The following is a 55,702-nucleotide window of genomic DNA, read 5'->3' as shown; positions in this document are numbered from 1 at the left end:
TCCGGACCGGTATCTTGAAACTGCGCTCTATGGGAAGAATACCCAGTAACCTTTGCCTTTTCGGTCTTCGTTTCATATTTCGGCTGAAAGCAAATTGAGTGCCTTGGCCGGCCGTCGGTAATGCAAAAGCGTTACACCGTTGACATTGTCCGGGCATTCCCCGAATTACTTTGGGAGGCAAGGGCCGTTAGCTCATCTGGATAGAGCGCCAAATTCCTAATTTGGAGGCAGCAGGTTCGAGTCCTGCACGGCTCACCACTTTTCCGGTATTCACCCTCTCGCAGCGCAAGGTTTGCCACAACTGGCTAAGGTTATGATTCTTTACCGCGAATCGGATCTATTGTTCCTTGTCCAACTAACACCCGAACAGTGCCTGAACGTAATATGGGGAAATCCACTCTCCTAGGGGATGAGGGACTTGAACCCCCAACCAAAGCGTTATGAGCGCTCTGCTCTAACCAATTGAGCTAATCCCCCAGGAACACGCGCTACGTACAGCAATGTTATCGGCACGCCAAGAGTGTTCGGTGCTCAATCTGAAATTCTTGGCGTTCACGGCATCCGGCGGCGTCCAGTGACACACCTGTTGCGCCTGACCGTTGCAACGCGCGGCGCAATCGAATAACCCGCGCGAATAGCATTCAGGAAGGGTTGGCCATGACAGCGGGCAAGAACGGAATCACCTATGCTGACGCAGGTGTCGATATTGATGCGGGAAACGCATTGGTGGACCGCATTAAACCTGCGGCCAAGCGGACCAACCGTTCCGGAGTGATGAGCGGCCTGGGCGGGTTTGGCGCCTTGTTTGATCTGAAAGACGCGGGATACACCGATCCGATCCTGGTCGGTGCGACGGACGGAGTTGGAACGAAACTGCGGATTGCCATTGATACTGGCGTTGTCGACGGCGTGGGCATCGATCTTGTCGCCATGTGCGTCAACGACCTGATCTGTCAGGGGGCCGAGCCACTGTTTTTCCTGGACTACTTTGCGACCGGCAAGCTGGATACCGATACAGCCGCCCGGATCATCGAAGGTATTGCTGAAGGTTGCGTTCAGTCTGGCTGTGCCCTGATCGGTGGAGAGACGGCGGAAATGCCGGGCATGTACCGGGAAGGAGATTTCGATCTGGCCGGCTTCTCGGTCGGTGCCATGGAACGCGGTGCGCATCTGCCGGCAGGTGTGCAGCAAGGCGATGTTCTGCTGGGACTGGCCTCCAATGGGGTGCATTCCAACGGGTATTCGCTGGTGCGCAAACTGGTCGAGATGTCGGGCCTGGGCTGGGATGCAGATTCTCCGTTTGGTGACGGGTCGTTGGGCGAGGCATTGCTGACCCCGACACGGCTTTATGTGAAACAAGCACTGCAGGCGATCCGGGCCGGGGGCGTACATGCGCTGGCCCATATTACCGGCGGCGGTCTGACCGAAAACCTGCCTCGGGTTCTGCCCGACGATCTGGGTGCCGAAATCGATTTGAGTTCGTGGACACTGCCCCCGGTCTTTGGCTGGATGGCTCAGGTCGGCGGCATTGCCGAAGCTGAGATGCTCAAGACTTTCAACTGCGGCATCGGCATGATCATTGTCTGCGCCGCTGACCGTGCTGATGAATTGGCAAACCTGTTGACTGAAGCCGGAGAAAGCGTTTCCCGCATTGGCACCGTTACCGATCAGCCCGGTGTATCCTATTCCGGTAAATTGCTGTGAGCCATAAGCGCGTCGCCATCCTGATTTCCGGTGGCGGATCAAACATGGTGTCGTTGGTTGACAGTATGACCGGCGAACATCCGGCGCGTCCCTGTCTGGTTCTGGCCAATAACGCGCAGGCCGGCGGTTTAAGAAAGGCCACGGATCGGGGCATTCCGACCGCTGTGGTGGATCACCGCCCGTTCAACGGTGATCGCGCCGCTTTCGAAGCCGAACTGTTGAAACCCTTGCAGGAAGCACAGCCGGATATTGTGTGCCTCGCCGGATTCATGCGGGTGCTGACCGGCGATTTCGTTTCCCAGTTTCAGGGCAGGATGCTGAATATCCACCCCTCTCTGCTGCCCAAGTACAAAGGTCTGGGCACGCATGCCCGGGCCATTGCAGCGGGCGACGCAGAGCATGGATGCTCGGTGCACGAAGTCACCGCCGCGCTGGATGACGGACCGATACTGGGACAGGCGCGAGTCAGGGTCGAAGCAGGCGATACGCCGGAATCTTTGGCGGAGCGCGTGCTGGCCTGGGAACACAAACTGTATCCTGCCGTGTTGAGAAGGTATGCAGAAGGCAACAGGTCGCCAGTTCTGCTGCCGTGATCCGCTGTGGGTGATTTACACGCGGCTGTTATTCTGCCTATGGTTTGCTCAAGGGCTCGGGACGAGGTCAAAAACGGGCAGTTGAAAGAGCAAGAGCAAGAACAGTACGGCGAATGAAAACCCTGACAACGACGCAAGAGCTGGCCGCATTCTGCAAGGCCGCGGCGGACTTCCCTTATGTCACCGTGGACACCGAATTTCTGCGCGAGCGTACCTATTATTCGAAACTCTGCCTGGTTCAGCTTGCCGTCCCTTCCAACGACGAAGACAGCGCCGTTCTGGTGGACCCACTGGCGGATGGGCTGTCGCTTGAACCGCTTTTCGACCTGTTTCGAAATGAGGACATCGTCAAGGTGTTCCACGCTGCGCGTCAGGATCTGGAGATTTTCTGGGTCGAGGCGGGTGTCTTCCCAAAACCCCTGTTCGATACGCAGGTGGCCGCAATGGTCTGCGGATTTGGCGAACAGGTCGGCTATGAGACGCTTGTGCGCAAGATTTGCCGACAGGGCGTCGACAAGACTTCTCGCTTTACGGATTGGTCACGGCGCCCGCTGACCGATGCGCAAAAGACCTATGCGCTGGCGGACGTGACCCACCTGCGTCAGATTTACGAACATCTGGCGGCTGAGCTGGAAAAAACACGCCGCAGCCATTGGGTGGCCGAAGAACTGCGCACCCTGACCGAGGCTGGCACTTATGAAATGCGGCCTGAGGAAGCTTGGAAGCGTGTCAAAACGCGCACGAATTCGGCAAGATTTCTGGCTGTCGTGCGTGAGCTTGCCAAGTTTCGCGAGGCATACGCGCAGGAAAACAATGTGCCACGCAGCCGCGTGTTCAAGGATGACGCATTGATCGAGCTGGCATCGACCAAACCGAAAACGGCATCAGATCTGGGCGGTTCACGTTTGTTGCTGCGCGAGGCGCGCAAAGGCGCAATTGCCAACGGGATTCTGGCAGCGGTTGAAACAGGTGTGAATTGCCCTTCGTCGGATCTACCGCTGGTCGACAAGGCGCGCGACAACCTCAAGGTCAACCCGGCGCTATCTGACTTGCTGCGCGTTCTGCTAAAGTCAAAAACCGAAAGTTCGGGTGTGGCGGCCAAACTGATTGCAACCAGTTCCGAGCTGGATCAGATCGCAGCGGGCGAACGTGAACTGCCAGCCATGTCGGGTTGGCGGTTTGAGGTGTTCGGTGAAGACGCCCTGAAACTGTGTGAGGGCAAGATCGCCCTGGCCGCCAAAGGGCAGGTCGTGAAGGTCGTTTCCCTCTGACGCCGATCAGCGCCGCCGCGATTCCAACGTGTTCTGCTGGCCGACCACCCGCACCAGACGGATGGATTGCAGATCCTGCAGGCTGACATTGATCGCGTCCGAAACCATCCGGGACCGCTCGGAGCCCTGACGCGTCTGGGCTTTTGGGTAATTTACCCGAAAGCCAAATTCCAGAACGCCGTTTTTCGAGTTCTCTTCACTAACAACAGGAACCAGACGCGCATTGAAGGCGCCCTGGCGTATTGCCGTGCCGGATGCATAGACAATCGCGCCCGAGGGTGTTGGATCGATCCTCAGTTCATCGATCCTTGCAAGCAGGACGCTCGTATCCGCTTCTTCGGGGCGGGAAAACAGGCCGGTTCCGGTGCGTTGCTTCGGGATAAGCGCATTGGCTTCGTCGACCGGAACCTCCTCCGGTGGAGGTGTGCCCGGGCCAAACCAGTTCGAAGGGTTCGCCCGAGAATCGCGCCAGCTATTGCAGGCAGACAGGGTCAGCGATGCGACCATTAGAAAGGTGAGTGTTTTTTTCATGGTCTCAAAGCCCTGAGCAGTAGTTCCGACAATGGGTTAGCGCAATTTCCATGCTTTGAAAAGCCGGACTGGGACTGGACAGTCGCGCATGCTCGGCATAGGTCAAAAAAGTGAAGGTAACAAAAGGACCGCGGCAACATGGCAACGCCTGCCTTTGAAGAGATCGTCGAGGATTTCGAGTTCCTTGAGGACTGGGAAGACCGGTATCGTCATGTCATCGATCAGGGCAAGGCGATGGAACCTCTGGACGAGGCGCTGAAGGTTCCGGCCACAAAGGTTCATGGATGCGCCAGCCAGGTCTGGCTGCATCCGATGATCGACAACGGTGTGTTTCGTTTTGACGGCGACAGCGATGCACTGATCGTGCGCGGCCTGATTGCGGTGTTGCGGTCGTTGTACAATGGGTTGCCAGTGCGTGACGTGCCGATGGTGGACGCCGGCGGGGAACTGGCGAGATTGGGTCTGAATGATCATTTGTCAGCGCAACGGTCCAACGGCCTGCGTTCGATGATTGAAAGGATTCGGGACGTAGCCCGGGAAAACGCCTGATCGGGACGGGCGAGCGGCCAGTCGCGCACCCCAAGGTATTTTCAGACAGAAGAAGACCGGGCCGCCCAGTCTGCCAGCGTGGTTTCGAGATCTCCGTAGCCGGTAAACCGCCGCTCGAATTCCAGGCCCATCCGGTCGGCGCAGTCGCGCGCGCGAGCGGTCAGATCGGGGTCGTCGGTTTGCGCCTGGTACACGAGCTTGGTGTAATTGCCGAAATACATGTCGCGCAGTTCAGGGTGCCGGTCGAGGCCCAGAGGTTTCCAAATGAACGCATCGAACTGGCGGGCCAGAAAGTCGGTCAGATAGAAAGCCGTGGTTTCATCGTCGCCGCGCGCCTCGAACCGGGTGTTACCTTCGAAGAAGGAATAGCAATGCGGTCCCTGAACCATTTCGACACCCAGTTCGGCGCACGCCTTTTGCAGCAGCCCTCCGGTTCCGCAATCGGCGTAGACAACAAAGATCTGGTCATAATTGTCGCTGTGTTTGGCGACGGCGTCCTCAACGGCCTGAGTGATGCGATCGGGGTGGATGTGCAGGATGGCAGGCAGGCAGGTCAGCGCCATGTGATCCCAGCCGTTACGCTTTTTCAGATCCAGAATTTCACGCGCCAGCGCGCCGCAAGCCAGCAAAAGAATGCGCCCCTGTTTTTCATCGCTGGAATAGCCTTCGGTTGTAAGGCTGGCATCGTCAGGTAGATGGTCCTTTTGCATTGCATTGCCTCCCGGGCAGTCCTTTGGTCAGAAAAGGCGCGATCCATCCATGTGGCAAGCCCTGTCGCGAAATGGATTGGCAACACGGCGAGAATTGCGACCGGGCGAACAAAAAAGCCGCCCGGTGGCGGGCGGCTTAATGAACTCAGTCCTGAGCTTGTCAGCCCGCCATTTGATTGTGCTTGCGCGACACAAAGTCCTTGGCGGTTTCGACAGCCACGGCCGCATCGCGGCAATAGGCGTCCGCGCCAATCGCTTTGCCGAACTCTTCGTTCAGGGGCGCACCGCCCACCAGAACAATATAGTCATCGCGAACGCCCTGTTCGACCAGGGTGTCGATCACCACCTTCATGTAAGGCATCGTGGTGGTCAGAAGGGCCGACATGCCCAGGATGTCCGGCTCTTCCGATTCCAGCGCTTCCAGATAGTTTTCGACCGGGTTGTTGATGCCGATGTCGACCACGTCAAAACCAGCACCTTCCATCATCATCGACACGAGGTTTTTACCGATGTCGTGGATGTCGCCCTTGACGGTTCCGATGACCATCTTGCCCACGCGCGGGGCACCGGTCTCGGCCAGCAGCGGCTTGAGGATCGCCATGCCACCCTTCATCGCGTTTGCAGCCAGGAGTACTTCGGGAACGAACAGGATGCCGTCACGGAAGTCATGGCCAACGATGGTCATGCCGCCGACCAGCGCTTTGGTCAGAATGTCGTAGGGGGTCCATCCGCGTTCCAGCAGGATGTTTACACCTTCTTCGATTTCTTCTTTCAGGCCGTCATAAAGATCGTCGAACATCTGTTCGACAAGTTCGTCGTCATTCAGTTCGGACAGGACGATGTCTTCCTCATCGGACATGGGGCATTTCCCTGAGCTGTGCGGACCCTTGGCCCGTGGTGGCGTTTTTCCCGTTTTGACCATTTTGCCGCAGTTCGACTGTGACGATTGCGACGTCGGCCGTTCCGGGACCGACTTATAGGTCAAATTATTGACCCGCCCGAATGAATAATTTGCAGAATGATCCTGCAACTCATTCAGATTATGGCAAAGCCACGGACCAATGGCCTGACTCTGGATTCCATCGCTGTGGCGCGGCAATAATTTGGCGGAAATCGATGCTTGTGTCGGGGAAAAGCTGCATCTACATTGCAATAGAACAAAAAGAGAACAACGGGATGCAGCAACCTAACATTCGTGGCAGAGGTGTCGCGACAAACGCAACGGGGCGGTTTGAGCGTTTGCAGACCGTTGCCTGCGATGACGGTTGGGACATTGAAGAGGATCTTCCGCCCTTACGGGCGGAACTGCGAGATGAATCCGCCCGTAGCCTGATCACCTATAACCGGTCGCCGGATCTTTCGTTCGACAGATCGATTAACCCTTATCGCGGGTGCGAACATGGGTGCGTGTATTGTTTTGCTCGCCCGACTCATGCCTATCTGGGATTGTCGCCGGGCTTGGATTTTGAAACCCGTCTGATTGCGCGCCCCAACGCCGCCGAAATCCTGCGGCGCGAGATGTCATCCAAAAGCTACCAGGTTGCGCCAATAGCAATCGGTACGAATACCGATCCCTATCAGCCGGTCGAGAAAACCCGTTTGATTACAAGGTCGTGCCTGTCTGTTCTCAAGGACTTCCAGCATCCGGTCGCGGTTGTCACCAAGGGTGCGCTGATCGAACGAGATCTGGATATTCTGGCGCCCATGGCTGAACGCGGATTGGCGTGCGTCGGGGTTTCTTTGACGACGCTGGATGCGCAACTGTCCCGCAGGCTTGAGCCTCGTGCACCATCGCCACAGCGCCGCCTGCGGATGATCCGGCAGTTGGCTGGGGCAGGGGTCCCGGTTCGTGTCATGACCTCACCGGTCGTGCCCGGGCTGACGGACCACGAGCTCGAAAACCTGCTTGAGGCCGGGAAGGAGGCCGGGGCCGAGTCCGCCAGCTGGATCATGCTGCGCCTGCCACGGGAAGTCTTGGAGCTTTGGCGCGAATGGCTGTTGGAGCATGAGCCGGCACGGGCGAACAAGATCATGTCATTGTTGCGGGACATGCATGGCGGGCGTGAATACGACCCGCGTTGGGGTCACAGAATGCGCGGCGAAGGAGAATATGCGCAGATCATCGCCAAACGCTTCAGGCTGGCGACCAAACGATTGCAACTGAGTACCCGGACAACGCCTTTGCGGTGTGACCTGTTTGAACGGCCGCCTCAGGCTGGGGACCAACTTAGCCTGTTCTAACGAAAAACGCCCCGGGCAGGCCGGGGCGTTCTGCGAAAATAGTCAGCTGCGATCAGCGGTTTTCGATATCCACATAGTCGCGCATTGTTTCGCCCAGATACAGCTGGCGCGGACGCCCGATCTTGTTCTGAGGATCGGCGATCATCTCTTTCCACTGGCTGACCCAGCCAACGGTGCGGGACAGCGCAAAGATCGGGGTGAACATCGAAGTCGGGAAACCCATCGCCTCAAGAATGATGCCCGAGTAAAAGTCGACATTCGGGAACAGCTTCTTCTCGGCGAAATACGGGTCATCCAGCGCCTGCTTTTCCAGCGCCTTTGCAACCTGCAGTTTTGGGTTGTCTTCGATACCCAGCAGGTCCAGAACCTCGTCCGCCGATTGCTTCATCACCTTGGCGCGGGGGTCAAAGTTCTTGTAGACGCGGTGGCCAAAGCCCATCAGGCGGAACGGGTCGTTCTTGTCCTTGGCGCGGGCGATGTACTCCGGAATACGATCCACGCTGCCGATCTCTTCCAGCATCTCGAGACAGGCCTGGTTGGCGCCGCCATGTGCGGGACCCCAAAGGCATGCAACACCCGCTGCGATACAGGCAAACGGGTTCGCGCCCGAGGACGAAGCCAGGCGCACGGTCGAGGTCGAGGCGTTCTGCTCGTGATCTGCGTGCAGCGTCAAAATCCGGTCCATTGCTCGGCTCAGGATCGGGTTTACTTCATATTCCTCTGCCGGCACTGCAAAGCACATGCTCAGGAAGTTGGACGCATAATCAAGATCATTGCGCGGGTAAACGAAGGGTTGGCCGATGTGGTACTTGAACGCCCAGGCGGCAATTGTCGGCATCTTGGCGATCAGACGGTGCGACGCGACTTCACGCTGGTGTGGGTCCGAAATGTCGGTGGAATCGTGATAAAACGCCGACATTGCACCAACAACGCCCACCATGATCGCCATTGGATGTGCGTCCCGGCGGAAGCCACGGTAGAAATACTGCATCTGCTCATGCAGCATTGTGTGCCGCGTGATCGTGGTTTCGAACTTTTCTAGATCCTTTGCGACCGGCAGTTCCCCGTAGAGCAGCAGATAGCAGACTTCGAGGAAATGCGACTTCTCTGCCAGTTGGTCGATCGGATAGCCCCGATGCAGCAACTCACCCTTTTCGCCGTCAATGTAGGTGATCGTGCTGTCGCAACTCGCGGTCGAAGTGAATCCAGGATCATAGGTAAAGACGCCCGCCTCGCTGTACAGTTTGCGGATATCGATGACGTCGGGCCCGGCGGTCGGTGAACGAACCGGCAACTCATAATCCTTGCCATGGACGTTCAGAGTGGCTGTTTTTTTGCTGTCGGTCATCTTTGTCCCTTCCTCAATCATGCGCTGGCCGGATCACAGTCCGACCTTGCGGCGACGGCTGTACGCAGGCGTACAGACCGGGTGTTAGCCGAGCAGCGTTACCCGAATATGAAGATTGGGTTTACTTCGCTGCATCAGAAAGCCGTGCCAGGGTCTCATCCCGTCCCAGCACAAGCATCATGTCAAAAACCGAAGGCGTTACAGCCCGACCCGCCAGCGCCGCCCGCAAGGGACCGGCCAGCTTGCCGAACTTGAGCCCCTGAGATTCAGCAAACGAATTCAGGGCGTCCTCCAGCTCGCTTCGCGTCCAGCTAACATTTTGCACGTGCGGCGTCAATTCTCTCAGTATACCATCGGATACAGATGAAAGAGCTTTTGCCGCTTTCTCATCGAGCTCGATGGGACGTGACGTCAGAACAAAATGTGCTTTTTCAAGCAGTTCGGGGAAAGTCCGTGCCCGATCCTTGAGGCAATACATCGCACGCTCGAGATCACCACTTTGTGTCGCGCTGAGAGCAGGTTCGCCGGCGGCGGCCAGGTAGGCTTCGATTTCTTGCCGCAGCGCAGCATCGTCCGAAATCGCGACGTGCTGGCCGCACAGGTTTTCCAGCTTTTTCAGATCGAAACGGGCCGGGCTTTTGCCGATACCGTCCAGGTCGAACCATTCTTTGGCCTGTGCATCGGTGAAGAACTCATCATCTCCGTGGCTCCAGCCCAGGCGCGCCAGATAATTGCGCATTCCAGCAGCAGGATAACCCAATGCCTGGTATTCCTGTGCCCCCAATGCGCCATGGCGTTTGCTGAGTTTCTTGCCGTCAGGCCCGTGAATCAGCGGGATGTGGGCCCAGACCGGGACATCCCAGCCCATCGCCTGATAGATCATCATCTGGCGGGCAGCGTTATTAAGATGGTCGTCGCCACGAATGACGTGGGTCACGCCCATATCGTGATCATCGACCACGACGGCCAACATATAGACGGGGGTGCCGTCCGACCGCAGCAGAACCATGTCGTCCAACTGGTCGTTGCGTATGGTTACGTCGCCCTGAACCTGATCGTGGATAACGGTGCTGCCTTCCTTCGGGGCCTTGATGCGGATCACATAAGGCGCGTCGGGGTGCGAGGCCGGGGCGGCGTCGCGCCAGGGGCTGCGGAACAGGGTCGATTTTCCCTCGGCCCGGGCCTGTTCGCGGAAGGCGGCGATCTCGTCCTGAGTCGAGAAACACTTGTAAGCCTTACCTTCGGCCAGCAACTGCAGCGCAACCTCGGCGTGGCGGTCCGCGCCCTCGAACTGGCTGATCACATCCCCGTCATGATCCAGACCCAGCCAGGCCATGCCCTGCAGGATGGCTTCTGTAGCTTCCGGGGTCGAACGTTCACGGTCGGTATCCTCGATCCGCAGCAGGAACTTACCGTCACGTCCCCGCGCATACAGCCAGTTGAACAGCGCGGTCCGCGCGCCACCGATATGCAGAAAGCCTGTAGGGGAAGGGGCAAAACGGGTGACGACCTGATCGGACATTGTGTTGATTAACCTTTTGGTAACCGTGTCGGGTTTAGTTTGGCGCCTGTCTAACGAGCCCGAAGGACGGGGGCAACCATGCGCGTTCTTGCACGGATTGAGGTCGCGCTGCGGAACCAGAGTGGGTCTTTGTTCCACTGGTCTCCGGTTTGTCTGGCCGCGGGTATTGGCCTGTACTTCAGTTTGCGGTTCGAGCCGGACCGGGAGCTGTATGTTTGGGTGGCTGGAATTGGCTTGGCAATCGGGATCCTCGGGGTTTGGTTGCGGTCCGGCTGGGCGGCGTTGGCATTGGGGGGTGCGCTGATCGCTGGCGGGTTCATTCTTGCTGGCGCGCGTTCCCACATGGTGGCAGAGCCGGTCCTGTCGTGGCGCTACTACGGCCCGGTCGAGGGGCGGGTCGTGGCCCTGGATCGCTCTGCGTCGGATGCGCTGCGGGTCACGCTGGACCGGGTACGACTAGGGGATCTACCCGTGAACAGCAGGCCCCGGCGCATCCGGCTTTCATTGCACGGTAGCGTGGGGCCTTTGGTTCCGGGGCAACGGATTATGACAACGGCTCATCTTTCGCCACCCCAGGGTCCGGTGGAACCTGGCGGGTTCGATTTCCGCCGACATGCATGGTTCCAGCGCCTGGGGGCCGTTGGATACACGCGCGTTCCAGTACTTACCACCGAAGCGGCGACTGTAGGTGATGGCCATATTTGGATCGCGTCCTGGCGTGCCGCGATTTCGAGCAAGGTCCGTTCAGTCCTGCCCGGTGAGGTCGGAGGATTTGCCGCTGCCGTTACAACCGGGGACCGCAGCGGTATGGGACAATCCACGCTTGAAAGCCTGCGGGCCTCGAATCTGGCACATCTTCTGGCGATTTCCGGCCTGCATATGGGGCTGCTGACCGGGTTCGTTTATGTGGTTTGCCGTATCGGGCTTTCTGCGGTTCCACCATTGGCGTTGCGCGCACCAGTTCGAAAACTGGCAGCGCTGTGCGCTCTGTTCGCTGCGGTGATCTACCTGCTGCTTTCCGGCGGAAATGTCGCCACGGAAAGGGCCTTTATCATGGTTGGTGTTATGCTGGGGGCCGTGCTGATCGACCGGCGAGCGATCTCTCTGCGCACAGTAGCGGTAGCCGCATTAGCAGTATTGGTTCTGCGCCCGGAATCTTTGCTGAGCCCGGGCTTTCAGATGTCATTTGCCGCCACCACAGCCCTGGTTGTTGTGTTTGGTGCATTGCGAGATTTTGGCCCGCTCCCCGGTCCCAAATGGCTTAGACCGGTTGCAGGAGTCCTCCTGTCATCTGCAATTGCAGGCCTGGCAACTGCCCCGATCGGCGCGGCGCATTTCAACACGATTTCGCACTACGGGTTGCTGGCGAACGTTTTGTCGGTACCTGTGATGGGAACAATCGTGGTCCCATCGGCCGTGGTTGCGGCCTTGCTGTCACCCTTTGGGCTGGAAGCACTAGCGTTAAGCGTCATGGGAATCGGCCTGCGCTGGATTTTGGGCGTTTCCGAATGGGTGTCAGGACTGGAAGGCGCGCAGGGCTTTGTCGCCAGCCCACCAGACTTTGTGCTGCCGGTGTTTGCGCTGGGTGCTTTGTGGTTATCTCTGTGGCATGGCAAGGCGAGATGGGCCGGTGTGGTGCCCGTTGCCACGGCTTTTCTGTTGTGGGGGCAGGGGCATCGCCCCGAGGTTCTTATCGCCGATTCCGGCGCGTTGGTTGGTGTGATGACCGAGAACGGTCGGGCGCTGAGCAAGGCGAAAGGAAGCGGCTTTGTCGCGTCGGTCTGGCTTGAGAATGACGGTGACGGTGTTGATCAGGTGCTTGCAGCCGGAAGGTGGCCGCAGACGGATAAAAAAATCGCCCGATATGACCTGAAAGGCACTGAACTGGTACATCTGTCCGGCAAAAAGGCGGTTCAACTGTTTGATGAATGCAAATCCAACCAGATCATCGTGTCTGCTTTTGAACTGTCGTTGAGCGGGGGATGCCAAATCATCGATGCTGGGATTCTGCGACAGACCGGCAGCCTTTCCATCTCGGGTCAGACTGTGCGAACAAGCTCGGAACTGTCGGGCCAAAGGCTATGGTCCCCGGGCAGGCCCGGGAACTCCTGAGCGGTCAGTAAGTTCGGATCAGGCCGACGAGTCGCCCCTGAACCCTGACTTTGTCCTCGGGCAGAACACGGGTTTCATAGGCCGGGTTTGCGGCTTCCAGCGCAATGGCTTGGCCACGGCGGAAGAACCGTTTCAATGTTGCTTCCTGCTCTTCAACCAGGGCCACTACGATATCGCCGTTGTCTGCGGTCGATGTTTCCCGGATTACAACCACGTCACCGTCGTTGATCCCGGCATCGATCATCGAGTCACCGCGAACCTCAAGCGCATAGTGTTCGCCCTTGCCGGACACCATCGTGCCGGGAACCGCCACGCGATGCGATACATGGCTGATCGCTTCGATCGGGACACCAGCAGCGATCCGCCCCATGACCGGCAATTCCAGTGCGTCGACTGAAACAGGTTCGAAATTCGCAGGGCGCGGGCCCGCTGGTTTGTCACCTTCAATCACGCGGGGCGAGAATGCGGCCGTGGGTTCGCCACCGAGACTTTCAGGCAGCTTCACGATCTCGATCGCGCGCGCCCGGTGGGCGAGGCGTCGGATAAACCCGCGTTCTTCCAATGCAGTGATCAGGCGATGAATGCCGGATTTCGATCTGAGGTCCAGCGCCGCCTTCATTTCATCGAAACTTGGCGGAACACCGTCCGACTGCACGCGTTTGTGGATGAATTCCAGCAAATCCAATTGCTTCTTGGTCAGCATTGCTCACACCTCGATGGTCATGCGTTTTCTTTTGTTCTACGCATGTTCACGTTTTGTGTCAACGGATTTGCCGGTTTTCAGATCGGCAGGTACTGAACCTCGTCACCGGTATCGCGTGCGGGATCGTGCGGAGGGCGAACAATCAGCGCATTCGCCTGTGCCAGAACACTAAGTAGGGAACTGTCCTGATCCGCACAGGCCCGGATACCGTTTTCGTCCCGAATGGCACGCATATAATGTTCGCGCGGGCCGTTGTCTCCTACTGGTTCAGTCAGTTTCGCGGATCTGAGCGGTTGCAGCGTCTGCTCCAACCCCAGCATCCGTCGAACCATGGGAGCGAGGAACAGGTAGCCACATACCATGGCGCTGACCGGGTTGCCCGGCAGACCCACCATAGCTGCATCCCCTAAACGTCCTGCCATCAACGGTTTTCCCGGGCGCATACGGATTTTGTAGAAGGCGCGCTGCATCCCAAGACCTTGCGAAACGTCAGACACCAGATCGTAGTCGCCAACTGACGCACCACCAATCGTAACCACCAGATCCGCTCCTTTCGCCAGAGCGAATGCGGTTTCAAGGGATGAGACCGTGTCCTGTGCGATCGGCAGCATTCGCACCTCGGCGCCCAACCCCTGCAGCAATGCATACAAGCCAAAGGTGTTGGAGGCGATGATCTGATCCGGGCCGGGTGTTTCGCCGGGCATCACGAGTTCATCGCCCGTCGAGATCAACGCGACCACCGGTTTGCGTGTCACAGGAACGACCGGGATGTTCATGGCAGCCATCAGCGCCACGTCTTCGGCACGAATCTGGCGCGGCGCGGTGATTTGGGCACCGGCTCTGAAATCCACTCCGGCAGGACGTATGTTCGTTTTCTGACCAGGTGTATCCGATATGGTGATCAGATCCCCCCGGCGCTCGACATCTTCCTGAATGACCACGAAATCGGCACCATCCGGTACTGGAGCGCCGGTGAAGATCCGAACGGCCTGTCCCGGGCCGACAGTTCCTTCGAAACGTTGGCCTGCTGCCGATTCACCCACCAGTTTGAACATTGCATAAAGTTCAACTTCGGCCGATTTGACGGCGTATCCGTCCATTGATGATGCCGCGAATGGAGGCTGATCACGCGTGGCTGCTACATCTTGATTCAGAACGCGGCCTGCGGATTGGGCAAGCGGGACATGTTCGACTGGCAATGGTTCAACCAGGTCAAACAGCAGTTCCCGGGCTTCATCAACGGTGATCATTCCGCCTCATAACGCCCTGATTTTCCGCCGTCTTTCAGAAGAACGTGGATGCCTCCGATCTCCATCGCCTTGTCCACGGCCTTAGCCATGTCATACACCGTCAATGCAGCGGTAGACACGGCGGTCAACGCCTCCATCTCGACGCCGGTCTGTCCGGACGTCTTAACCGTCGCCTCAATCCGAACACCGGGCAGGTCGGGATCAAGGGTCAGTTCCACCGATACTTTTGTAACTGGCAGGGGGTGGCACAGAGGGATCAGGTCTGGCGTCTTTTTTGCACCCATGATGCCCGCAAGGCGCGCAATACCCAGTACATCACCCTTTTTGGCCCGACCTTCGGAAATAATTTCAAAGGTTTCCTGTGCCATCCTGATGTGGCCGGCCGCAACGGCAATACGGTCCGTCACGGCCTTGTCCGACACATCCACCATATGCGCCTGACCCTGAGCGTCAAAATGGGTCAATGGCATCACATTACCCCGGGAACCAGAGGACGCGCCAACAGGGCGCGGGTCGCTGCCTCGACATCATCCTGACGCATCAGGCTTTCGCCGATCAGGAAGCAGCGCGCGCCGTATCGGGCAATATCAGCCAGATCATCTGGCGATCCCAGACCGCTTTCACAGACGATGGTTCGATCGGCCGGAACCAGCTTCGATAGTCGCCGCGTTGTGTCAAGAGTGGTCTCGAACGTCTTGAGATTACGGTTGTTTATTCCGATCAACGGGCTTTTCAAAGCTGCCGCGCGTTCAAGTTCTGCCTCGTCATGTACTTCGATCAGGACGTCCATGCCCCAATCGAATGCGGTCTGTTCTAATTCGGCGGCCTGAGAGTCCTCGACGGACGCCATGATGATCAGAATGCAATCGGCACCAAGCGCACGGGCCTCAATCACCTGATAGGGGTCGTACATGAAATCCTTGCGCAGAACCGGCAGGGAAACGGCCTCGCGCGCCTGAACAAGATATTCCTTCGCGCCTTGGAAACTGGGGGTATCGGTCAGAACAGAAAGACAGGCGGCACCACCATCCTCGTACGCTTTGGCCAGTGCGGGCGGATCAAAATCCGGGCGGATCAACCCTTTCGACGGGCTGGCTTTCTTGATCTCTGCGATCAGCCCATACCCAGAACGCGCGGCGGTGTGCAATGCTTCGGCGAACGCACGAACTTCGGGTGCTTCGCGTGCCTCACTTTCCAGCGTTTCCAGGGACTTATTCGCCTTGTCTGCCGCAACCTCTTCCAGTTTGTAGGCTTTGATTTTGTCCAGAACGGTCTCGGTCATGCGGCTTCCTGTGTAATTCGGGCAAGAGTTGTGATTTTTTCCCGGGCTTTGCCGCTGTCGATACTCTCAACGGCCATTTCTACGCCGTCGCGCAAGTCACTTACAGCATCCGCAACGACAAGCGCTGCAGCAGAATTCAGCAGAACGGCATCACGATAGGCCGATGGTGCGCCATCCAGTAGTGCCCGGAACGCAACTGCGTTTTCTTCCGGTGTGCCGCCAAGGATATCTTCGAACGGATGCACGGGCAGTCCGGCATCTTCGGGGTGCAGTTCGACCTCCTTAACGGTCCCGTCTTCCAAAGAGGCAACCCAACTGACGCCGGTGATTGTCAGTTCATCGGTTCCGTCCGAACCGTGAACCAGCCAGGCGTGCTCCGCCCCCAACAAGCCCAGGGTTTCGGCCATGGGCCGGATCAGATCGCGGCTGAACGCACCGGTCAGTTGCCGTTTTACTCCGGCGGGGTTCGTAAGCGGGCCGAGGATATTGAAGATCGTTCGTGTGCCAAGTTCCTGTCGGCTTGGCATCACATGGGCAATTGCCGGATGATGCATGGGCGCCATCATGAAGCCAATGCCAGCTTCTTTCAAAGCTTTTTCAACTGTTTGCGGACCGACCATCACGTTGATGCCCAGTTGCCCCAGCGCATCTGCCGCACCGGATTTAGAGCTGAGATTGCGATTGCCGTGTTTTGCCACAGTTACACCTGCGCCCGCCACAACAAAGGCGGTTGCGGTTGAGATGTTCAGCGTACCCTTGCCATCGCCACCGGTGCCAACGATGTCAATTGCCCCGGGTGGTGCTTTGACGGCATTGCACTTTGCGCGCATGACGGCGGCGGCCGCGGCGTATTCATCCACGGTTTCACCGCGTGTGCGCATGGCCATCAGCAACCCGCCAATCTGACTGGGCGTGGCTTCGCCATCGAAAAGAATGCCAAAGGCCTGCTCGGCCTCGGCACGGGTCAGTGGGCGGTCGGCCGCGGCCCCGATCAGCGGTTTCAGTGCGTCGCTCATGCGGGGACTTTCAGTTCTTGCAGGAAGTTTTTCAACAGTGCGTGCCCATGCTCCGATGCGATGGATTCGGGGTGGAATTGGACGCCGTGGATCGGCAAATCCCGATGCTGCAGACCCATGATGGTGCCGTCCTCCAGTTCGGCCGTGATCTCAAGGCAATCAGGAAGGCTTTCGCGCTCCACGATCAGTGAATGGTACCGGGTTGCTTCGAACGGGGAAGGCAGGCCCGAGAAGACCCCTTTGCCTGTGTGGTGCATGACGCCCATCTTACCATGTACGATCTCGTGGCACCGCACGACTTTCCCGCCAAAGACCTGTCCGATGGTTTGATGTCCAAGACATACACCCATCAACGGAGTCCGTGTCTCGGCGGCCGCCTGCGTCAGGGCCAGGCAAATCCCGGCCTGATCCGGGTCGCAGGGACCGGGGCTGAGCAGAATGCCGGCCGGGTTCATGGCCATTGCCTCCTGCACGTCCAGCGCATCATTGCGGCGAATGACCATTTCGGCACCGAGTTCGCCCAAATAATGTACCAGGTTGTAAGTAAACGAGTCGTAGTTGTCGATCAGCAGCAGCATTTGGGCACTTGTCTCGGCTTGGGCATTTCGGGCTGGCGATGCAACCACGGGCCACGGTATAATGTCGGGACATACATGCTCAGGCTTGTGGGGCAGCGTCAAGGGGACATCCCGCAAAGGACGGACCTGACAGGGAATTGCCGCAGCAGACGGCGCAGAAGCGATCGACGCAGAGAAAGACGAGAGGCAAAAGAAATGGGCGGATTTGTCGGAGGAATAATCGCCGGTGCGGTTGTCGTGCTGGCTTTGGGCGCGGTTCTGTCGTTGAACGCGCCTTTGTCGTCAAAACCGGCCGTCTCAACGCACGCACCCGAACCTGCGCCGCTCGAGGATCCGGTGTCGACGGCCGATGCACCGGATGCCGGAACCGACGCCGATCTGGTCGAACTTCCGCCTGAAGCACCGGAACCCGTCGATGAACAATCAGATTCCCTTGCAGGGGTGACAAAAGTCGACCCCACGCCGGATACGCAACCCGTCGTAGGAGAGAGTGAGCCCGCAATCGAAACGCCGGACGTAGCGCCCGAACCTGAAGTTGCGGTTGCCCCCGACGCACCGGTTGCACCACCCGCTCCTGCAATTCCCGCTGGCACGCCACAGGTCGAATCTTTGCCTGAGGTGGCCGATACCGCGCCTGAACCTCCGGCACCACCAGCCGAAGATGTGGCCGTTCTGGAACCGGAAGCTGAGCCAGCACCACTGCCGGGCACGCCGGAAGAACCGAAGGTTGAGAATCCGTTTGAAAACAGCCCCATTGCCGTGGAAGGGGATGAGGATACTCTTCCTCGCAATCTGCCCCGTATCGCGACCTTGCCGCAGATCGGGGGCGATCAGCCCGCAACGGCGGGCTCGACAATTGGCAGGCGCGTGGTTCCCTTGACTGAACGGGACGACCCTGTTGTGGAAGCCGAAGAGACCGAGCAGGTGCCGGTCGGAAAACCGATCGAGGCATACGCGGCCAGCTTCGAAAACCCGGAATCCAAGCCTTTGATGTCGATCATCCTCATTGACGACGAAGGTGCCTTTGGGGCCGAGGCTTTGCGTGATTTTCCCTATCCGCTGAGTTTTGCGATCAGCCCGTCGGATCCTGACGCCGCTGAAAAGATGGCGCGCCACCGCGAGGCCGGTTTTGAAGTAATGGCCATCGCGGACTTGCCGGAAGCCGCAAATGCACAGGACGCCGAGGTGTCTTTGGCGGTCTGGTTCGAGACGCTGCCGGAAACGGTGGGTATTCTGGAAGGTGTAAACACCGGCATTCAGGGTAATCGTCAGGTGGCGGATCAGGTGGCGGCGATTGCGGCCGGAACCGGGCGCGGTCTGATCACGCAGGACAACGGTTTGAACACGGTTCAGAAACTCGCCGCCCGCAACGGGACACCTTCAGGTGTCGTGTTCCGCGACATTGACGGAGCAAGGCAGGACCCGAAGATCATGCGCCGCTTTCTGGATCAGGCTGCATTCCGGGCCGGGCAGCAGGGAACGGTTGTGATGCTGGGACGTTTGAGACCAGAAACGATTTCCGCACTGCTGCTGTGGGGGCTTGAGGATCGCGGCAACCGGGTTGCAATGGCACCGATCTCGGCCGTTATGTTGAAAGAAGTTCAGTAAACGTCAGGGAAAATTCAATAAAAGGCGGCTGGTCGGTGTATCGCCGCCTTTTTCTTTAGCTGTTTCCTGATCCCATAAATCGGGCGGCGTCCGCCGCAGCGCGCCGGATCGCGTTCGATTTATGAACCGTTTCCATATATTCCGCCTCGGGGTCGCTGTCATAAACAACACCGCCGCCGGCCTGAATGTACAGTTTCTGGTCCTTAACGATTGCCGTCCGCAGGGCGATGCACATGTCCATGTCGCCGCCGGCGCTGAAATATCCGACGCCGCCGCCGTATACACCGCGCTTTTCGGGTTCGAGTTCATCAATGATTTCCATCGCGCGCACCTTCGGGGCACCCGAGACCGTGCCCGCAGGCATCCCTGCAAAGAACGCGTCCAGTGCGTCTTTGTCCTCTGCCAGTTCGCCAACCACGTTCGAGACGATATGCATCACGTGGCTGTAGCGTTCGATGATGAACTCTTCCGTGGGGCGCACGGTGCCGATTTTGGAAACGCGCCCGGTGTCATTGCGGCCCAGATCCAGCAGCATCAGGTGCTCGGCCAGTTCTTTCTTGTCGGCAAGCAAATCGACTTCGTTCGCCTTGTCCTCTTCCGGCGTCGCTCCGCGCGGACGGGTGCCGGCGATGGGGCGGATCGTAACTTCATCCCCGAAGACACGTACCAGAATTTCCGGGCTTGCGCCGACAACCTGAAATCCGCCGAAATTGAAATAGAACATGAACGGCGAAGGGTTTGTGCGCCTCAGGGATCGATACAGCGCAAAAGGCGGCAGCGGGAATTCCTGTGTCCAACGCTGGGCCGGAACCACCTGAAAGATATCGCCTGCGCGGATATATTCCTTGGCCTTTTCAACCGCTTCCATATAGCCGGATTTGGTGAAGTTCGAAACGGGTGGGGCGATCTCATGCGCATCACCCAGATCCCTGGATTCGGTCGGCATCGCGCGTTCCAGATCGCGGACAGCATCCATGACGCGTTCGGCAGCCTGCGCATAGGCGGCCTTGGCGGATTGACCTTCGCTGACCCAGGCAGGGGACACGACTGTCACGTCGCCTTTGACCCCATCCAGTACCGCGATCACCGACGGGCGCAGCATCACCGCATCCGGCAGGCCCAGCGGGTCGGGGTTCACATCCGGCAGGTATTCGACAAGCCGCACCATGTCATAGCCAAGATAGCCGAACAGCCCCGCCGCAGCCTGCGGCAGTTCTTCAGGCAGGTCGATGCGGGATTCGGCCAGGAGCGACCGCAGGTTGTCCATAGGATTGCCGTCCTGCGGCACGAAGGCGTCCGGATCGAACCGGGCAGAGCGGTTCAGCGAGGACGTCTTACCATGGCAATGCCAGATGAGGTCCGGCTTCATACCGATGATCGAGTAGCGCCCGCGGACTTCGCCCCCCGTGACCGATTCCAGAACAAAAGCGTCCTTCTGAGCCCCCGTCAGTTTCAACATCAGCGAGACGGGCGTGTCCAGATCGGCGGCCAGGCGGGTATAGACGACCTGATTCGCGCCTGCCTCGTAGGCACGCGCGAATGCGTCAAATTCTGGGGTCAGGGCCATGTCCGCTCTCTTTTAGTAGCTCGCCTGCACGGCGTTCAGCGCACGCTGATCAATAACTGGGCGGGCACGAGTCTGGGCATCGCGCACATAGGCGTCAAAAATGTTCTGAGCCAGTGCCTGGTTCATCTGGACTTCCAGCGCGGCTTTCATCTGGCGCAGTTCGTCGGTCTCAGCCGGCGGTAGCAGTTCATCCAGCCTGACGATCAGGGCGGCATTATTGCCGGGGACAACCCGCAATTCCCCCGGCTCCATTTCAAAGACCTGGGTCATGAATCCGACCGGAGCGTCATCAAGGAAAGCGGTGCGGGTCAAGGCGTTTTCTACCCGGAACGGCAAACCTGTCGCGGCAAAGTCGCCGTCGGTCGCCAGTTGGGTCAAGACAGTGTTGGCCTGATCCTGCAAGGCCTTGCCTGTTTCAGCCTGAACCCATGCCTCGGCCACACGGTCACGGGCGGTCTCAAGCGGTTCAGGCCGCTGCGGCAGAACCTCATTCAGGCGCAATGCAAAAATCGAGCCGTCTTCGAGAAAGCCGATTTCGGGGAAGTCGCCTTCGCGAACGGCTTCGGCAGCGGCACGAAAGCCCTCATATGCGGCGACACCTTCTTCGTTCTCACGGGTCCATTCGATCTGGCCCAGTTCTATCTCGGTTTCGCCTGCCAGTTCTTCCAGGGTGGCCCCACCGGCAAGCATGTCGTTGATGTCCTCGGCCTGCGCCTCGATCAGACGCCGTGCACGCTCGGCTGCCAGTTCCTCGCGCAGGTCAGGGGCAGCGTCTTCAAACGGGATGTTGTTTGCTGCCAGTGATCCGTTGATCCGGAACAGCGCAGGGCCAAACACGGACGGCAGAGGTCCAACCACGGCATCAAGATCTGCCTCAAAAACAGCATCGGCCGCTTCGCCGAGGTCTTCGCGGGTCACGTCGCCCAGATCAATGTCGCTCAGTTCGAGGTCGCGATCGCGCACTAGCTGTTCAAATGTCGTGCCGCCAACCTCGATCTGCGCCATGGCATCCATAGCGGCCGCTTCGTCCGAAAAGGCCAGCCGTTCGACGAGGCGTCGCTCCGGTTGCTGGAATTCGGCGATGCGCTGATCATAGAGGCTGCGCAAGGCGTCGTCCTGGACTTCAACGCTGTCGAGCAACATTTCGGGCGACAGGATCGCGTAGGTCAGGCGTTTGGTGCGGGGCAGGGTGAAACGATCCGTGTTTTCGTCGTAATACGTTTTCAACTGCTCATCCGTGGGTTCAGCAATCGGTGCGGTCAGGGCATCGGCCCCAAGTGTCGCGACGGTAAAGCTGCGTCTTGCACCGACATAGTCCGTCAATACGTCCGACAGCGTTGCAGGCATTACGACGCCGCCGACAACCGCCCCTTGGACAATGGTCCGCGCGGATTCCTTGCGAAGATCAGCTTCGAACTCGGCATCGGTCATCCCCGCCTGTTCCAGTTGGAACTGGTAGGTCTCGCGGTCGAAACTTCCGTCCACGCCCTGAAATGCCGGGATCGCGACGATTTCCTTCTGCAGGTTTTCATCGCCAATCGATACGCCCAGCTGAGCCACCTCGTTGTTCAACGCAGCCAGAGCCGTCAGACGGGACAGCGCCAGTTGGCCCAGTCCCAACTCTTGTGCCTGCGACATTTGCAAGGCCTGACCTGTCTGGGCCTCGACCGCGCGGATTTCACGCTGCAGTTCGCGCACATATGCGTTGATCGGAACCACTTCATCGCCGACCTGCGCCACCGTCCGCACCGTACCGCTGAGGTTTACGGCGCCGAACCCTGCAAGTCCAAGCATCAGCAAGCCCATGAGAATCCAGACGAAGGTCTTTGATAGGTTTTTCATGCCTGCGGCCATGGATGCCCTCTTTCATGCTTTTGTCGGCAGATGACTGCCCTATTGGTTGCGGCCCTGAATACGACGCGTACCGCCGGGGGGCAAGATCAGATGGAAAGCGCCTGAAGACGGTCGAACAAACGTTCGATACCGACGCGGTCGATGTTGGCAAAAGCGATGCGAACCTGCCGTTGGCCCGCCGCATCCTCAGTGGGTGTGAACATGGTACCTGGCAACAGCAGAGCACCAGCCTCGGCCACCAGCTTTTGGGCAAGCTCATCTGACGGAATGTCGAATGGATGTTCAAGATATGCGAAATACGCACCCAGCCCAAGCAACCGCCAGCCCTTGGCCGTCAGTCTGGGCATCTCTTCCGCGATGGCCGCACGACGATCCAGGATTTCAGCACGTTCGGACGCAAGCCATTGTGACAGGTTCTGCATCCCCCACAGCGCGGCGAACTGGCCGATTTGACCCGGGCAGATAGCAACCGTGTCCAGAAACTTTTCGATCTCGGCCAAAAGTTGTGGACTTGCCGCGATGGCTCCGACCCGGTGGCCGGTCAGGCGGAAGGCCTTGGAAAACGAGTAGAGATGAATAAACGTATCCTGCCAGTCGGGTTGACGGAACAGTTCATGCGGAGCACCGGACCGGCTGTCGAAATCCCGATAGGTCTCGTCCACCAACAGTTTGATGCCGGCCTCACGGGCAAGATCATAGAACGCCCCAACCAGTTCCGAGGGGTATTCGACGCCGCCTGGATTGTTCGGAGTGACCAGCGCAATCGCGCGTGTCTTTTCGGTGATCAGGTCTCGGGCCCGGGCCACGTCCGGCAGCAGATCATCACCCGTGGGAAGATCAACAGCCCGCACACCAGCCATGTCGAGCCACATTTTATGATTGAAATACCAAGGGGTTGGCAGGATAACCTCGTCCCCCTGATCCGTGATCGCGGCGATCACAGCAGAAAATGCCTGATTGCATCCTGATGTGATTGCGACCTGTTCCGGTTCGACATGGGACTGATAATGTGCCCCGATCTGGCGGGCCAGTTCTGTGCGAAGGTCGGTATTGCCCAACACAGGCCCGTAAAGATGGGCGCTGTTTTCGGAAATCGCGAACTCTGCCATTGCCTTTCGCAGTTCGAGTGGCGGAGGGTCCACGGGCGCGGCCTGACTGACATTGATCAGAGGCCGGTCTTCGGGAAACTCGACGCCTTCCAGCCAGCGTCGCGCCTCCATCACCGGAGGGGCGAAAGTGGCGGTGGTGCGTGTATGTGTCATGCGGTTTTTGCGAGGCACTGCCCCGCGCTCCGTGGTATTTTGAACAGAAGAAACCGCGGCGTGGGATCAATCGGTGCCGCGATAAGGCTCGACATATTGCAGGGCCATGTCCCAGGGGAAGAAAATCCAGGTGTCCTGGCTGACCTCGGTGATGAAGGTGTCCACCATCGGACGACCTTTGGGCTTGGCGTAGACTGTGGCGAAATGCGCGTTGGGATACATGTCGCGTACAAGTTCCAGCGTTTTGCCGCTGTCGACCAGGTCATCAATGATCAGCACACCGGTACCGTCGCCCATCAGGTTGGCATCAGGCGCCTTGAGCACTTCGGCCTCGCCTTGTTCCTGATGATGGTACGAGCGGACGCTGATCGTATCGACCGTGCGAATATCCAGTTCCCGGCTGACGATCATCGCAGGAGCCATACCGCCCCGAGTGATGGCCACGACCGCGCGCCAGGCGCCGTCGTCGGGCCCCTGGCCATCGAGACGCCACGCCAGGGCGCGGGAATCGCGGTGAATCTGGTCCCAGCTGATATGAAACCCTTTTTCGTGCGGCAAGCGGTCTTTGGCGCTCATCTGATCAACCCTTTTCAATATCCGGCGCATCGACGGCTTTCATGCCGACGATGTGATACCCCGAATCCACGTGCAGATTTTCACCGGTTACACCGCTGCTGAGGTCGGACAACAGGTATAAGGCGGATTTGCCGACATCGTCGATGGTCACGTTCCGGCGCAGGGGCGAATTATATTCGTTCCACTTCATGATATAGCGGAAATCGCCGATACCGCTTGCCGCCAGTGTTTTGATCGGACCCGCGGAAATAGCGTTTACGCGAATCCCGTCCTTGCCCAGGTCTTCAGCCAGATATTTGACCGATGCCTCCAGCGCGGCCTTGGCGACGCCCATCACGTTGTAGTGCGGCATCACCTGCTCGGCCCCGTAATAGGTCAGCGTAATTGCGCTGCCGCCTTCGGACATCAGTTTTTCTGCGCGCTGCATCACTGCGGTAAAGGAATAGACCGACACGTCCATCGTCAGGTTGAAATTAGCCCGTGACGTATCGACATAGCGCCCGCGCAGTTCGTTCTTGTCCGAGAATCCGATGGCATGGACGATAAAGTCCAGCTTGCCCCATTTTTCAGAAAGCTGCGCGAACAACCCGTCAATGGATGCCTCATCACTGACGTCACAGGGCAACACGATATCGCTGCCCAACTGGGCCGCCAGTGGGTCAACCCGTTTTTTCAACGCATCGCCCTGATACGAGAACGCCAGCTCAGCGCCTGCTTCGGACAGGGCGCGGGCGATTCCCCATGCGATTGATTTGTCATTGGCCAGTCCCATGATGAGGCCGCGTTTTCCGGCCATCAACTGATTAGACATATTTGGATCTCCGCCTGTCCCGGTTTTATCAGAGTGGTTTAGGCCATTGGATGCGCTGCTTCAAGGCTGAGCGGGTCTTGCCCGCAGCGGGTTCTCGCCTTAGGGTCGTCAACATTACTTTCCAGGGGATGGAAATGAACGAGCGTAGCGGCATTTTTGCCGGAACTGATCCGTTTGAATTGGCGGAGCGGTGGCTGGGCGAGGCCAGAGAGTCTGAACCTAACGATCCGAATGCGATTGCTTTGGCGACCGTAGATTCGGACGGGATGCCCAATGTGCGCATGGTTCTGCTTAAGGAAATCGAGCCGGACGCCTTTGTATTCTACACGAACTATGAAAGCGCCAAGGCAGTGGAACTGGAAAGTGCCGGCAAAGCGGCTTTTGTCATGCACTGGAAATCCTTGCGGCGGCAGATCCGAGTTCGTGGTACAATATCGCGCGAGGATGGTCCGAAGGCGGATGAATACTATGCCTCGAGATCACTGAAAAGCCGTTTGGGGGCCTGGGCTTCCAAACAATCGCAGCCGCTGAGCAGCCGATCGGTTCTGATGGCGGAAGTGGCAAAAGTAACGGCGAAGCTTGGACCCAATCCGCCACGCCCGCCGTTCTGGGGCGGGTATCGGTTGGAGCCGACGGAAATCGAGTTTTGGGCCGATGGTGCATTTCGTTTGCATGATCGGTTCAGATGGCGGCGGGATCAATCGGGTTCCGCGTGGCAAGTGCAGAGGTTGAATCCATGACGTTCGCGTATCGTGAAATGCAACACGCAGAAAACAATGATTTTTTTCAGCTTGAATTTGCGCGCCATTCCCATACACATCAAACCCTTAACGAAGTGCTAATTTTCGCGATGGGAAAACAGTGCCAGAAGATCTGAACAACATGTACCGCGTACGTGGACACGTTAAATGGTTCGATCCCGCAAAGGGGTACGGATTTGTTGTGTCCGACGAAGGCGGCCCGGATATTCTGTTGCATGTGAACGTGTTGCGCAATTTCGGGCAAAGCTCGGTCGCCGATGGCGCCGGTATCGAGATTATGACGCATCGCACTGATCGCGGAGTTCAGGCGGTCGAAGTCGTGAGCGTCGATCCTCCCGCACGTGCAGATGCCATGCTGCTGGCCGATTTCGCCGATCTTGACCCGGTCGTGATTGCCAACGCACCGCTTGAGGCGGCGCGCGTCAAATGGTTCGACAAGGGCAAGGGCTTTGGCTTTGCAAATGTCTTTGGCCGTGATGAAGACGTTTTTCTTCACATCGAGGTTCTGCGCCGGTCCGGGCTGGCCGATCTTCAGCCGGGCGAGGCCCTGGCGATGCGTGTCATCGACGGCAAGCGGGGACGTATGGCGGCGCAGGTTCTGGCCTGGGAAGCTGCTCTGGACGCCTAAGTGCCAATGATCAGGTTTCTCTCGGTTCTCATTATTCTTTCAGTAATGTGGGCTGAAACCGCGTTGGCGGCCTGTCGGGAAGACAGGATCTATGTCCGGAACGACAAAACTCACATTCGGTTTGATATCGAACTTGCGATCTCGCCTCAGGACCGTGCGCGCGGATTGATGTTTCGGGAATCACTGCCGACACAGTCGGGGATGCTGTTTGTCTTCGATCCGCCGCAACCCGTGGCGTTCTGGATGAAGAACACGCTGATTCCCTTGGACATGATTTTTCTGGATCAGTCCGGGTCCGTAATGAAAGTGCACCACAATGCGGTTCCGGGTGATCTGACCCCTGTCGACGGCGGGGGTAAGGTATTTGCGGTATTGGAAATTAATGCCGGTCTCGCGGCGCGGTACCTGATAACGCCCGGTTCCCAGATGCGGCACAAAGTTTTTTCGCGCGGACCTGCGATTTGGCCCTGTTAGGGCTTTTCAAATCAAATCGGCACGTTTAGGAAGGCGCACGGTCCGGGGCGTGGCGCAGTCTGGTAGCGCACCTGTTTTGGGTACAGGGGGTCGTAGGTTCGAATCCTGCCGCCCCGACCACTTCCAAGATTAAATTGGGTTTCCACCAAATTCGGTGTACAGCCGCGAAAAATCGCGATTAACCATCTCGCTTTGCACTGGGATCTTCACGGTTTTCCCACTTTTCTGCGGAACCAGAAAAAACAACTCGGCATCCACCCGATAGCCAGCCTGGATCTTGCTGGAATGCAGATACGTCACGATCTGCGGCAGGTTTTGAGGATAACCGTCAAAGTTGAGAATCAGATAGGCCGTCATGTCGGGGGGCAGCAACTCACGACATTCGACGGTGTTTCGGTCGGTTTTTACATATTTGTTGCCCGGGCCCGCGCAGTCGGTTTCAAACGCACTGAACAGCTTTTGGGGATACTCCGGGAATTGAGCGCTGCGCGATGACGGGGACGTGTCTTGTGGTGTGCAGGACACGATCAGCGCGGCAACTGGCAGCAGATGAAGCAGATTCATATGTAAAACCAACAGGGTTCAGATTTTAGCGATGATTTCACTATGACACGGGACCGGCGCGCGGGACGATGATTCTCTGGCCCGAGCATTAACATCGCGTTGCATGATAATTGGCCGATAACCACGGCGAGAAAAAAGAGAAATCAATTTGAGCCGACCGGCTGTCAGGTCCTGCGTGGGTGCGTCTTACCTGTGGAGGAATCGTGGACAAGTGAATTGCGGACTCGTCATGGGATGAGGTCAACAAAAAAGATTTGAAAAAAGATCGAAAAAGCCCGTTGACCACATATGGGTATATACGTCAGATTGTATGGGCCGAAAGACGTGCCACAATATCTGGTAGGCACTTACCAGAATAAGGCAACGGGCGAGGGACGGAAAGCATACCAATGCCACGTGCAGCCGAATTGTTCGGCTATGCGCTGTCAAAGGCAGCGACCGATACCCTTTTGTCCGGAAATCGGTGGCAGGCGGTCGACACCCCGCAAACAAGATTTGGTGTCGAAAACCGAAAATTAAGCTGGTTGTAGCTAGGGCGGCGGACATGAAGATTGACAGAAAATTCACCAAATCCGGGCAGGATGCATATGCAGATCTGGAATTTGTTTCGGCAACATCCGAAATCCGCAACCCGGATGGGACAATTGTTTTCCGTCTCGAGAATATCGAAATCCCTTCAAGCTGGAGCCAGGTTGCCAGCGATGTCATCGCCCAAAAATATTTCCGCAAGGCTGGTGTTCCGTCCAAGCTGAAGAAAGTCAAAGAAAAGGACGTTCCCGAATTCCTGTGGCGCTCGGTTCCCGCTGAAGACGCTGAGTTTGACGGCGAAATCTCGTCCAAGCAGGTGTTCGACCGTCTGGCCGGCGCTTGGGCGTATTGGGGCTGGAAAGCCGGGTATTTCTCAACCGAGGATGATGCGCGCGCTTACTTTGATGAGATGCGCTATATGCTGGCCACCCAGCGCGCGGCGCCGAACAGCCCGCAGTGGTTTAACACCGGTCTGCACTGGGCTTACGGCATCGACGGTCCGGCTCAGGGCCACCACTATGTCGATTACAAAACCGGCAAGCTGACCAAATCGAAATCCGCTTACGAACATCCGCAGCCGCACGCGTGCTTCATCCAGTCGGTCGATGATGATCTGGTGAACGAAGGCGGCATCATGGATCTGTGGGTGCGCGAGGCGCGCCTGTTCAAATACGGCTCTGGTACCGGGACCAACTTCAGCCATCTGCGTGCAGAAGGTGAGGCGCTGTCGGGTGGTGGTAAGTCCTCGGGCCTTATGGGCTTTCTCAAGATCGGCGACCGCGCCGCTGGCGCGATCAAATCAGGCGGGACAACCCGTCGAGCAGCAAAGATGGTGATCGTCGATGCAGATCACCCGGACATCGAGCAATTCATCGAATGGAAGGTGATCGAAGAGCAGAAGGTGGCCTCGATCGTTGCCGGATCGAAGATGCACGAGAAGATGCTGAACGGCATTTTCGAGGCCATCCGAAGCTGGGACGGCGCGCAAGACGACGCGTACGACCCCAACAAGAATGATAGCCTGAAGAAAGCGGTGCGCGAGGCGAAGAAAGTCGCGATCCCAGAGACTTACATCAAGCGCGTGCTGGATTACGCGCGGCAGGGACACGACAGCATCGAGTTCCCGACCTACGACACGGATTGGGATTCGGAAGCCTACAGCTCGGTTTCAGGTCAGAACTCGAACAACTCGATCCGCGTGACCAATGCGTTCCTGACCGCCGTTGAAAAAGACGCGGATTGGGAGTTGATCAACCGCACCGATGGCAAGGTCGCCAAGACCGTCAAAGCACGCGATCTGTGGGAGAAGGTGGGCCACGCCGCATGGGCCTGCGCTGACCCGGGTATCCAGTTCCACGACACCGTTAACGAATGGCACACTTGCCCCGAAGATGGTGAGATTCGCGGGTCGAACCCGTGTTCGGAATACATGTTCCTCGACGACACGGCCTGTAACCTGGCCTCGATGAACCTGCTGACCTTCCTCAAGGATGGTGAGTTTCAGGCGGCGGACTACATGCATGCTTCGCGCCTGTGGACCCTGACGCTGGAAATCTCGGTGACCATGGCGCAGTTCCCGTCGAAGGAAATCGCGCAGCTGTCTTATGACTTCCGCACGCTGGGTCTGGGTTACGCAAACATCGGCGGCCTGCTGATGAACATGGGCTACAGCTATGACTCGGATGAGGGGCGTGCGATCTGTGGCGCGTTGACTGCAATCATGACCGGTGTGGCCTATGCGACCTCGGCGGAGATTGCAGGCGAGCTTGGCCCGTTCAAAGGCTACGAGCGCAACGCCGACCATATGCTGCGCGTTATCCGCAACCATCGCCGTGCCGCACAAGGTGTGACCAATGGATATGAGAAACTGGCCGTCAAGCCGGTGCCTCTGGACCACGGCAACTGTCCGGACAAGCGTCTGATCGACCTGGCCATGTCCGCCTGGGATGAGGCGCTGAGCCTCGGTGAAAAGAACGGTTACCGCAATGCGCAGGCCACGGTGATCGCGCCGACCGGTACCATCGGCCTGGTGATGGATTGCGACACTACCGGGATCGAGCCGGACTTTGCGCTGGTGAAGTTCAAGAAGCTCGCGGGTGGCGGCTATTTCAAGATCATCAACCGCTCGGTGCCGTCGGCGCTGGAGAAGCTGGGCTATTCCTCGTCTCAGATTGAAGAGATCGTGGGTTATGCGGTTGGTCACGGCACCATCGGCAACGCGCCGGGGATTAACCACACCTCGCTGACCGGACATGGCTTTGGCCCGAATGAATTGGCCAAAGTGGATGCCGCGCTGGAAAGCGCCTTTGATATCCGGTTCGTCTTCAACCAGTGGACATTGGGCGAGGACTTCTGCACCGGCGTTTTGGGTATCCCAGCCACCAAGCTGAATGACCCGACATTCGATCTGCTGCGCCATCTGGGCTTTACCAAAGCGGATATCGACGCGGCGAACGACCATGTCTGCGGAACCATGACGCTGGAAGGTGCGCCGCATCTGAAAGAAGAACACTATTCGATCTTCGACTGCGCCAACCCATGCGGCAAGAAAGGCAAGCGTTTCCTTGGGGTTGATAGCCACATCACCATGATGGCAGCAGCGCAAAGCTTCATCTCGGGCGCGATCTCGAAAACGATCAACATGCCGAATGACGCGACCATCGAGGACTGCCAGAAGGCCTATGAATTGTCGTGGTCGTTGGGTGTGAAGGCCAACGCGCTGTATCGCGACGGCTCGAAACTGTCGCAGCCTCTGGCCGCGGCGCTGGTCGAGGATGACGACGAAGCGGCAGAAGTGCTGGAAAGCGGTTCGGCGCAGGAAAAAGCCGTCGTTCTGGCCGAGAAAGTGATCGAGAAGGTTGTGGTCAAGGAAATGATCCGCAGCCATCGCGAGAAACTGCCGCATCGCCGAAAGGGATATACTCAAAAGGCGATCGTGGGTGGCCACAAGGTCTATCTGCGGACCGGTGAATTCGAGGACGGCAAGCTGGGTGAGATTTTCATCGACATGCACAAGGAAGGTGCCGGCTTCCGGGCGATGATGAACAACTTTGCCATCGCTGTGTCGGTTGGTCTGCAATATGGCGTACCGCTTGAAGAGTTCGTGGATGCGTTCACCTTCACCAAGTTCGAACCGGCAGGGATGGTACAGGGCAACGACTCGATCAAGAACGCGACGTCGATCCTGGATTACATCTTCCGCGAACTGGCGGTGTCTTATCTCGACCGCACCGACCTGGCCCATGTGAAGCCCGAAGGCGCAACCTTTGATGATCTGGGCCGGGGAGAGGAAGACGGGTTGTCGAACGTTTCGGAAATTAGCGAAACTGCGGCGTCCAAGTCCCTGGAAGTACTGAAGCAAATCAGTTCGACTGGCTACCTTCGCAAGCGATTGCCGCAGGACCTGATGGTGTTCAATGGCGGGCAGTCCGGCGCGAACGGCATGGCCGAATCCGCAGCGCAATTTGCGGCACCGGTTGCGGAGACAGCCGTCGCGACCAGCATGGACGCCCGTACGAAGGCGAAGATGCAGGGATACGAGGGCGACCCGTGTGGAGAATGCGGAAACTACACGCTGGTGCGGAACGGTACCTGCATGAAATGCAACACCTGTGGCGCGACAAGCGGGTGTAGCTGACGTTTAGCGCCCTGGCACCCCGGGGCGCAGGGGTCGGATGCTGCCACAGTGACCGGCCCCGACGAATACGGAGAAAGGCTCTGAGACTTACCAACTGACCTTTCTCCACTCGGCCGACATGCCCGTGTTGGCCGGGAACAGGGTGGGGCGGAATATCGGTCCTTCCCACTCTTTCACGGGGCGGGTGCGCTCGTCCCATGCGCAGTCCAGGCCGCAGGCAAAAAAACACCGGGCGGTCAACGATACGAGCCTGGAAGGCGAAACTGACAGGGGGCTTCGGCCCCCTTTCTTTTTTGACCTGAGCAAAGCCTTGCCGGAATGCGCTCCTGTCATCGGGCAAGATCCGCCGACCAGAACCTCGAGTGTTTTTCTTGGCGGTGGACCGCAGATGCGACTCTGCAAAACACGCAATGATTGGCCTTAATTGCACACCCTCAACCATTGCGAGTGACAGAAGACGTCACTCGGGTGTTTCTGGGGCCTGTCCGGACAGAAAACAGACAACAAAACTCTCAGGAGGCACCGAAATGAAACGCCAAAATCTGGCTGTATTCTCAGCAATCGTACTTGGATTGCCCACACTGGCCGTCGCTCAATCCTCAGTGGACACAAACGGGGATGGCGTACTGACAATCGAAGAAGTGCAGGCAATTCTGCCCGATGTCGACGCAGACGGGTTCTCGGCCATGGATGCAAATGGCGACGGCGCGCTGGATCAGGCCGAGATTGCCGTCGCACAGGAAGCGGGTTTGCTTCCATCCAGCGACGGCTAAATCCGGGTGCGGGAAAGCGGCCTGAGCATTTCAGGCCGCTTTTCAGTGTCTCATCTCGGCAAGTGAATGTTGAATCTGCTTCGAAGTTCAGCATCCAACAGCGGGTCGAATTGTGCCGGCGACGGTGCTGACAGGATTTCCTCTTTTCGCTTGATCGCTTTCTCAATCAGATCAGGTTTGCCGAGTTCCACCCATTCCTTGGGTGAGGAGCGATCTCCGAAGGTCGGATAGACATAATCTGCCTGCATGCGGCTGAGCGTTGCATCCGTGCCAAGATAGTGACCCGGTCCGCCCATGCAGACGGCCGCCATCTGGTCCAGCGCCAAAGTTTCGTCCGTCACTTCGATCCCGCGCACGCAGCGCTGCGCCTGGCCGATCAGGTCATCACTGAGGATCAGGCTTTCGAAGCAGAAGCCCAACAATGAGGCGTGCATTCCAGCCGCTTCGTAGACCATGTTCAGGCCCGACAATCCGGCCATAACGTTCGAGCACATCTGCTCCCACCCGGCCTGCATGTCCGGCAGTTTCGCATCCGATGCTCCGGCGGCGGCACCGCCCGGAATGTCGTAGAACCTGTGCATCTGGGCGCAGCCTGCGGTCAGAAGGGCCTGTTCACCCGAACCGATGGACATCGCGCCGGTGCGCAAGTCCAGACCAAAGGGCCAGGTGCCAAAAACGGCTGGCGCACCGGGTTTGACGGCATTGACGTAAACCAGACCGGCCAGGCATTCCGCCGTTGCCTGAGTGATTGCGCCCGCAATCGTCGAGGGCGCAGTTGCCCCGGCCATTCCCGCCGACAGCAGCAGGACCGGCATCCCGGCCTTAATGCATTCTTCCATGACTTCGCAGCTTTCCGTTGCGAATTTCATTGGCGGAACGACAAAGCAGTTCGAGTTGGACATGAACGGCCGCTCGCGCCATTTGTCCTCGCCGCCCGCGATCATGTGCAGCATTTCTATCGCCGGGGCCACATGGCTGGGTTCGGTAAAGGATGTGCCGATATGTTTGAACGTGCCCGAGGTCGTGGCGTAGACCGTGTTCAGATCCATCTCAAGGTTGTCCGCAATATCGCGGCAAACCATCGGACGCTGCACAAAGTGAATGTTGTCAAGCTGCTGGCAGATGCGTGATGCGTCATGCAGATCCTGCACGGTCGAATCGCGGTATTCCTGACCATGTACATCGACCATGCTGACAGCAGCGCCGGCCGTGCCGTAATGAACACGCGTGCCTGACAGTTCCAGATCGGTCTTTCCATCCCGGCTGTAAAGCGTCACGGAACGATTGGCTTTGGCGATGGTATCTTCCACCAGCGCACGCGGGAACCGGATGCGACCGTCATCACCCAGGGTACAGCCTGCGGCAACAAGATAATCGATCCCGCTTTGCGGCGCATCCGCAAGGCCAATCGTTTCCAGCGCTGTCAGCGCAGCTTCGTGAATGCGTTCCAACTGTGCCTGAGTCAGCACGTTCAGGGTGCCGCCCTCCATTCCGGGCCGCACGGGGCGCAGGTGATCGGGCAGGGCAGAGGCACGGGCGGCACGGCGCGCGGAGCGTCCGCCGCTGCGAGAGGAAGTACGGGTTTGGTCGTTCATGTGTTTGGTCCGGGTTAAGAGCTGTTCCTGAAGAGTGGCTTAATTCACCCTCAGAATGGCCTTCCCCGCGCCGCACGTCCGCGATCCGCACCAATGGTGCGGCTGATCAAGCGGATTTTCCAGTAGTCGCTTTTCATGCGGACCTCTTACGTTGGCCGTAGTTATCCTTCACCTGGCGACATGATCTGTCCTGTTTGCGACCCAAACTTAGAAATAGGTCGCCATTGCTCCCTTTCTTTGTCGAAAGGGTTTCAGCGTGAGATTTCTTCCCGTTCGGGTGGAAATCTGATATAGTCGGGTCACTATTTATTAACCTGTCTGTTGTCAGAATTGAAATATCAGTTCTCGGACCCAATGTTCGGGTAAATGGTTTGTAAGCGCCCCGAAATTCCCGCTCATCGGGGCTGTAACATGTTGGAGACGTGAATGAAATTCACCACGGCCCTCATTGTCGCAGTGACAATGTTAAGCGCCGTCCCGGCAGTCGCCGAGGATTGGACCGGGGGTTATGCAGGATTCAGCTTTGGGTATACTGAAGCGGACGGCCCCAACGGATCCAGCGGTGACGATTCCAGTTTTGGACTCCATGTCGGCTATGACCACGATTTCGGAAGCTTCGTTCTGGGAAGCGAACTGGAATACAATCACCTGTCGCTGAACCTCGGTCAGGGGGAAGGGACATTAGACAGTCTGACACGGCTGAAACTGCGCGGCGGGTACGACTTCGGACCGGCGCTGGGGTATGTGGTGGTCGGGGCCGCACGGATCGATACCTCCGCCGACAATGACACGGCGGCGGTCTACGGAATTGGCGTTGCCTATCCGGTCAATGACAGATTTATCATCAGTGGCGAGGCGCTACGTCAGAATTTTGACAATGTGACCCGATCAAATGGCAGTCTCGGCGCCAACACTTTCAATCTGCGGACGACCTTCCGGTTCTGATCACTGGTTCGGCTTATCCCGGGAGCGTTCATTGCCAAATCAAGCAGTGTTTGCAGCGCTGCAATGAAGAGGTCGTTTTCGATCGTCATCGCAACCCGGATGTAACCAGCCGCAACGCTGCCCAAGCTCTCACCTTGCCTCACCGCAATGGAATGCGTTTCGAGCAGCGCCATTGCAAATGCCTCACCACTTCGCCTGTTGATACGAACATTCAGCATCAAATACATGTCCCCTGTTTGGGCACCAGCCTGACAACGTTCCGAGTGCTCAACAGTTTGATAGCCAAGGTTCGCCGATTGCGGACGAGTTCCGAGAATTCCTGTTTCATATCACTGCCCGAGTTCAACGCAATACTCGCGGCGTCCTGAATAGACCCGGGAACACCATTCATGGTGTGTGTTGCCAGATTAACCAGTTGGGAGTTGACGTCTTCAATCTCGACGATCCAACTGCGGCGCGAGCCTGTCGTAATATGTGATTTGGACACTGAGCCGACGACCAAGATGCGTTCGGCCATACCCGGCTCAGTACGAGGCGAAATATGGACGCCACCCCAAACCTGAGTATCATCGACTTCGTCCGAAATCAGTCAAAGGTCGCGTGTTCGGCAAATACCAGAGATGCCTTGAAACGGGTCGGCGGAAAAGACCGCTCCGGTTGGATTGGTGGGCAAGGTTGATCTGCAAGGACAACGCCCCCGTCGGCTGCGGTATCGCTCCGTTCTGCGCTTGGCGGGAACTCGTTTTTCGGCTGGGTCTGAATGGCGTTGTATTGTCAATCAGCTACGAGGTGGCAACTCAGCCTGTACTTTTTTGGTAAGCGATTTGCGCACAATGTCATAGGAAGCGGTCAGTCGGTGGCGCATCTCGTCGGCATCCGTTTCCCATGGCAGCAGCAACCAGCTGCGGTGGAAATAGGGCGCTTTGGTGCCGACGCCCGCTTCGATCAGCATCTGCGCAGTGTCGACATCAGGGGTTTTTACTGAAACGCCGGTGCCCGCCGTGCCAATGCAGGCAAACATCTTGCCGCCAATCTTCCACGCGTCATGACCGCCACCCCAGGGGTCGGACACTTCCGCTCCGGGTAGGTCACGGCATATGGAGTTCACGAGATCTCGGCTCATACAAGGCAGAGTGCCCCGTCATACGCGCGATCACAAGCCTTGGCTTGACGTGTTTTACGTGGTAATCGGTCCTCATGAACCGGATAACCTGCATCATTATCTGCTGCATTACCTGCTGATTTCTCAAGCGGGCCGGTTTCTTTCGTTTTCATCCCTGAGACAAGTTGCTAAGCCCGCGCCAACGCGCAAGCTATTGCTGTTTCTTAGGAGCCCACCAGATGACGACCATCAGACTGCACAACACACGGACGCGGACGAAGGAAGATTTCGTGCCGATCGATGCCGACAATGTGCGGATGTATGTCTGCGGCCCGACCGTCTATGACCGCGCGCATCTTGGCAATGCCCGGCCCGTGGTGGTGTTCGATGTGCTTTATCGATTGCTGCGCCATGTCTACGGCCCGGAACACGTGACCTATGTGCGCAACTTCACGGATGTGGATGACAAGATAAATGCGACGGCGCTGGCCCGAAAGCAGGCAGGCGCGTTCGGGTCGCTTGAGCAGTTGGTGCAGGAGCGTTCGGATGAAACCATCGGCTGGTATCTGCACGACATGGGCGCCCTGGGGGCGCTGGAGCCGAACGAGATGCCGCGAGCGACACAATTTGTCGAGCAGATGATTGCAATGATCGAAGACCTGATCGCAAAGGGGCACGCTTATGCCGCCGAAGGTCATGTGCTGTTCGCGGTGGACAGTTGGAAGGAAGAATACGGAAACCTGTCTGGGCGGTCGGTCGACGACATGATCGCAGGCGCGCGTGTCGAGGTTGCGCCCTATAAGAAGAATCCGATGGATTTTGTGCTGTGGAAGCCCTCGACCGATGAGTTGCCTGGTTGGGAGTCACCCTGGGGCCGTGGACGTCCGGGATGGCATATCGAATGCTCGGCCATGGCTTATGAACTCTTGGGCGAAAGCTTCGACATTCATGGGGGCGGCAATGACCTGATGTTCCCGCATCATGAGAACGAAATCGCCCAAAGCAAGTGCGCGCATCCGCATGGTGAGTTCGCAAGGGTCTGGCTGCACAATGAGATGTTGCAGGTCGAAGGGAAGAAAATGTCCAAATCTCTGGGCAATTTCTTTACCGTACATGATCTGCTGGAGCAGGGTGTGCCGGGCGAGGTGATCCGCTTTGTGTTCCTGCAAACTCACTACCGCAAGCCCATGGACTGGACGGAGAAAAAGGCGCGCGAGGCCGGGGGGACGCTGCGCAAATGGCGGACGCTGACAGCGGGCATCGAGCCCGCCGGCAGCGTGACACCCGCGTTTGTGGAGGCGCTGGCCGATGATCTGAATACTGCGGGTGCCGTCGCGGAACTGCACCGGCTCGCAGCGAACGGGGACGCTGCTGGTCTGTTGGCTGGTGCCCGTCTTCTTGGGCTTCTGACGGATGAGATGGGGGACTGGGCGCATACAGATAGCGTCGATTTGTCCGGCCATGCCGAAAAGCTTGTTCAGGCGCGGGCTGCTGCCATGCAGAGCAAGGATTTCGCTGAAGTGGATCGTCTGAAAGCCTTGTACGTTTCCGCAGGCATTGAAGTTCGGATGAGTAAGGACGGTGTCGAACTGGTCCCCGGCGCGGGCTTTGATGCATCCAAGCTGGAAGGTGTGTGATGACCAAGGAACGGCTCTATCTTTATGACACCACCCTGCGCGATGGGCAGCAGACACAGGGCGTTCAGTTCTCGACCGCTGAAAAGGTCCAGATCGCGCAGGCGCTGGATGCGCTGGGGATTGACTATGTCGAAGGCGGCTGGCCGGGTGCCAACCCGACGGACAGTGCGTTTTTCGATGTGGCACCAAAGACTTCGGCCTGTCTGACCGCGTTCGGGATGACCAAACGCTCGGGTCGGTCCGCAGACAATGATGACGTTCTGGCGGCGGTGATGAATGCGGGAACGCAGGCGGTTTGTCTGGTGGGGAAATCACATGATTATCACGTGACCGACGCGCTTGGCATCGACCTTGCGGAAAACACCGAGAACGTACGGGCCTCGGTCGCGCATGTCGTGGCGCAGGGTCGCGAGGCTTTGTTCGATGCCGAGCATTTCTTTGATGGATACAAGGACAATCCGGACTATGCGATCTCGGTTTGTCGCGCAGCACTGGACGCCGGTGCGCGCTGGGTTGTGTTGTGTGACACTAATGGTGGTGCCTTGCCTGCGGAGGTCGGGCGCATCGTTTCCGAGGTGATTGCCGCCGGGCTGCCTGGGGATCGTCTGGGTATTCACACCCATAACGACACGGAAAACGCGGTGGCCTGTTCGCTGGCCGCGGTAGATGCAGGCGCGCGCCAGATACAGGGTACGCTGAACGGATTGGGCGAGCGATGCGGCAACGCCAATCTGACTGCTCTGATTCCGACCCTGTTGCTGAAGGAACCCTATGCCTCGGCCTATGAGGTCGGTGTCAGTCGCGAAGCCTTGTCAGGTCTGACGCGGATCAGCCGGATGCTGGACGACATATTGAACCGGGTGCCCAGCAAGCAATCGGCTTATGTCGGGGCCTCGGCCTTCGCGCACAAGGCAGGGCTGCATGCCAGCGCGATTCTTAAGGACCCGTCGACTTATGAACATGTCGACCCGGCGACTGTTGGCAATTCGCGCATCATTCCGATGTCGAACCAGGCCGGGCAATCGAACCTGCGCAAACGCCTGACCGAAGCCGGGCTGACGGTCGAAGCCGGCGATCCGGCGCTGGGGCGCATACTGGAGCGGATCAAGCAGCGCGAGGCGGTCGGGTATTCCTACGACACCGCGCAGGCGAGCTTTGAATTGCTGGCCCGGGCGGAACTGGGGCAACTGCCTCAGTTCTTCGAGGTCAAGCGTTACAAGGTCACGGTTGAGCGGCGCAAGAACAAATACAACAAGATGGTCAGCCTCTCCGAGGCCGTCGTTGTTGTGAAGGTCGACGGGGAAAAGAAACTGTCGGTCAGTGAATCGCTGGACGGCGACGGCAGCGACCGGGGCCCGGTCAACGCCCTCGCCAAGGCGTTGGCCAAGGATCTGGGTCAGTATTCGCGGATACTGAATGACATGCATCTGGTGGACTTCAAGGTGCGCATTACTCAGGGCGGCACCGAGGCGGTCACGCGGGTCATCATCGACAGCGAAGACGGGCAAGGACGTCGATGGTCAACTGTTGGTGTCAGTGCCAACATAGTTGATGCCTCGTTTGAGGCGCTGCTGGATGCGATCCAGTGGAAACTGGTACGCGACTGCAATCCGCGTTCGGAAGCGGCTGAGTGAGCGTGAAATTCGACGACGATCTCAAGGCCTGTGCGCAACTGGTGCACCGGGCGGATCCGGATCGATTCATGGCGGCAATGGCTGCCCCGGTTCCTGCACGCGCGGTCCTGTTTCCTATCTACGCACTGAATGTCGAAGTTGCGAGGGCGCCGTGGGTGACGCAAGAGCCGATGATCGCGGAAATGCGCCTGCAATGGTGGCGAGATGCGCTTCAGGAAATCGCCCAAGGCCCGACGGTGCGACGGCATGAGGTCGTGACGCCGCTATCCAGGGTTCTCAACCCTCATCTGGCCTCGGATATGGATGAATATGTGGCGGTAAGGCGTTGGGATATCTACAAAGACCCTTTCGAAGATGAAGAGCACTTCGATACCTATATCGACCAGAGTGCGGGGACATTGATGGTCGCGTCAGCGCAGGCGCTTGGCGCTGCAGATGAAGCCGTTTTGCGCGATTTTGGCTATGGCGTCGGGGTCGCCAACTGGTTCCGCGCCATCCCCGAGCTTGAGGCGCGCGGCCGCATTCCTTTGTTGAATGGAACACCCGATGCCGTACGCGCATTGGCGCAGGCTGGGCTGGATCGGCTGAACAGCGCGCGCGCAAGGCGGGCGGATGTTTCAGTGCAGGCCAGACCCGCGTTGTTTGCGGGATGGCAGGCGGACTGGGTGTTGAAGCAGGCGCTGGCACAGCCTGAACGCGTCGCCAATGGCACATTGTGGCAAGGGGAAGTCAGGCGCCGCGCGTCACTGATGTGGCGGTCCGTCAGCGGTCGCTGGTAATGCGCCGATCAGGCTGTTTCGGCCTCGGCCGGTTTCAGAACCAGCCACAACAATGCGCCACCGGCCAGCGTCAACAATGGGATCATGGCGAGATTGACGGCCGTCCACCCCTCGACCGGTGAACCGCCCGAACAGTTCATCAATCCACCCGATGCCAGCGACGCCAGAGTAACACCGCCAAATACCAGCAGATCGTTCAGTCCCTGCATCCGTCCACGCTCGTTTACGTCGTGCGAGTCCGCGAGCATGCTGGTCGCGCCGATAAAGCCGAAATTCCAGCCGATCCCGAGCAGGATCAGGGCAACAAAGAAATTGCCAAGCTCAACGCCTTGCAGGGCAACGACGCCGGCCGCTGCCAGAATGGCCAGCCCGAGCGCGACGATCTTTTCAACCCCGAACCGTGCTATCAGTTGGCCGGTGAAGAAGCTGGGGACATACATCGCCAGAACATGGCTGGTCACGATATCCGCCGCATCATTCGGGCTGAAACCGCAACCTACAACCGCCAGTGGAGTGGATGTCATTACAAGGTTCATCAGCGCATAGGACACCATGGCGCAAATCACCGCCACCGCAATGCGCGGCGTCCGGAGCATTTCGATCCGCGTTCTGCCCTTCGGCGCGTCTTCGGCGGGTTTTTCCGGTGTGGGAATATCGAGGAAAAAGAACAGGGCCGACCCGAATACGTTTACGGCAATCACGGCCAGATAGGTGCCGAGAAATGGAATGACATACGCTTGCGCCGTCAGCTTGACGATCTGGGGTCCTATGATTGCAGCGGCAAGCCCACCGGCCATGACGTAGGAAATCGCCTTCGGACGAAAGCCGTCTGACGCAGTATCGGCGGCGGCAAAACGGTAAAAGCCATGTGCGCTCATATAGATACCGGTCAACAGGCTGCCCAGCAGGAAGATCGGGAAAGACCCCAGGTACAGGCCGTACGCCCCGACAACGCCACCACAAGCTCCGGCAGTCGCACCAACCAGAAAACCCACCCGGCGACCCCATTTCTGCATGATCGCCGAGATCGGTGTGGCGGCCAGCATCGACCCCAGCACGATCAGTGAGATAGGCAATGTTGCAAGGCAGGGGTTGCTGGCTAGCGACTGCCCCGCCAACCCGCCGACAATGAACATCATCGGCATTTGCGCGCCCAGAATGGCCTGCGCGGCAACCAGAACCGCTACGTTGCGTTTGGCCTGAGAATTGTCGGGAGAGGCAGTGATCATCGTCATGGGGCATGGGTATCGGTGAAATCCCCGGCACACAAGCGGGTTGCATATGCGGCATATGTGCCTAACGTGCGGCCCGTATCACACTATGGAGAGGCCATGTCCGTCGGACGCATCATCGAAACGCCCGAATGCGTTGCCGAAGGGGCAGGGTGGCTGGCAGAAACCTGTCCGCGCATGGCCTACGCGATGGACCAAACCGGGCCATTGCCCTTGCGTCGTCGCCCGGATGGATTTGCGCAGCTGCTTAGTGCGATTGTCAGCCAGCAAGTCAGCGTGGCTTCGGCCAATGCGATCTGGAAACGGCTGCAGGATGCCAAGCTCACTGGACCGCGCAAGATCATGTGGGCGACCGATGACGATCTGCGCGCCGTGGGGCTGAGCCGTCAGAAAATCCGATACGCCCGCGCGCTGGCCGAAGCACGTATTGATTACAGGGCATTGCGCGATGCTCCTAACGCGGATGTTGTGGCCACGTTGACCGAAGTGCCTGGCGTCGGCGTCTGGACCGCCGAGATCTACGCGATGTTCTCGCTGGGCCGCGCGGACGTGATCGCGCCTGGGGACCTGGCATTGCAGGAGGCTGCGCGAATTCTGTACGACCTGCCAAAACGCCCAACGGACAAGGAGTTGCGTCAAATGGCCGAAGCCTGGTCACCGTGGCGGTCGGTTGCGGCGCGGGTTTTGTGGGCCTATTACCGGGTCGCGAAAGAACGAGAAGGGATCAGATGACACGGGTTTTGAATGCGCTCCGGAAAGAGCCGGTCTCGGGCGACACACGCTCGGTTGTGGTGTTCGTACACGGCTATGGTGCCAACGGGGCTGACCTTTTGGGGCTGGCGGACGTGCTGGGTGACCATCTGCCTGACACGCTGTTTGTGGCCCCTGATGCACCCGAACAGATCCCCGGCATGCCCAACGGGTATCAGTGGTTTCCGATCCCCTGGATTGACGGCTCGTCCGAAGAAGAGGCACGCAGGGGCATGGCGATGGCGGTTGAGGATTTCAACGCCTTTCTTGACGCTTTGATGGTGGATGAGGATCTGTTGCCGGAACAATTGGTTTTGTTCGGCTTTTCACAAGGCACCATGATGAGTTTGCACGTTGCACCCCGGCGCGAAGACCCGGTTGCCGGTATCGTGGCCTTCTCGGGCCGGTTGCTGGAGCCTGACATGCTGGCCGAGGAGACCGTCAGCCGCATGCCGATTCTACTGGTCCACGGCGATTCTGATGATGTCGTGCCTCCGCAATCGCTTCCCGAGGCCGCGGAAGCTTTGCAAGGGGCTGGCTTCAAAGAGATTTACGCACATGTCATGAAGGGCACGGGCCACGGAATTGATCCTGACGGCCTTGGCGTGGCCTTGGCGTTCATGCGCGACAAGTTGAGCTTGTGAGCCTTTCTGAGAGCCAAATAACGAAGTAGTGGGCGCGGGGTTTCTCCGCCCCCAGTTTTCTGAGATTGCAACACGGCTGCATGGAACCATCCTGCTTTGCAGATTAGCTGCGTTTTGTATGCCACTGCTTTGTCTGGGCGATCACACCTCGCGGATCAAAGCCTAACAGTCAATTATTCGCGCCTTGAGCCGCGAAGAAGTGATTTGGCAAACCCCAATAGACGCGCTTCAATGAGGTCAGGGAGGTTTGCCATGAAGAATCCGGAGTCCTTTGAAAAGTTCTACTTCGCCAAAGTCGGGATGGGCGAGGCTTGTGGCTGCGCCGAACGCATTATTGATGTCTTCGAGTTCAACAGAATGGGAGGTGCGCACTCAAAGCAAGCTGTGAAACGCGAGGGTGGAAAACGCCGATCCTTTCGGGCCTGGGCTGTCAAATACGGTCTTCTGAGCCGAAAACGGCAAAGCTAGCGCAAAACCCTCTGTAGAGTTTTGGGAAGCTCATTGTCAGTCGTTTGGAAACAGTTCGTCCGGCCCAAGGTGAACTCGCATAATACACTTTGTTCATCCCATTTTCTTGTTTCTTTCCACTCTACACCGGCCACCTAGTGTTTTGGTTGCTGAATCCGATTATGTGGGTAAGCTCGTTACCAGCAACCTAACTGCTGACGGTAGATGCGAGTCGGGTTGGAAGTGTTTCGGTCTCTTATATTTACGTTCAGGCGAACACTTGTATGATGAAGTGGCTTCCGGAATTTATCTTTAAGGAACAGGATAATACGCAAATATCCTAATGGATAATTCCTGGTCGGTACTATCGTTCTTTGGCTGGTGGTGCCCAAGGAGAGACTCGAACTCTCACGCCCGTGAAGGCGGGGGATTTTGAATCCCCTGCGTCTACCATTCCGCCACTTGGGCCACGAACACTGGATTATCGCCCAACGCGGGGAAGGTCCAGAGGCAAAAAACAACCAGTATCCGGATTGTTTGCCTTTGAACGGTTGACGCCCCGATGGGTGCATGGTTTGCCTTGCCGGGTGTGAGATTTGGACCTTAGTGTTTTATGTTGCGATCCCTTTATGACTGGACCATCCGTCTGGCCGAACATCCGCATGCTCTTTGGGCGCTGGCCATTGTGGCATTTGTGGAAAGCTCGTTCTTTCCGATCCCGCCGGATGTGCTGATGATTCCAATGATCCTGGCGCGGCCGTCGCGGGCATGGCTCATCGCGACCGTTGCCCTCGTGGCGTCGGTGCTGGGGGGGATGCTGGGATACGCGATCGGAGCCTTCTTCTATGAAAGCATCGGCCAACCGGTCCTTGAGGCGATGGGCAAAGGCCATGCCATGGAAGAGTTCAACGAGCGTTTCAACGATTTCGGATTCTGGGCTGTGCTGACCGCAGGTGTTACGCCATTCCCCTACAAGGTCATCACGATCATGTCCGGCTGGACCGGGATGCCCTTTGGGACGTTTGTTGCGACCTCAATTCTGGCACGGGCCTTGCGGTTCTTTGTTGTTGCAGGGCTATTGTGGGGGTTCGGAGAGCCGATCCGCGATTTCATTGAAAAGCGCCTGGGCTTGATGTTTACCCTGTTCATCTTGCTGTTGTTCGGCGGATTTTTCGCGGTGAAGTACCTATGACCAACCGAAACAGATTAGTGCTGATTGCGGCCGCTGGGTCTGTCGCCTTGCTGTTGGGGGCATGGGGATTCCAGTACCTTGGCGGGTTGGCACCCTGCAAGATGTGCATTTGGCAGCGGTATCCGCACGCCGCCGCAGCGTTGATTGGTGCCGTGGCGATTGCTGTGCCACGGGTCACGGTTCTGCCGCTTCTGGGGGCTTTGGCCGCCGCGACCACGGCGGGTATCGGCGTTTATCACGCCGGCGTCGAGCAGAAGTGGTGGGAAGGTCCCAGCAGCTGCACGTCCAGCGACATTGGTGGGTTGTCGACGACCGAGTTGATGGATCAGATCATGAACGCGCCGCTGGTGCGCTGTGACGACATCCCGTGGGAAATGCTTGGTCTGTCCATGGCAGGATGGAATGCCGTATTGTCGGCCGGTCTGGTTCTGGTCTGGCTTGCAGCGTGGCGGGCCCGGTAAACGTCAGATCTGATCCAGTTCCGCATCCCAATACAGGAAGTCGATCCAGCTGTCGTGCAGATGGTTGGGCGGGAACTTGCGCCCGATATTGCGCAGTGCCTCGGCATCGGGTTGGCGGGGTGGCTTGCGCAGAGACATGCCAGCTTGCCGCAGCGATTTTGACCCTTTTCGCAGGTTACATGGGCTGCATGCTGCCACCACGTTCTGCCAGCTGGTCACGCCGCCCGCCGCGCGCGGAACAACGTGGTCAAAAGTCAGGTCGCCTCGGCTGCCGCAGTACTGGCAACAGAATTCATCCCGCAGAAATAAATTAAAGCGCGTGAAGGCCACGCGCTTTCTGGGTTTTACATAGTCTTTCAGGACAACGACCGAAGGTATTCGTATCTCGGTACTGGGACTGCGGACAACTTCGTCATATTCGGCCACGATGTCGACCCGATCCAGCCAGGCGGCCTTGATCGCCTCCTGCCATGGCCAAAGAGACAGAGGATAATAGGACAGGGGGCGATAATCGGCGTTCAGGACCAGTGCCGGATGACGCCTGAGTGCACCGGGTTCCCTGACAAATTCGGTCCTGAAGTCTCCGTCCATAACAGAATCGCTCCTCGCTCTGCACTGCCCGTTTTTTGACATCAGAGCGGGGAACACCCGCCCCGGCCTTAACTTAACTATATATCGTGTTAAAACTCTGACAAGCCCTGATTTTCCACAATATCTCGGGGATTGATTAATGCGAATCCGTAACAATCGCGTGACAGTTATCCACAGCTTGCGCTAGGTAGTTTCTGCGCGCTATGGCGTAGTTCATGTCCTGGTTCATTCGCTTCAATAAACCTTTCGATGTCCTGCCGCAGTTTACCGACAGGGCGAACGGAGATTCGCCGCGCAGCACGCTGTCCGACTACATCGATCTGCCCGGTGTCTATCCGGCCGGGCGGCTGGATCGGGACAGTGAGGGTTTGCTGCTGCTGACGGATCACGGAAAGCTGCAGGCGCAGATTTCCGACCCGAAACACAAGATGCCCAAGACCTACTGGGTTCAGGTCGAGGGTATTCCGGACGCTGCCGCGATGAAGGCGCTGCGCGAAGGGGTCGAACTGAATGATGGGCCAACCCGGCCCGCAAAGGCGCGGGTGATTGACGAACCGGAAAGTCTTTGGCCCAGGACGCCGCCAATCCGGGTGCGTCAGACGGTTCCTGATTGCTGGATCGAACTGACCCTGCGCGAAGGGCGCAATCGGCAGGTGCGCCGGATGACGGCAGCGGTCGGACATCCCACATTGCGTCTTGTTCGGGCCCGCATCGGGGATTGGACGCTGGAGGGATTGCAGCCGGGGCAATGGGAAAGCCTGCCCATGCCTGAGGTTTCCGCAGCACCTCAACGAAAGAGAGACCGCAGACCGCGACGGTGACAGAAGGCAGGGCCTGAGGTACACTGGGCTCATGAAAGTCACACCGGACATACCGCGCCCGTCGGCAGTTCTGGAGGCGGCGCTTTACGTCAATGATCTGGACGCGGCAGAGCGTTTTTACGGCGACATTCTGGCGTTGGAGAAAATCCAGCGCGTGGACAATCGGCACGTGTTCTTCCGCGTGGGCCGTTCCGTGTTGTTGTTGTTCAACGCCGAGGAAACGGAACAAGCACCGCGAAATCCTGACTTGCCGGTGCCGCCGCATGGCGCGCGCGGGCCGGGGCATGTGTGCCTTGCCCTATCGCGGGTCGAAATGGACACAATGCGTAAGCATCTGCTTGACTGGAACGTACCGCTGGATGCCGAGTTTGATTGGCCGAACGGGGCCCGTTCGCTGTATGTGCGGGACCCGGCTGGCAATTCGGTCGAGTTTGCGGAACCGCATCTGTGGGGCTGAACGGGACTGTCCTCGGATTGTTCGGGGGGAAAGTTCGGGGAACACCGTCAGATATGCGGCTTTGCACGGGCTTGCGGGACGTGGGGGTTGACAAGCGATGTATTGGAATGAAACGTCGTAAGTGTTGGGAGATTTTTGAAATTCAGGTGCGTGAACCCGTTTTTTCGACGGGGGAACTTGCTGTGTTGACAAGCTCTTAGGAGGGGTTGTTTACGGATCTTCCGACCACAATAAAGATTTGGGAGATCACGAAAATGAAAAACAACAGCAAACTGGGCCTCGGCGCGCTTGTAACCGCTGCGCTGATGGCGCCTGCTGCTTTTGCGGAGGAATTCATCACAATCGGCACCGGTGGCGTGACCGGCGTGTACTATCCGACCGGTGGTGCGATCTGCCGTCTGGTGAACAAGGGCCGCAAGGAACACGGGGTACGCTGCTCGGTCGAATCGACCGGCGGTTCGGTCTACAACATCAACACCATCCGCGAAGGCGAGCTGGAGTTTGGTGTGGCCCAGTCCGACTGGCAGTACCATGCATATAACGGTTCCTCGAAATTCGAAGAGGCTGGCCCGTTCGAAGGCCTGCGCGCCGTATTCTCGGTTCACCCCGAGCCGTTCACCGTTGTTGCGCGGGCTGATTCCGGTATCACCAACTTCGAGGACCTGAAGGGCAAGCGCGTCAACATCGGTAACCCCGGTTCAGGTCAGCGCGGCACCATGGAAGTCCTTCTGGGCGAGATGGGCTGGACCACCGGCGATTTCGAGCTGGCAACCGAGCTGAAGGCAGCCGAACAGTCTGCTGCCCTGTGTGACAACCAGATTGACGCGATGGTCTACACTGTTGGCCACCCGTCGGGTTCGATCCAGGAAGCAACCACCGCCTGCGACTCGGTTCTGGTGAATGTCAGCGGCGATGCGGTCAACAAGTTGGTTGAAAACAACTCGTTCTATCGTACCGCTACCATCCCCGGCGGGATGTATCGTGGATCGGATGGCGACACCCAGACCTTCGGTGTGGGCGCGACATTCGTAACGTCGGCTGACGTGTCGGAAGACGCTGTATATGCAGTTGTAAGCTCGGTCTTCGAGAACTTCGATGACTTCAAAAAGCTGCACCCGGCATTTGCCAACCTCAAGCCGGAAGAGATGATTGCGGACGGCCTGTCGGCTCCGCTGCATCCGGGTGCCGAGAAGTACTACAAAGAAAAAGGCTGGATTCAGTAATCCGTCCTAAACATTTTGACGAGGCGCTTTTCGGCGCCTCGTTTTTCAACCGGTGAAACACCGGAACAAAAAACCGCGCCGGAAATCGGCCGCTGAACGGGGAGAGATTTGATGAGCGCTGATCAGCAGGGCAATCGTCCGCTATCCGAAGAAGAACTTCAGGAATTGGTCGCATCTTCGGATGCAGGGGCCCGTGATCCAGCCGGAAACGTAGGCTTATTTCTGGCGATTGTTGCCGCGATCTGGTCGATTTTTCAGGTGCTTCTGGCGTCACCGATCGCAAACTACGTTCTTCCCGGCAGCATTGTGAATAACGCACGGCAGTTCCATCTTGCCTTTGCGATGTTCCTGGCCTTCGCGGCCTATCCTGCGCTGAAATCCAGCCCTAGAAACTACATCCCGATCCAGGACTGGATCATGGGAATTCTGGGCGCGTTTGTCGCGCTTTACGGTTTCTTCTTCTACGACAAGATCGTCAATGCGGGCGGTCTGGCAGACGACACGGACAAATGGGTCGCTCTGGGTGGTCTGTTGCTGCTGTTCGAGGCCGCGCGCCGCGCGCTTGGCCCGGCGATGGCGATCATTGCCACGATCTTTCTTGCCTATGTGTTCTTCGGCTCGTCGGAATGGGTGCCCGAAGTAATCCGCTGGAAAGGCGCGAGCCTCAAAAAGGCGATGAGCCACATGTGGATCACGTCCGAAGGTGTCTTCGGCATCGCCCTTGGTGTTTCGACGAAATTCGTGTTCCTGTTCGTGCTGTTCGGTGCATTGCTGGATAAGGCCGGGGCAGGGAACTACTTTATCAAAATGGCCTTTGGCGCGCTTGGCCACCTGCGCGGTGGCCCGGCCAAGGCGGCCGTGGTGGGTTCGGCGGCGACCGGCCTGATTTCTGGCTCGTCCATCGCCAACGTCGTGACCACCGGCACATTCACCATCCCACTGATGAAGCGCGTCGGCTTTTCCAGCGAACAGGCCGGATCGGTCGAGGTCGCCAGTTCGGTCAATGGTCAGATCATGCCGCCCGTGATGGGGGCCGCAGCCTTCCTGATGGTGGAGTATGTGGGCATCTCTTACGTCGAGGTGATCACCCACGCGTTCCTGCCTGCCGCGATTTCCTACATCGCACTAGTATACATCGTCCATCTTGAGGCGGTGAAGCGGAACATGCCCACGCTGGGCGACCGCGACGTGCATCTGGCGCGAACCGTAGTCGGGATGCTGTCCTTCTTCCTGATCTTTGCCGGGCTCTGCTATGGCTCGCAATTTCCGGTCGATGCCGTGACCAGCTGGGTGCCGACGCAAGCCGGGCTTATCCTCAGCCTGATTGTCTGCGCGATCTATGTTGGCCTTTTGTATCTGGCGGCGCAGGTTCCGGATCTGGAGCCTGATGATCCCAATGCCAAGGAAGTCACGCTGCCGGTCATTGGCGAGATTTACAAGGCAGGTCTGCATTACCTTCTGCCAATCATCGTTCTGGTCTATTTCCTGATGATCGAACAGAAGTCGCCCGGTCTGTCGGCTTTCTGGGCCACGGCACTGCTGTTTGTGATCCTTCTGACGCAGAAACCGCTCAAAGCGCTGTTCCGGGGACAAACCAACATGTCCGCGACATTCAAGGAAGGAGTTGCTGACCTGTGGCAGGGCCTTATCGACGGTGCGCGCAACATGATCGGCATCGCGCTGGCCACGGCCACTGCGGGTGTGATCGTGGGGACTGTGACCCTGACGGGTGTCGGACAGGTCATGGCTGACTTGGTCGAGTTCCTTTCGGGCGGCAACCTGATCCTGATGCTGGTGATGGTGGGGCTACTCAGCCTGATCCTGGGCATGGGCCTGCCAACCACGGCGAACTACATCGTCGTCAGCTCGCTGATGGCGGGTGTCGTGGTTGAACTGGGCGCTCAAAGCGGCCTGATCGTACCGTTGATCGCCGTGCACCTGTTTGTGTTCTACTTCGGCATCATGGCCGACGTGACGCCGCCGGTTGGTCTGGCCAGCTTTGCCGCTGCCGCCGTGTCGGGGGGCGACGCAATCAAGACCGGATTCACCGCGTTCTTCTACAGCTTGCGCACGGTGGCCCTGCCATTCGTGTTCATCTTCAACACCGATCTTCTGTTGATCGATGTCACTTGGGTCGAAGGCATTATCGTGGCGATATTTGCGACGATAGCGATCCTCGTATTTACGGCTGGCACGATGGGGTACTTCCTGACCCACAGCCGCATCTATGAAAGCGTTGCGCTGATCTTTGTGGCCTTCGCTCTGTTCCGGCCGGACTTCTTCATGGATCGCTTTTCACCGCCATTCGAAACGGTCGAACCTTCCGCGTTTGTCGAGGCGATGGGTGAAACTGCACCGGGAACCGAGGTTCGGATGGTCATCAGCGGGCCGGATTTCGACACCTTGCAGATGGTTGACACAACCATCGTCGTCCCGGTCGGCAGTGAAGAAGGCGGTGCCGCGCGTGTCGAGGCGATGGGCTTGCTGCTGATCGAAGAAGACGGGCTGGTCAAACTGGAAGAACCCCTGTTCGGCTCGCCAGTGGCGGATGATCTGGGCAATTTCGACTATTACGGGGACGAGGCCGTGCGCCTGTCCTCGGTCAGTCTGCCGTCCAGCCAGCCGCCGAAACAACTGGTCTACATCCCGGCGATGATCCTGCTGGGTCTGATCGCCTTCCTGCAACGCGGCCGCGCCGCAAGACAAGAGGTGCCCGCATGACACGTTCTGTTCTTTGCGCTGTTGATATCAGCAACGGGGATCTGGATGTCCCGGTCCTGAAAAAAGCCGGGGCGCTGGCCGAGATGGAGGGCGCGCAACTGGATGTCGTGTCGATCGTTCCGGATTTTGGTGAAACCTGGGTGTCCGGCTTCTTCGAACCCGACCATCACGAAAAGGCGCTACAGGACGCCCATGCCAGATTGTCGGAAATGTGCGAGGCTACATTAGGCAAAGAACGCAACGAAAAAGTGCGTCACGTGGTGGCAACCGGAACGGCCTATCAGGAAATCCTGAAGACAGCAGAAAGCGCGGGCAGCGATCTGATCGTGATCGGCGCGCATAAGCCCGATCTCAAGGACTATCTGCTGGGGCCCAATGCCGCCCGCGTCGTGCGGCACGCGAACGTTTCAGTTTATGTCGTCCGCTAGGTCAGCGCTGCTTCAGTAGCCTGTCATCTCAAGGTACCCGCGACCTTCGTGGGTGCCTTTTATTTTGATCGGGCCTTCCCAGTATTCGAACCGGGTGCCCATCCACGCCTTTGGTGTCAGGGCCGATACTTCGACATCTAGGTCACGATCCGGTAACCTGACACGCCACCGAACCGGAACATCGCGTTCTGCGATGATTGCGGTTTCCTGCGGCGTCATTGAAACAGACCCATTCGGCAGGCTGTTTGCCTCCCCGTTCGCGCCGATCCAAGTGGCCGAGGTGAAGTCTCCGCGCGCGCCGCGAAGACGGAACGCCATGAGCTTGTCGCCACCGTCAAAGCTGAGCGAGAACCAGTCCCAGCCGGTTTGGTCCGCAGCCAAAGGTTGCGATGACCATTCGCGATCCAGCCACCCCTGACCGGTGACTTCCACATCCCGGTCCGGCAAGTGCAGTGTGCCCCGGACCGTGTAGGCGGGCTGAGAATAGTAGTAGCTGGCCTGACCATCTGCGGATTTGACTGAATACCCATCCTCACCGTGAAAAACCAGCGGTCCATCGGCTGTCAGCGACAGGTCATATCCAAAGGTTTCGCCATTTGCTGTCAACGACAGGGTATTCAGGTCCGGACCACCCATTCGCCACTCGTCAATCCATGCCTCGAAGGGGTGCGAGGAAACCCCGGCCTGCCCGATACCGCCACGCGACAGGCGCTCGGCAAAATAGTGGGTATCGGGCGTTGTGACAGCGGCGTGCCCCATCCAGATCTGAGGGCTCTGCCAACCACCAGTTTTAACCGGTTTCAGCGCTGAGCGAAACAGGGTCCACTGTACACCGTAATCCAGTCCATCTTCACCGCGCAGATTTGCCGTCAGGTACCACCATTCGATGCGAAAGGACGGATGCGGGCCGTGATCCTGCGGGAAATTGAATTGGTAGCCGGGTTCAGGAACATCAAAGCCCTCGGCGGAGCCGCCCAACCCGGCATAGCCCTGTGCCAAAGCCGGAAAGGGAAGCGCCAATAACAACACGAAAAGCCAGGTCCTAACGTTCATTGGCAAACACCTTCAGCAGATCCGCCGGGGGCAGGCGCAGCAAGCGCAAGGCGGGCAGGGCAGCGGCGGCAAGCGCGGCGACAACGGTCAATCCAAACAAACCCAGCCATTCCCTTGGGAACAGGAACATCGGCAACTGCCAGCCAAAAGCCTGCACATTGATGACAGTCAGCAGAACCCAAGCCAGAACAAGGCCCAGCGGCAGCGCCAGGCAGGCCGTCAGGATGGCCAACAGCCCGCTGCGCAGCAACTCCAGCCGGGCCAGGTGCGCGCGGCTCAGCCCAAGGGCCCAGACCGGCGCGATCTGCGGCAGCCGTTGTGTCCACAATGTCAGAAGGCTGGTCAGGATGGCGAATCCGGCAACGCCGAGTGTCAGAATGTTCAGCGCCGAAGTCACAACGAATGTCTTCTCGAACACAGTTATGGATTGCGCCTTCATCGCTGCCTGTTGGACAACGCTTTCGCGCGGTAGTTCGAAACGGTGCCGGACCGCCTGCGCCAGCTGACCTGCGGCTTCCGGGGAAACGCGGACACCAAAACGCCGAGCCGGTGTATTGGGCGCGATGGCATTAAGCTGTTCCATCGACACGATGGCCTGACCCGTCGGATTGCCGTAGTCGGAATAGACACCGGCAACTTCCAACACCCGACCGGGTGTTAGGGCCAACTGATCTCCGGGCCACAGATCGGAACGGCGGGCCAGTTGCTCGTTTATCAGAACAACCTCTCCGGCCATGACGCGATCCCAGACATCCTGCGACGAAGCGATCAGCGGCCAGTGCTTCCGGTATGTCGCATGATCGATCACACCGTATAGGAACAAGGGACCAGTTTCATGGGGCAGTTCGACCCGGCGGATCGGAAGAATGGCATCCACCTGTGGGGCGAGCCAATCGACAATCGCTTGGCTTTGTTGATCGTCTATGGCGGTGACGTACAATTCGGACGTCAGGCGCTGATCCAGCCAGCCGGTGAATGTCAGCCGAAAGCTGGACACCATCGTCCCGACACCGATATTCGCGGCCAACGCCAGCAGCAAAGCCATCAAGGCTAGTGAAAGGCCGGGAAGCTGCGCCCTCATGTCCGCCCAGACCCATTGCGCAACAGGACTGCGGGCCTTGCGCTCAAGGACATGAATGATTGCTGAAAGAAACGCAGGCAGCAGCAGGGCCGATCCGGTCAGGATACCAGCCAACAGGGCAAACCCGCCGATCAGCCCGGGGAAAACCAACAAGGCAAGGCAGCCCGCAACGATCAACCCGAGGCCGGTGAAGCCCGCAATCCGGCGTGAGCTTGTGGCCTTGCCCCACGCCTGCAGGCCCGGACCCGCAAGAAGCGGCATTCGAGACAGTCGCCATAGCGCGTGTCCACTGGCCATCAGCGTTCCGGCAACGGCCATGGCGATGCCTGCAGCGGCCCATTGAGGCTGCAACGACAACTGTCCGCTGACAGGGGCGCCATACAAACCGCGCAAGGTGGCTGCCACGTCAGGAAGTAGTGCACCCGCCAGAAAGAAGCCGAGCAAAAGGCCCAGCCCGCCGCCGACCAGAGCAAGCATGGTCAACTCCGCGAAGATCAGGCAAACCAATCGACGCATGGAGACGCCCAAGGCCCGCAAAGTCCGGATCATGCCGCGTCGCTGGGCAAAGGCCAGTCCAACCGTACCGTGAACGATGAACAGACCCACGGCGAAAGACAGCAGGCCAAAGGCCGAAAGGTTGAGATGAAAGCTCTCGGTCAGTTGCGCGGTGTCCAGCTGCGATGACGGACTGATCCGTTCCAGTTCGGGCGCGAGTTCCGACAAAGGCGGGACCGTGCGGGGTTGAACGGGCAATATGACCAACCGGCTTATTTCACCCCGTCTGTTCAAAAGGGTCTCGGCAACGCCGATATCGGTCAGGATAACGTCCGGCGGCAGAGACGCGCTTGTGATCGCTTTGGGCAGTCCGGAGTGTTCAGCAATCAGAGGTTCCAACACCGGCGAGATCAAAAGCACACCCGGGGCTGTCAGCACGTCAACCGGTTCGGGCGGCTCGGCGCTTTGTTCTGCCTGCGTAATTGCGGGCAGGGCGGGGTAGGAGATCATGTCCACGCCCATCAGGCGCAGCGTTCGATCAGCGATGCGTAACGGCCCTTCCAGAACCGCTGCAACCTGCCACCCGGCCTTGCGCAGCGCGACATAGCGTTCGATGGGGATCGGGCCCGCCGGGTTTCTCAGAATGTCATACTGGCCAATTGCCAGTTGTGAATTGGCGCGATCATAACTGGCCCGCGCCTCGGCATTGATGGCCTGCACTGCTGACCAAAGACCGGTTGCCAGCGCAATTCCAATCAGCAGCGTTGCCAGTTGCAACAGATGCCTGCGCCAGTGAGACCATAGCGCCTGAACGACCACAAGGGTCATGCGATGTGTCCGCCCGCAAGGTGTGCGTGCCGGTCGAGACGCGTGGCAATGGCATGGGAATGGGTAACCAGCAGCAGTGCCGTTCCAGTATCTGCGACCAGTGACAGCATCAGATCCAGCACCGCCGCGCTGGCGGTCTCGTCCAGATTGCCCGTTGGCTCATCCGCCAGCAAAAGCTTGGGCCGAACGCCCAATGCGCGCCCTATGGCGACCCTTTGTTGCTGTCCGCCGGACAAGTATTCCGGATAGCGGTGCATCAGATCGGTCAGCCCCAGCCTGTCGGCCAGATGCGCTATCCAGTCCGGATCGTGTCGATCGGCCAGCCGGGCGTGAAAGGACAGGTTTTGCCCAACGGTCAGCGAAGGAATCAGGTTGAACTGCTGAAAAACCAGCGCGACACTGTCGCACCGCAATGCGGCGCGCCCCGGATCGTCCAGCGCCGACAGCGTGGTGCCGTCCAGAATGATTTCGCCGCTGTCAAAGCTGTCCAACGCCGCAGCGAGGTTCAGTAAGGTGCTTTTGCCGCTGCCGCTTTCCCCAGTCAGCGCCAGAGTCTGGCCCGCATCAAGTGACAGAGAAACGCCATTCAGAACCGGGCGGCCACCTGGGTACGATTTCCTGACCTGATCAACTACAAGCAACATCCGGGCGTCCTGACTGGTTCCTGTCACAATGTGCAACGGCACGCGCCAGTGTCCAGTGCGCATGCTTTCCCGGTTCCTTTCGCCGCAGGTGTGGCACTGGTCGATGGCCGGGGTTGTTCCCGGCCGGGCAAAAGTCCATGCTGTGCCAACGGTTTCACCCTTCGGCACGAGGCGAGAGCGGATGTCCTTATCCGACCAGATCATCTGGGGCAGCATCTATCTGGGCATATGCTTTCTGATCGAGATTGCTTTGCTGACATGGTGCACGCAGTTGATTGAAAAACTGACTGAAAAGTGGCAGGACACGCACCGCTTTTTCACCACTGCCGCGCCGATCAGCGTGGCGCTGGTGTTCATTGTTCTGATTCACACCCTTCAAGTCTGGCTTTGGGCCATTGTCTGGGTCTTTGGTGATGTCTTGCCCGACTGGAACTCGGCTCTCTACTTCTCGTTGGTGACGTTCACGACGCTTGGATACGGCGACATCGT

General features: G+C 58.3%; 53 protein-coding genes and 4 tRNA genes (1 of these 57 cut by a window edge). 29 read left to right on the top strand and 28 right to left on the bottom strand.

Annotated elements, in window-relative coordinates; genetic code table 11:
• The first annotated feature begins 181 nt into the window (after positions 1-181).
• Positions 182-258 (top strand) — tRNA-Arg (locus ACR0J2_RS03070).
• A 145-nt stretch (positions 259-403) separates the two neighbouring features.
• On the opposite strand, the gene ACR0J2_RS03065 is transcribed toward ACR0J2_RS03070, so the two are convergent.
• A tRNA-Met gene (locus tag ACR0J2_RS03065) sits at positions 404-477 on the bottom strand.
• A 180-nt stretch (positions 478-657) separates the two neighbouring features.
• Here ACR0J2_RS03065 and purM point away from each other — a divergent pair.
• The 3 genes from purM (at position 658) to rnd (ending at position 3,568) form a co-directional block, all read left to right on the top strand.
• Positions 658-1,704 (top strand): phosphoribosylformylglycinamidine cyclo-ligase, encoded by a 1,047-nt coding sequence (gene purM / locus ACR0J2_RS03060; protein WP_480811625.1) that lies wholly within the window; start codon positions 658-660, stop codon positions 1,702-1,704.
• A complete protein-coding gene (purN, locus tag ACR0J2_RS03055; protein ID WP_480811624.1) occupies positions 1,701-2,297 on the top strand; it encodes a phosphoribosylglycinamide formyltransferase in 597 nt (198 codons plus the stop codon). Before purM ends, purN begins: the two co-directional genes overlap by 4 nt.
• A 113-nt stretch (positions 2,298-2,410) precedes the next feature.
• Positions 2,411-3,568 (top strand): ribonuclease D, encoded by a 1,158-nt coding sequence (rnd, locus tag ACR0J2_RS03050; protein ID WP_170677296.1) that lies wholly within the window; start codon positions 2,411-2,413, stop codon positions 3,566-3,568.
• A gap of 6 nt (positions 3,569-3,574) precedes the next feature.
• On the opposite strand, the gene ACR0J2_RS03045 is transcribed toward rnd, so the two are convergent.
• Complete coding sequence (locus tag ACR0J2_RS03045; RefSeq protein ID WP_170614916.1) at positions 3,575-4,099, bottom strand: hypothetical protein; 525 nt, start codon at positions 4,097-4,099, stop codon at positions 3,575-3,577.
• A 138-nt stretch (positions 4,100-4,237) separates the two neighbouring features.
• Here ACR0J2_RS03045 and ACR0J2_RS03040 point away from each other — a divergent pair, with 138 nt between their 5' ends.
• Positions 4,238-4,648 (top strand): SufE family protein, encoded by a 411-nt coding sequence (locus tag ACR0J2_RS03040; RefSeq protein ID WP_170614917.1) that lies wholly within the window; start codon positions 4,238-4,240, stop codon positions 4,646-4,648.
• Positions 4,649-4,689: 41 nt separating this feature from the next.
• Here the strand turns inward: ACR0J2_RS03040 and ACR0J2_RS03035 are convergent, their stop codons facing one another.
• The gene (locus ACR0J2_RS03035; protein WP_480811623.1) at positions 4,690-5,358 is read right to left on the bottom strand and encodes a DUF1638 domain-containing protein; all 669 of its coding nucleotides are present in this window, start codon (positions 5,356-5,358) and stop codon (positions 4,690-4,692) included.
• 160 nt (positions 5,359-5,518) lie between these two features.
• Positions 5,519-6,217, bottom strand: coding sequence for a corrinoid protein (locus tag ACR0J2_RS03030; RefSeq protein ID WP_170614919.1), 699 nt, complete (start codon positions 6,215-6,217; stop codon positions 5,519-5,521).
• Between the two features lie 317 nt (positions 6,218-6,534).
• Between ACR0J2_RS03030 and ACR0J2_RS03025 the strand changes: the two genes are divergently transcribed.
• Complete coding sequence (locus ACR0J2_RS03025) at positions 6,535-7,599, top strand: PA0069 family radical SAM protein (protein WP_480811622.1); 1,065 nt, start codon at positions 6,535-6,537, stop codon at positions 7,597-7,599.
• A gap of 52 nt (positions 7,600-7,651) precedes the next feature.
• Here ACR0J2_RS03025 and gltA read toward each other — a convergent pair whose 3' ends face one another.
• Both gltA and gltX read right to left on the bottom strand, forming a co-directional pair.
• Positions 7,652-8,947, bottom strand: a complete 1,296-nt coding sequence (gltA, locus tag ACR0J2_RS03020) for a citrate synthase (protein ID WP_170805634.1) — start codon at positions 8,945-8,947, stop codon at positions 7,652-7,654.
• A gap of 121 nt (positions 8,948-9,068) precedes the next feature.
• Positions 9,069-10,469 carry a glutamate--tRNA ligase gene (gene gltX / locus ACR0J2_RS03015; RefSeq protein ID WP_480811621.1) on the bottom strand — a complete coding sequence of 467 codons (1,401 nt, stop codon included), beginning with the start codon at positions 10,467-10,469 and terminating at the stop codon, positions 9,069-9,071.
• A 78-nt stretch (positions 10,470-10,547) separates the two neighbouring features.
• Between gltX and ACR0J2_RS03010 the strand changes: the two genes are divergently transcribed.
• A complete protein-coding gene (locus tag ACR0J2_RS03010; RefSeq protein ID WP_480811620.1) occupies positions 10,548-12,581 on the top strand; it encodes a ComEC/Rec2 family competence protein in 2,034 nt (677 codons plus the stop codon).
• Positions 12,582-12,585: 4 nt separating this feature from the next.
• Here the strand turns inward: ACR0J2_RS03010 and lexA are convergent, their stop codons facing one another.
• The 6 genes from lexA to ACR0J2_RS02980 form a co-directional block, all read right to left on the bottom strand.
• Positions 12,586-13,284, bottom strand: a complete 699-nt coding sequence (gene lexA, locus ACR0J2_RS03005) for a transcriptional repressor LexA (RefSeq protein ID WP_170614924.1) — start codon at positions 13,282-13,284, stop codon at positions 12,586-12,588.
• 77 nt (positions 13,285-13,361) lie between these two features.
• Positions 13,362-14,534 carry a molybdopterin molybdotransferase MoeA gene (locus ACR0J2_RS03000; protein ID WP_480811619.1) on the bottom strand — a complete coding sequence of 391 codons (1,173 nt, stop codon included), beginning with the start codon at positions 14,532-14,534 and terminating at the stop codon, positions 13,362-13,364.
• The gene (gene moaC, locus ACR0J2_RS02995; RefSeq protein WP_480811618.1) at positions 14,531-15,004 is read right to left on the bottom strand and encodes a cyclic pyranopterin monophosphate synthase MoaC; all 474 of its coding nucleotides are present in this window, start codon (positions 15,002-15,004) and stop codon (positions 14,531-14,533) included. The genes ACR0J2_RS03000 and moaC overlap by 4 nt, the downstream gene beginning before the upstream one ends.
• Entirely contained in the window at positions 15,004-15,816 is an 813-nt protein-coding gene (trpC, locus tag ACR0J2_RS02990) for an indole-3-glycerol phosphate synthase TrpC (RefSeq protein ID WP_480811617.1), read from the bottom strand. The genes moaC and trpC overlap by 1 nt, the downstream gene beginning before the upstream one ends.
• A complete protein-coding gene (gene trpD, locus ACR0J2_RS02985; RefSeq protein WP_170805640.1) occupies positions 15,813-16,832 on the bottom strand; it encodes an anthranilate phosphoribosyltransferase in 1,020 nt (339 codons plus the stop codon). The genes trpC and trpD overlap by 4 nt, the downstream gene beginning before the upstream one ends.
• Positions 16,829-17,410 (bottom strand): anthranilate synthase component II, encoded by a 582-nt coding sequence (locus ACR0J2_RS02980; protein WP_480811616.1) that lies wholly within the window; start codon positions 17,408-17,410, stop codon positions 16,829-16,831. Before ACR0J2_RS02980 ends, trpD begins: the two co-directional genes overlap by 4 nt.
• Before the next feature lie 195 nt (positions 17,411-17,605).
• Between ACR0J2_RS02980 and ACR0J2_RS02975 the strand changes: the two genes are divergently transcribed.
• Positions 17,606-19,018: a divergent polysaccharide deacetylase family protein gene (locus ACR0J2_RS02975; RefSeq protein WP_480811615.1), complete on the top strand. Its 1,413-nt coding sequence runs from the start codon at positions 17,606-17,608 to the stop codon at positions 19,016-19,018.
• Positions 19,019-19,073: 55 nt separating this feature from the next.
• On the opposite strand, the gene trpE is transcribed toward ACR0J2_RS02975, so the two are convergent.
• The 5 genes from trpE to fabI form a co-directional block, all read right to left on the bottom strand.
• Complete coding sequence (gene trpE, locus ACR0J2_RS02970) at positions 19,074-20,585, bottom strand: anthranilate synthase component I (RefSeq protein ID WP_480811614.1); 1,512 nt, start codon at positions 20,583-20,585, stop codon at positions 19,074-19,076.
• A 12-nt stretch (positions 20,586-20,597) separates the two neighbouring features.
• Positions 20,598-22,439, bottom strand: coding sequence for a peptidyl-prolyl cis-trans isomerase (locus ACR0J2_RS02965; protein ID WP_480811613.1), 1,842 nt, complete (start codon positions 22,437-22,439; stop codon positions 20,598-20,600).
• A gap of 86 nt (positions 22,440-22,525) precedes the next feature.
• Complete coding sequence (locus ACR0J2_RS02960) at positions 22,526-23,701, bottom strand: aminotransferase (RefSeq protein ID WP_480811612.1); 1,176 nt, start codon at positions 23,699-23,701, stop codon at positions 22,526-22,528.
• 66 nt (positions 23,702-23,767) lie between these two features.
• Positions 23,768-24,277, bottom strand: a complete 510-nt coding sequence (gpt, locus tag ACR0J2_RS02955; RefSeq protein WP_170677266.1) for a xanthine phosphoribosyltransferase — start codon at positions 24,275-24,277, stop codon at positions 23,768-23,770.
• 4 nt (positions 24,278-24,281) lie between these two features.
• Complete coding sequence (gene fabI, locus ACR0J2_RS02950; protein WP_170614935.1) at positions 24,282-25,088, bottom strand: enoyl-ACP reductase FabI; 807 nt, start codon at positions 25,086-25,088, stop codon at positions 24,282-24,284.
• A 134-nt stretch (positions 25,089-25,222) separates the two neighbouring features.
• On the opposite strand from fabI, the gene pdxH reads away from it, so the two are divergent.
• From pdxH to ACR0J2_RS02930, 4 genes are all read left to right on the top strand, one after another.
• Complete coding sequence (gene pdxH, locus ACR0J2_RS02945) at positions 25,223-25,828, top strand: pyridoxamine 5'-phosphate oxidase (RefSeq protein ID WP_170618969.1); 606 nt, start codon at positions 25,223-25,225, stop codon at positions 25,826-25,828.
• 142 nt (positions 25,829-25,970) lie between these two features.
• Positions 25,971-26,477: a cold-shock protein gene (locus tag ACR0J2_RS02940; protein WP_480440326.1), complete on the top strand. Its 507-nt coding sequence runs from the start codon at positions 25,971-25,973 to the stop codon at positions 26,475-26,477.
• A 6-nt stretch (positions 26,478-26,483) separates the two neighbouring features.
• Positions 26,484-26,951 carry a DUF192 domain-containing protein gene (locus ACR0J2_RS02935; RefSeq protein ID WP_170614938.1) on the top strand — a complete coding sequence of 156 codons (468 nt, stop codon included), beginning with the start codon at positions 26,484-26,486 and terminating at the stop codon, positions 26,949-26,951.
• Between the two features lie 43 nt (positions 26,952-26,994).
• Positions 26,995-27,071: transfer RNA gene (locus ACR0J2_RS02930), tRNA-Pro, on the top strand.
• Between the two features lie 9 nt (positions 27,072-27,080).
• On the opposite strand, the gene ACR0J2_RS02925 is transcribed toward ACR0J2_RS02930, so the two are convergent.
• On the bottom strand, positions 27,081-27,476 hold the full coding sequence (locus tag ACR0J2_RS02925) for a hypothetical protein (RefSeq protein WP_480811611.1): 396 nt from the start codon (positions 27,474-27,476) through the stop codon (positions 27,081-27,083).
• Positions 27,477-28,059: 583 nt separating this feature from the next.
• Here ACR0J2_RS02925 and ACR0J2_RS02920 point away from each other — a divergent pair.
• A complete protein-coding gene (locus ACR0J2_RS02920; RefSeq protein WP_480811610.1) occupies positions 28,060-31,680 on the top strand; it encodes a vitamin B12-dependent ribonucleotide reductase in 3,621 nt (1,206 codons plus the stop codon).
• Between the two features lie 527 nt (positions 31,681-32,207).
• Positions 32,208-32,453, top strand: a complete 246-nt coding sequence (locus tag ACR0J2_RS02915; protein WP_170614941.1) for a penta-EF hand family protein — start codon at positions 32,208-32,210, stop codon at positions 32,451-32,453.
• 50 nt (positions 32,454-32,503) lie between these two features.
• Here the strand turns inward: ACR0J2_RS02915 and ACR0J2_RS02910 are convergent, their stop codons facing one another.
• A complete protein-coding gene (locus ACR0J2_RS02910; RefSeq protein WP_480811609.1) occupies positions 32,504-34,048 on the bottom strand; it encodes a trimethylamine methyltransferase family protein in 1,545 nt (514 codons plus the stop codon).
• Between the two features lie 426 nt (positions 34,049-34,474).
• On the opposite strand from ACR0J2_RS02910, the gene ACR0J2_RS02905 reads away from it, so the two are divergent.
• Complete coding sequence (locus ACR0J2_RS02905) at positions 34,475-34,993, top strand: outer membrane protein (RefSeq protein WP_480811608.1); 519 nt, start codon at positions 34,475-34,477, stop codon at positions 34,991-34,993.
• Between the two features lie 217 nt (positions 34,994-35,210).
• Here the strand turns inward: ACR0J2_RS02905 and ACR0J2_RS02900 are convergent, their stop codons facing one another.
• The 3 genes from ACR0J2_RS02900 to ACR0J2_RS02890 form a co-directional block, all read right to left on the bottom strand.
• The gene (locus ACR0J2_RS02900) at positions 35,211-35,510 is read right to left on the bottom strand and encodes an aminotransferase class I/II-fold pyridoxal phosphate-dependent enzyme (protein WP_480713511.1); all 300 of its coding nucleotides are present in this window, start codon (positions 35,508-35,510) and stop codon (positions 35,211-35,213) included.
• Between the two features lie 261 nt (positions 35,511-35,771).
• On the bottom strand, positions 35,772-36,116 hold the full coding sequence (locus ACR0J2_RS02895; RefSeq protein ID WP_170614945.1) for an MmcQ/YjbR family DNA-binding protein: 345 nt from the start codon (positions 36,114-36,116) through the stop codon (positions 35,772-35,774).
• Positions 36,113-36,268: a hypothetical protein gene (locus ACR0J2_RS02890; RefSeq protein WP_480811607.1), complete on the bottom strand. Its 156-nt coding sequence runs from the start codon at positions 36,266-36,268 to the stop codon at positions 36,113-36,115. Before ACR0J2_RS02890 ends, ACR0J2_RS02895 begins: the two co-directional genes overlap by 4 nt.
• Positions 36,269-36,334: 66 nt before the next feature.
• On the opposite strand from ACR0J2_RS02890, the gene cysS reads away from it, so the two are divergent.
• Genes cysS through ACR0J2_RS02875 form a run of 3 tightly spaced genes read left to right on the top strand, consistent with a single transcriptional unit; the run spans position 36,335 to position 40,145 of the window.
• Positions 36,335-37,732 (top strand): cysteine--tRNA ligase, encoded by a 1,398-nt coding sequence (gene cysS, locus ACR0J2_RS02885; protein ID WP_480811606.1) that lies wholly within the window; start codon positions 36,335-36,337, stop codon positions 37,730-37,732.
• Positions 37,732-39,366 (top strand): citramalate synthase, encoded by a 1,635-nt coding sequence (gene cimA, locus ACR0J2_RS02880; RefSeq protein WP_480811605.1) that lies wholly within the window; start codon positions 37,732-37,734, stop codon positions 39,364-39,366. The genes cysS and cimA overlap by 1 nt, the downstream gene beginning before the upstream one ends.
• Positions 39,367-39,368: 2 nt before the next feature.
• Positions 39,369-40,145, top strand: a complete 777-nt coding sequence (locus ACR0J2_RS02875) for a squalene/phytoene synthase family protein (RefSeq protein WP_480812021.1) — start codon at positions 39,369-39,371, stop codon at positions 40,143-40,145.
• Positions 40,146-40,153: 8 nt separating this feature from the next.
• Here the strand turns inward: ACR0J2_RS02875 and ACR0J2_RS02870 are convergent, their stop codons facing one another.
• Positions 40,154-41,380, bottom strand: a complete 1,227-nt coding sequence (locus tag ACR0J2_RS02870) for an MFS transporter (protein ID WP_170805655.1) — start codon at positions 41,378-41,380, stop codon at positions 40,154-40,156.
• A gap of 96 nt (positions 41,381-41,476) precedes the next feature.
• Here ACR0J2_RS02870 and ACR0J2_RS02865 point away from each other — a divergent pair, with 96 nt between their 5' ends.
• From ACR0J2_RS02865 to ACR0J2_RS02855, 3 genes are all read left to right on the top strand, one after another.
• Positions 41,477-42,109 (top strand): DNA-3-methyladenine glycosylase family protein, encoded by a 633-nt coding sequence (locus tag ACR0J2_RS02865; RefSeq protein ID WP_480811604.1) that lies wholly within the window; start codon positions 41,477-41,479, stop codon positions 42,107-42,109.
• Positions 42,106-42,771, top strand: coding sequence for an alpha/beta hydrolase (locus tag ACR0J2_RS02860; protein ID WP_480811603.1), 666 nt, complete (start codon positions 42,106-42,108; stop codon positions 42,769-42,771). Before ACR0J2_RS02865 ends, ACR0J2_RS02860 begins: the two co-directional genes overlap by 4 nt.
• Before the next feature lie 252 nt (positions 42,772-43,023).
• Entirely contained in the window at positions 43,024-43,239 is a 216-nt protein-coding gene (locus ACR0J2_RS02855) for a hypothetical protein (protein ID WP_170677246.1), read from the top strand.
• A gap of 361 nt (positions 43,240-43,600) precedes the next feature.
• Here the strand turns inward: ACR0J2_RS02855 and ACR0J2_RS02850 are convergent.
• Positions 43,601-43,686, bottom strand: a tRNA-Leu gene (locus ACR0J2_RS02850).
• A gap of 145 nt (positions 43,687-43,831) precedes the next feature.
• On the opposite strand from ACR0J2_RS02850, the gene ACR0J2_RS02845 reads away from it, so the two are divergent.
• Positions 43,832-44,410 carry a YqaA family protein gene (locus ACR0J2_RS02845; protein ID WP_170614953.1) on the top strand — a complete coding sequence of 193 codons (579 nt, stop codon included), beginning with the start codon at positions 43,832-43,834 and terminating at the stop codon, positions 44,408-44,410.
• Positions 44,407-44,871 carry a disulfide bond formation protein B gene (locus ACR0J2_RS02840; protein ID WP_480811602.1) on the top strand — a complete coding sequence of 155 codons (465 nt, stop codon included), beginning with the start codon at positions 44,407-44,409 and terminating at the stop codon, positions 44,869-44,871. Before ACR0J2_RS02845 ends, ACR0J2_RS02840 begins: the two co-directional genes overlap by 4 nt.
• Positions 44,872-44,874: 3 nt before the next feature.
• On the opposite strand, the gene ACR0J2_RS02835 is transcribed toward ACR0J2_RS02840, so the two are convergent.
• Positions 44,875-45,462, bottom strand: a complete 588-nt coding sequence (locus tag ACR0J2_RS02835; RefSeq protein ID WP_170614955.1) for an HNH endonuclease — start codon at positions 45,460-45,462, stop codon at positions 44,875-44,877.
• A gap of 215 nt (positions 45,463-45,677) precedes the next feature.
• Between ACR0J2_RS02835 and ACR0J2_RS02830 the strand changes: the two genes are divergently transcribed.
• The 5 genes from ACR0J2_RS02830 (at position 45,678) to ACR0J2_RS02810 (ending at position 51,112) form a co-directional block, all read left to right on the top strand.
• A complete protein-coding gene (locus ACR0J2_RS02830) occupies positions 45,678-46,283 on the top strand; it encodes an rRNA large subunit pseudouridine synthase E (protein ID WP_480811601.1) in 606 nt (201 codons plus the stop codon).
• 31 nt (positions 46,284-46,314) lie between these two features.
• Positions 46,315-46,740, top strand: a complete 426-nt coding sequence (locus tag ACR0J2_RS02825) for a VOC family protein (RefSeq protein WP_170677242.1) — start codon at positions 46,315-46,317, stop codon at positions 46,738-46,740.
• Positions 46,741-46,994: 254 nt separating this feature from the next.
• Entirely contained in the window at positions 46,995-47,963 is a 969-nt protein-coding gene (locus ACR0J2_RS02820; RefSeq protein WP_170614958.1) for a TAXI family TRAP transporter solute-binding subunit, read from the top strand.
• A gap of 111 nt (positions 47,964-48,074) precedes the next feature.
• Entirely contained in the window at positions 48,075-50,684 is a 2,610-nt protein-coding gene (locus ACR0J2_RS02815) for a TRAP transporter permease (RefSeq protein WP_321252834.1), read from the top strand.
• Positions 50,681-51,112 carry a universal stress protein gene (locus tag ACR0J2_RS02810; RefSeq protein ID WP_170677240.1) on the top strand — a complete coding sequence of 144 codons (432 nt, stop codon included), beginning with the start codon at positions 50,681-50,683 and terminating at the stop codon, positions 51,110-51,112. The genes ACR0J2_RS02815 and ACR0J2_RS02810 overlap by 4 nt, the downstream gene beginning before the upstream one ends.
• Before the next feature lie 12 nt (positions 51,113-51,124).
• On the opposite strand, the gene ACR0J2_RS02805 is transcribed toward ACR0J2_RS02810, so the two are convergent.
• The 3 genes from ACR0J2_RS02805 to ACR0J2_RS02795 are packed head-to-tail and all read right to left on the bottom strand — an operon-like array spanning position 51,125 to position 55,213.
• Positions 51,125-52,165 carry a lipocalin-like domain-containing protein gene (locus tag ACR0J2_RS02805; RefSeq protein WP_480811600.1) on the bottom strand — a complete coding sequence of 347 codons (1,041 nt, stop codon included), beginning with the start codon at positions 52,163-52,165 and terminating at the stop codon, positions 51,125-51,127.
• Positions 52,155-54,569: an FtsX-like permease family protein gene (locus tag ACR0J2_RS02800; protein WP_480811599.1), complete on the bottom strand. Its 2,415-nt coding sequence runs from the start codon at positions 54,567-54,569 to the stop codon at positions 52,155-52,157. Before ACR0J2_RS02800 ends, ACR0J2_RS02805 begins: the two co-directional genes overlap by 11 nt.
• Positions 54,566-55,213 (bottom strand): ABC transporter ATP-binding protein, encoded by a 648-nt coding sequence (locus ACR0J2_RS02795; RefSeq protein ID WP_480811598.1) that lies wholly within the window; start codon positions 55,211-55,213, stop codon positions 54,566-54,568. Before ACR0J2_RS02795 ends, ACR0J2_RS02800 begins: the two co-directional genes overlap by 4 nt.
• 181 nt (positions 55,214-55,394) lie before the next feature.
• Between ACR0J2_RS02795 and ACR0J2_RS02790 the strand changes: the two genes are divergently transcribed.
• Positions 55,395-55,702: the 5' portion of an ion channel gene (locus ACR0J2_RS02790; RefSeq protein ID WP_170614964.1), read on the top strand. It continues 142 nt past the right edge of the window; only the first 308 of its 450 coding nucleotides appear in the window; its start codon is at positions 55,395-55,397; its stop codon lies beyond the right edge, outside the window.

This window comes from Ruegeria sp. CG4, assembly GCF_056537185.1.
Note: the sequence above shows the minus strand (reverse complement) of the source record. Positions and strands in the feature narration are given on the sequence as shown.

Bases quoted from the DNA above. Each gene is read 5' to 3' on its own strand.
- purM (WP_480811625.1), top strand. From the start codon at position 658: ATGACAGCGGGCAAGAACGGAATCACCTATGCTGACGCAGGTGTCGAT.
- rnd (WP_170677296.1), top strand. From the start codon at position 2,411: ATGAAAACCCTGACAACGACGCAAGAGCTGGCCGCATTCTGCAAGGCC.
- ACR0J2_RS03045 (WP_170614916.1), bottom strand. From the start codon at position 4,099: ATGAAAAAAACACTCACCTTTCTAATGGTCGCATCGCTGACCCTGTCT.
- ACR0J2_RS03040 (WP_170614917.1), top strand. From the start codon at position 4,238: ATGGCAACGCCTGCCTTTGAAGAGATCGTCGAGGATTTCGAGTTCCTT.
- ACR0J2_RS03035 (WP_480811623.1), bottom strand. From the start codon at position 5,358: ATGCAAAAGGACCATCTACCTGACGATGCCAGCCTTACAACCGAAGGC.
- ACR0J2_RS03030 (WP_170614919.1), bottom strand. From the start codon at position 6,217: ATGTCCGATGAGGAAGACATCGTCCTGTCCGAACTGAATGACGACGAA.
- ACR0J2_RS03025 (WP_480811622.1), top strand. From the start codon at position 6,535: ATGCAGCAACCTAACATTCGTGGCAGAGGTGTCGCGACAAACGCAACG.
- gltA (WP_170805634.1), bottom strand. From the start codon at position 8,947: ATGACCGACAGCAAAAAAACAGCCACTCTGAACGTCCATGGCAAGGAT.
- gltX (WP_480811621.1), bottom strand. From the start codon at position 10,469: ATGTCCGATCAGGTCGTCACCCGTTTTGCCCCTTCCCCTACAGGCTTT.
- ACR0J2_RS03010 (WP_480811620.1), top strand. From the start codon at position 10,548: ATGCGCGTTCTTGCACGGATTGAGGTCGCGCTGCGGAACCAGAGTGGG.
- lexA (WP_170614924.1), bottom strand. From the start codon at position 13,284: ATGCTGACCAAGAAGCAATTGGATTTGCTGGAATTCATCCACAAACGC.
- ACR0J2_RS03000 (WP_480811619.1), bottom strand. From the start codon at position 14,534: ATGATCACCGTTGATGAAGCCCGGGAACTGCTGTTTGACCTGGTTGAA.
- moaC (WP_480811618.1), bottom strand. From the start codon at position 15,004: ATGCCATTGACCCATTTTGACGCTCAGGGTCAGGCGCATATGGTGGAT.
- trpC (WP_480811617.1), bottom strand. From the start codon at position 15,816: ATGACCGAGACCGTTCTGGACAAAATCAAAGCCTACAAACTGGAAGAG.
- trpD (WP_170805640.1), bottom strand. From the start codon at position 16,832: ATGAGCGACGCACTGAAACCGCTGATCGGGGCCGCGGCCGACCGCCCA.
- ACR0J2_RS02980 (WP_480811616.1), bottom strand. From the start codon at position 17,410: ATGCTGCTGCTGATCGACAACTACGACTCGTTTACTTACAACCTGGTA.
- ACR0J2_RS02975 (WP_480811615.1), top strand. From the start codon at position 17,606: ATGGGCGGATTTGTCGGAGGAATAATCGCCGGTGCGGTTGTCGTGCTG.
- trpE (WP_480811614.1), bottom strand. From the start codon at position 20,585: ATGGCCCTGACCCCAGAATTTGACGCATTCGCGCGTGCCTACGAGGCA.
- ACR0J2_RS02965 (WP_480811613.1), bottom strand. From the start codon at position 22,439: ATGGCCGCAGGCATGAAAAACCTATCAAAGACCTTCGTCTGGATTCTC.
- ACR0J2_RS02960 (WP_480811612.1), bottom strand. From the start codon at position 23,701: ATGACACATACACGCACCACCGCCACTTTCGCCCCTCCGGTGATGGAG.
- gpt (WP_170677266.1), bottom strand. From the start codon at position 24,277: ATGAGCGCCAAAGACCGCTTGCCGCACGAAAAAGGGTTTCATATCAGC.
- fabI (WP_170614935.1), bottom strand. From the start codon at position 25,088: ATGTCTAATCAGTTGATGGCCGGAAAACGCGGCCTCATCATGGGACTG.
- pdxH (WP_170618969.1), top strand. From the start codon at position 25,223: ATGAACGAGCGTAGCGGCATTTTTGCCGGAACTGATCCGTTTGAATTG.
- ACR0J2_RS02940 (WP_480440326.1), top strand. From the start codon at position 25,971: ATGTACCGCGTACGTGGACACGTTAAATGGTTCGATCCCGCAAAGGGG.
- ACR0J2_RS02935 (WP_170614938.1), top strand. From the start codon at position 26,484: ATGATCAGGTTTCTCTCGGTTCTCATTATTCTTTCAGTAATGTGGGCT.
- ACR0J2_RS02920 (WP_480811610.1), top strand. From the start codon at position 28,060: ATGAAGATTGACAGAAAATTCACCAAATCCGGGCAGGATGCATATGCA.
- ACR0J2_RS02915 (WP_170614941.1), top strand. From the start codon at position 32,208: ATGAAACGCCAAAATCTGGCTGTATTCTCAGCAATCGTACTTGGATTG.
- ACR0J2_RS02910 (WP_480811609.1), bottom strand. From the start codon at position 34,048: ATGAACGACCAAACCCGTACTTCCTCTCGCAGCGGCGGACGCTCCGCG.
- ACR0J2_RS02905 (WP_480811608.1), top strand. From the start codon at position 34,475: ATGAAATTCACCACGGCCCTCATTGTCGCAGTGACAATGTTAAGCGCC.
- ACR0J2_RS02900 (WP_480713511.1), bottom strand. From the start codon at position 35,510: ATGGCCGAACGCATCTTGGTCGTCGGCTCAGTGTCCAAATCACATATT.
- ACR0J2_RS02895 (WP_170614945.1), bottom strand. From the start codon at position 36,116: ATGAGCCGAGATCTCGTGAACTCCATATGCCGTGACCTACCCGGAGCG.
- ACR0J2_RS02890 (WP_480811607.1), bottom strand. From the start codon at position 36,268: ATGAAAACGAAAGAAACCGGCCCGCTTGAGAAATCAGCAGGTAATGCA.
- cysS (WP_480811606.1), top strand. From the start codon at position 36,335: ATGACGACCATCAGACTGCACAACACACGGACGCGGACGAAGGAAGAT.
- cimA (WP_480811605.1), top strand. From the start codon at position 37,732: ATGACCAAGGAACGGCTCTATCTTTATGACACCACCCTGCGCGATGGG.
- ACR0J2_RS02870 (WP_170805655.1), bottom strand. From the start codon at position 41,380: ATGACGATGATCACTGCCTCTCCCGACAATTCTCAGGCCAAACGCAAC.
- ACR0J2_RS02865 (WP_480811604.1), top strand. From the start codon at position 41,477: ATGTCCGTCGGACGCATCATCGAAACGCCCGAATGCGTTGCCGAAGGG.
- ACR0J2_RS02860 (WP_480811603.1), top strand. From the start codon at position 42,106: ATGACACGGGTTTTGAATGCGCTCCGGAAAGAGCCGGTCTCGGGCGAC.
- ACR0J2_RS02855 (WP_170677246.1), top strand. From the start codon at position 43,024: ATGAAGAATCCGGAGTCCTTTGAAAAGTTCTACTTCGCCAAAGTCGGG.
- ACR0J2_RS02845 (WP_170614953.1), top strand. From the start codon at position 43,832: ATGTTGCGATCCCTTTATGACTGGACCATCCGTCTGGCCGAACATCCG.
- ACR0J2_RS02840 (WP_480811602.1), top strand. From the start codon at position 44,407: ATGACCAACCGAAACAGATTAGTGCTGATTGCGGCCGCTGGGTCTGTC.
- ACR0J2_RS02835 (WP_170614955.1), bottom strand. From the start codon at position 45,462: ATGGACGGAGACTTCAGGACCGAATTTGTCAGGGAACCCGGTGCACTC.
- ACR0J2_RS02830 (WP_480811601.1), top strand. From the start codon at position 45,678: ATGTCCTGGTTCATTCGCTTCAATAAACCTTTCGATGTCCTGCCGCAG.
- ACR0J2_RS02825 (WP_170677242.1), top strand. From the start codon at position 46,315: ATGAAAGTCACACCGGACATACCGCGCCCGTCGGCAGTTCTGGAGGCG.
- ACR0J2_RS02820 (WP_170614958.1), top strand. From the start codon at position 46,995: ATGAAAAACAACAGCAAACTGGGCCTCGGCGCGCTTGTAACCGCTGCG.
- ACR0J2_RS02815 (WP_321252834.1), top strand. From the start codon at position 48,075: ATGAGCGCTGATCAGCAGGGCAATCGTCCGCTATCCGAAGAAGAACTT.
- ACR0J2_RS02810 (WP_170677240.1), top strand. From the start codon at position 50,681: ATGACACGTTCTGTTCTTTGCGCTGTTGATATCAGCAACGGGGATCTG.
- ACR0J2_RS02805 (WP_480811600.1), bottom strand. From the start codon at position 52,165: ATGAACGTTAGGACCTGGCTTTTCGTGTTGTTATTGGCGCTTCCCTTT.
- ACR0J2_RS02800 (WP_480811599.1), bottom strand. From the start codon at position 54,569: ATGACCCTTGTGGTCGTTCAGGCGCTATGGTCTCACTGGCGCAGGCAT.
- ACR0J2_RS02795 (WP_480811598.1), bottom strand. From the start codon at position 55,213: ATGTTGCTTGTAGTTGATCAGGTCAGGAAATCGTACCCAGGTGGCCGC.